Source organism: Pseudobutyrivibrio ruminis, assembly GCF_015057245.1.
Taxonomy (GTDB): domain Bacteria; phylum Bacillota; class Clostridia; order Lachnospirales; family Lachnospiraceae; genus Pseudobutyrivibrio; species Pseudobutyrivibrio ruminis_E.
In genome coordinates, this window is sequence record NZ_SVET01000004.1 from 115,344 (window position 1) to 173,014 (window position 57,671).

A 57,671-nucleotide genomic window follows, 5' to 3' on the forward strand; every position below is an offset into this window, starting at 1 on the left:
ATACTTCAAAGAGTGGCTCAACTGTAATTACATACAATACATCAGTGGACTTCTTAGGAAATGGAGGAGCGGCAGAGCCTTCTAGTTCTAAAAATGTCACTAATGATGTAAGCATTGCTGAATCAACAACGTCTACAGAGAATATTGCTGATGCTACTGGAAGTGTGGCAGTAGCTGCTGTAAAGGCTGTTCCAACCATTGCAAAGGCTATTAATAATGCTGACGGAAGGTTCACAAAAGATAGCAATGATAATGGTGTTGGAAGTTGGACTATTACAGTTAATTCAGGTGGATATGCACTTCAGAATCTTATAATTTACGACTATATGGTTCTTGGAGATAGTTCCACTGATTACACATTTACCTTAGATAAGTCATCAGTAGTAGTAAAAAATGGTGATAGTACCCTTACCGACGGAAAAGATTATACCCTTGTAACAACAGCTGGTACTAATTCAGATGGTAATGCTTACAGTTGGTATATTGAATTTACCAGTGTGAAAGCGGGTACAGAATTTACAATTACATACAACACATTATTATCAAATTACACACAGTATCTTCGTACTAACCATTCCACAGCCCCTTATAATAATGCCTTTATGACATATGAGTATGAAAAAGGAAATGGAAATTGGGTTCAGGTAGAAGGCCCATCAATGAAGGTGTCAAGTACTATCACTACAAATGCGGGTATTTCAGTATCTACTGGAACCAGTAGTAAATACGATGCTTCAACTCATCAGATTACATGGACGGTAACTGTAAATAAAGAGAAACAAGGTTTGACAGGGGCAGTTATAACAGACGTTATACCATCAGACCAGACTTACGTTTCATCTACAGTAAGCGATGAAAGTGTTACGAGAAATGGAAACACTATTACATTTGATATTGGTGATGCTGCAAATGAAAAAACTATTACATTTGAAGTAGTCACTCAGCTTACAGATGATCAATACGATGATTTCTGGGCACAGAATGTTGAGAAAACATATTACAATCCATTCACCTTGACAGCGAAGGAACTTTCTACAGATGGACTTACAGTAACAGCAAGCTGTGACTGTACAAGTAAGGTTATTGAATTAACAGCAAGCGATTATAACTATGACACTCATGAGATAACATATACTATTGCGGTTAACGATAATAAAATGCTTTCAAATGGTATATCAGTAGCAGACGATTTAGCTTCTCTTGGGTTGGAGCTTGTAGATGGAACAGTAATGCTTGATGGAACAGCGCTTTCAAGCGATACATCTACTGGGGCTTGTTATTCATATACAAATGGCAAACTTACGGTATATGCAGATGATGTTTCTAGCAGTGAAGTGGGAACGGATGCAGCAAAATCTACTATTACATTCACTGCAAAGGTTACTGATGAAAAGCTGCTAGCTGCGACAGCTAACACTCAGGAGTTAACTATTGCGAATACTGCAACATTATCAGCAACTACTGAGTATAAGGCTGATTTTACTGAGACGGACTCAGCAGCAACAACATTTAATGATAATATCATTATTAAATCTGCTTCAGTAGATTCAGATAGTCTTAGTGTGGATTATGTTGTTACTTTTAATGCAAATCAAATTGAGCTTCCAAAAAATGTATTAATAACAGATACGCTTGGAGCCAGCATGGATTTAGATTTATCTTCAGTGAAACTATATATTGGTAAAGTAAATGCATCAACAGGTGAAGTTACAAATAGCGGGCAAGAAGCAACTGGCTATACAGTTTCTACTGCTGTAAATGATAGCAATCAGACTGTGCTTTCGGTAAAGCTTGAAAACTTAGCAGGAAATAAAGATGCGTATTATTTAACATATTCTGCAGCTGCTACTGATTTTGATGCTAACGATTATGGAAATGCTGTTTCAATAAGTGGTTATACTAATACAGTTATATCAACAGTAAACGTTGAGGCAAAGATTTTAGCTAAAGTTAGTGGAACGGCATCGTCATTGCCAAAGATTGTGATAACAAATGTGGATGCAGATGATAACGCGGTAGTCCTTGCTAATTCAACATTTGTTATAAAAGATACAGGTGGCAATGTGATTAGAACCATTGTTACAAAGGCTGATGGTACTGCAAGAACCATTGGTGGAAAGCTAAAAAATGGTTCAACATATAAAATAACTCAGGTATCTGTCCAGGATGATTACGTTCTAGTGTCAGATCCTGTGGAGGTTACTATAACAAGCAATGCAGCAAATATCACAATTGAGAATAAAAAGCTTTCAAAGGATATTTCTATTGCAAAGACTGATGGTCTTGGGAATGCAGTAGAAGGCGCTTCGCTACAGATTACATGGGTTAATTCAAGTGGTGATACAATTACAGCAGATTCATGGACATCAAATTCGCAAACTCACAGCTTTACAGCTAGTTATGGTGTTGAATATACCTTAACAGAAACAAAAACACCTTTTGGATATGCTGATGCATCTGATATTCATTTCAAAATTACAAATGGTCAGCTTTATCAGTATGTAAATGGCGAATGGGTACAAAAAGATTCTCTAGAGATGGTAGATGCGCCTCTTGATACATGTGAGGTTTCAATAAGCAAAGTATCTGCTGGTCAGGGGAATGAACTTGTTGGAGCAGAACTGATTCTTAGCAAAAATTCAAATGTCTCTCAGGCGGCATCTGATTACGTGGCCAAGTGGACTTCAGATGGTTCAGCAAAGGAATTTGCTCTTCCTAGCGGAACTTATTATTTATATGAACTATCAGCTCCAACAGGATACACTGTGGCTGATAGCATTTCTTTTAAGATTACAGATGATTACAAGCTTCAGATTGCAGATGAGGATGGCAATTTTGTGGATGCAGAAGATTCTGTGATTACCATGATTGATGAATATGATTCATCAGCTAAGGCTGCTATTACAATTAGTCCTGAAACATTAGGTATTGATCCTGCACTTTTCACTTCAATGAAATTTGCTTTATATACATTTAATACAACTACTAACAAGTTAGAGCTGGTTGAGCCTACAAGCTATAACGAAGAAACTGGTGAGTATACATATGAAATAAACTATCAGGATGAATATGTAATCAAGCCAGAGGGCGAAATAGAAGGATATGATCCTGTTAATCCAGTTACAATTAAAGTAATGGATAGCCAAGAGGATAGTGATGGACAGAGCACTCCTGTTATTATGTCGAAGACATTTGGCGGTGATTACACAACAACATCACTTGGAACAATTGGTGCGTTGGTAACACCACAGCTCACTCCTATAGTTACTACAGCAGAGTCATCATCAACATCCACAACTGATGCTACATCTACTGCATACTATGGCAGTGCAGCAGTTTCTACTACAGATGATGGATTGGTGTTGAAGGATAAGGATTTGGCGGCTGGGGCTGATTTGGCAAACACAAGTGAGACTGCCCCACGCCTTGCAAAGACTGGCGGCTTTGTAGGTACATTGTTTGGATATCTCACAGCAGTGGCGCTTATCCTTGCTGGTTTGTATTTAACACTTGGAAAGAAAAAGGAACATGACAAATAAACAATCTATTAAAAAGATAATAGGTTTAACGTTAATCGCATTGGGACTGGGCTTATTGCTCAGTTCTATTGCATTAAACCTAAAGCAATACTATTCGAAAAAGAAGACGGTGCAGGAGTTCAAGGAATACATTGAAAGCGGCGACGCCTTCCTTGATACAGATAGCAATGAAGCTGTCACAGGAGATATGCTTTATATCCTCCGAATTCCATCTATCGATTCAGAAAATCCTGTGAGAGAGGGTACTGAAAGAGATGTGTTATCAGATTCTCTTGGACACGAATCGGGAACTGCTTTTGCAGGAGAGGAAGGCAACTGCGTAATAGCAGGCCACAGGAATTACAACTTTGGTAAATACTTTAATCGTCTTGATGAGGTTGAGATAGATGATTTGATTTATCTGGATTCAGCCACAGAAACATACACATATGTGGTAACAGACATTCAGGTGGTGGACCCTACAGATGTGGAGATTTTAGAACCTATTGAGGGCAAAGAAACACTCACTCTATACACCTGCACACCAATCTATATAGCAACACAACGCTTGGTAATCATAGCTGAGCGAGTAATATAACAAAAGCCGGCCTGGTTTCATTTCAGGCTGGCTTTTTAGTTACAAGCCACAATTCTTCCGGACAGACTAGAACGGCTGTGGTCTGAAGCGAATGCGGCGTCGCTTTTATTGAAATAGTCGTAGGAAGTGATGCCCATAGATTCAGAGATTGAATCGTCCCAAGTCAAATCTACGTTATAAAACTTTCCGTCAATCTTAACTATGTTCCAGGCGTGGGTGCTTCCCATAGAAATTCCAGTTACATAATAGCAGGTGATGCCTAGGCGCTGGCAGGCTGCCTGGAATGCTCTGGCATAACCGGCGCACACTGAGGTGCCAGTTGTAAGGGCTGAGTATGCGCTCTGATTCATATGGTTATCAGGATCATAGGTGTTCATTTGGCATATAGTGTCATGCAAATATTTTTCCTGGTCCACCTGATTGGTGAATTGCTTCGCGCCTGCAACAAGCGAATTTAAAACACCGTTGAAATTTGCCTGAGCTTGAGGCAGTTCATCCTTTGTGATGCAGAATTTCAGTCGAACCTTATGAACAATATTAGATGAATCTACAGCATATTGATATGATGTGTACACCCAGAAGAGCTCTGGATGATCGTTGAATAAAGAATTCATTGTATCTTCCAGGCTTTTTTCGGATATAGGTGTGTCCAGCGCAAAAAGCTCATCATTGAAGTTAAGTATATTCTGGTAAATCTGATTGTAAACGGAAAGCTGATCAGAATTAAGAAGCTGTAAATATGGGTACAAAGGTTCATTTGAAGTGAGTGCAGTACTAGTTATTGTGGTAGAATGTAGACTAAATATTAGTATAATTAAAAGACACATCGAACAAACTCTATTCTTCATATCTCATCACCCCAATTAATAGTTTTTAAAGGAGAATCGTCCTATTTTCAGATTATAAGTAAAAATGGTGAATAAAATTTGTGCAAAGGCCCGTGTTCACAAAGAATTCACAGTGATAATACACACCCTGTGTAATAAAGTAGCTTTGTTCCAGAATCTATACCGCTTCGTGGCGAAAAAACTTATTGACAATTTTTTATCAATTAGAGTATATTATATATACAGGAAACTGAAAAAATGAGTTAGAGTTTACTAACACAATTTGGTTAGGAGAGCTTATGCTAGATTACAAAATCATCGAAGTTAAGCAGAGCATCTTTGAGGACAATGATGCAGATGCTGATAAGCTCAGACAGGAGATTAAAGAACAGAAGACATTTCTTGTTAATCTGATGTCAGCTCCTGGTTCTGGCAAAACAACCACATTATGCCAAACAATCTCTCGTCTTAAGGACGAAATGCAAATCGGTGTAATGGAGGCTGATATTGATTCTGATGTGGACGCTGCCACAATTACTGCGGCAGGAGCACGTGCAATTCAGATACATACAGGAGGCATGTGCCATCTCGATGCAGATATGACCCGTCAGGGCTTGCATGAGTTTGGAACAGAAGACTTAGATCTTGTCTTCCTGGAAAACGTTGGTAATTTAGTTTGTCCAGCGGAATTTGATACCGGTTCATCAAAGAACGCTATGATTCTCTCTGTTCCCGAGGGAGACGACAAACCACTTAAGTACCCACTGATGTTTTCAGTGTGTGATGTAGTGCTTATCAACAAATGCGACACACTTCCAGTGTTTAGCGAATTCTCAAAGGAGGCTGTTGTGGAACGAATCCACAGTCTTAATCCTAATGCGAAGGTTATCTTTGTATCAGCAAAAACTGGCGAAGGATTTGATGAGTGGATTGACTGGTTGAGGGGCCAGGTTCAGCAGTGGCAGGCTTAATGCTTGGAATTGAGACTTTTTGAGGGAAGTATAAATAACAGTTTTAGGGCAATTAAAGGAGGAAATTAATATGGGTATCGGACCAGACAATTTGGGCGATTTTTATCCTGATTGGGTAAGTGATTTAAAGGATGAAGATCTACGTCCAGAAATTCTTCAGCTTGGAAAGGTAATCACAGATAGAGCTAAAATCAAGCTTGGTCTTCAGAAGATTACAAAGTACGATCCAGAGTACTGGGCTGTAGCAAATCTTGCACCTACAAAGGAAATTGCAGAGCTTGCACTTTCTATGGGTGGCATTAGAAAGCCAAAGACTTTCAAGGAGCTTCTTGAAATCACTGGCCTTGATGAAAAGACACTTGAGGAAAGACTTGAGAAAGCAAGCTGGACAGGTCTTTTAGAGTGGAACTATGAGAACGAAGCTCACGAGAAGCAGTGGGTACTTCCTATGTTCGTTCCAGGTTCTGCAGAGTTCTCAAACATGAATCAGGATTTCTTAGCTGAGCATCCTGAGATGGGACGTTTCTTTGAGAGAATGAGCCGTCTTCCACTTGAGGGACTTACACACATGGTACCACCAGGAGGCGCTGGTATTGGTATGCACGTTATCCCTGTAGAGGACGCTATTTCAATGGAGCAGGAAGCAATCGGACTTGAGAAGATTTCTTACTGGCTCGATAAATACGAAGGAAAGTATGCTAAGTCACCATGTTCTTGCCGTCTTTCTAGAAAGACATATGACGAGGGCTGCGCTGATGATCCAGAAGGATGGTGTATCGCAGTTGGTGATATGGCAGACTACGTTGTTGAGACAAACAAGGGTGGTGTTTACATCACTAAGGAAGAGGCTCTTGATATTTTCAAGCAGGCTGAGGACAACGGCTTCGTTCACCAGATTACAAATATCGATGGCGAGAACAAAATCTTCGCTATCTGTAACTGTAATGTAAATGTATGTTATGCACTTCGTACATCACAGCTTTTCAACACTCCAAACATGTCACGTTCAGCATATGTTGCTCACGTAACAGCTGAGGATTGTGTAGCTTGTGGTAAGTGTGTTGAGAACTGCCCAGCTGGTGCTGTTAAGCTTGGTCAGAAGCTTTGCACAGCTGATGGCTCACAGGTTGAGTATCCAAAGCAGGTTCTTCCAACAGAGCGCAAGTGGTCAACAGACGAGTGGAACGACAACTATCGTGACACAAACAGAATCAACTGCTACGACACAGGTACAGCTCCATGTAAGACAGCTTGTCCTGCACATATCGCTATCCAGGGTTACCTTCGTATGGCAGCTCAGGGACGTTACAAAGAAGCTCTTGCTCTTATTAAGCAGGACAATCCACTTCCAGCAATCTGCGGTCGTGTATGTAACAGACGTTGCGAGGCAGCTTGTACACGTGGAACAATCGATGAGGCAATTGCAATCGATGAAGTTAAGCGTTTCTTAGCAGAGATGGATCTTAAGTCAGAGACACGCTACATCCCTAAGAAGATCGTTCCTTCACAGAAGGGTGAGTTCACAGAGAAGGTAGCTATTATTGGTGCAGGTCCTGCAGGTCTTTCTTGTGCTTACTTCTTAGCACTTAAGGGCTACAAGCCTACAATCTTTGAAAAGAGCAAGTATCCAGGTGGTATGCTTCGTTACGGTATTCCATCATTCGTACTTGAGAACAATGTTATCGACGCTGAAATCGAAATCATCAAGGAGCTTGGTGTAGAGATTAAGTGTGGCGTTGAAGTTGGTAAGGATATTTCACTTGATGAGTTACGTAGCCAGGGCTACAAGGCATTCTACGTAGCTATTGGTTGCCAGGGTGGTAACAAGCCAGGCGTACCAGGTGATGATGCTATCGGTACAGCAACAGCTGTTGATTTCCTTCACGAGTGCTCAGAGAACGAGAAATACGATATCAAGGGTGACCTTGTTGTTATCGGTGGTGGTAACGTTGCTATCGACGTTGCTCGTTCTGCTAGACGTGTTGGAAATGAAAAGGTTTCTATGTTCTGTCTTGAGAGCAGAGATATCATGCCTGCATCTCCAGAGGAAATCGAAATCGTTGAAGCAGAGGGCGTTGAGCTTAACTGTGGATGGGGACCAAAGGAGGTTCTCGTTGATGAGGCGGGAGCTGTTAAGGGAATCGTTCTTAAGAAGTGTACTCGTGTTAAGGACGAGACAGGTAGATTCTCTCCACAGTATGATGAGAATGACACAATCACTGTAGAGTGTAAGCACGTTATCTTCTCAGTAGGACAGCGTAGCGTATATGGAGATCTCTTTAAGGGTTCTAAGGTTGTTATCGAGAGAGGCCCTAAGGCTGATGCTCTTACATACCAGACAGATGAGCCAGATATCTTTGTTGGTGGTGATATGTACACAGGCCCACGTTTTGCTATCGATGCTATCGCAGCAGGTCGTGAGGGAGCTATCTCAATCCACAGATTTGTACAGCCACACAGCTCACTTACAATCGGACGTAACCGTCGTGACTTCATCGAGCTTGATAAGGAAAACATCAAGATTGGTGATTATGATCACAGCGCACGTCAGATTCCAGGCGTTTCAAAGACAACTGTTGATGGAGAGCTTACATTCCGCGACAAGACAGTTGAGCTTACAGAGGAGCAGATTAAGAAAGAGACAGCTAGATGTCTCAAGTGTGGTGCTTCAGTAGTAGATGAGAATAAGTGTATTGGTTGTGGTGTATGTACAACTAAGTGCGAATTCGATGCTATCAAGCTTTACAGAGAGCATCCAGAGTGTTCAAAGATGACTCCATCTGAGGACAAGCTTAAGTATGTTCTTCCTAACGGATTAAAGCAGCGTATTAAGGTTGCTTTCAAGCACAGATAATTAAATAAACTATAGGTTGATAAACAACCCGTTACGGCTACAAGCCTAATGAATTCTTCGCTCGGCAACACGCCTCGCTTAAGAATTATCAGAGCTTGATGCCTACGGGTTGTTTTTTAATAGTATGACTTCTTGCTGACAGAAAAATGAAATTGTCAGCAAGAATCCTGCTTTGCAGGACAAGAAAATAGATGAATCTATTTTCTTGGTATTTACGATTTCTGTTTTTCTGATGAAAAACAAAAATCTATGTATTATTAGAACTTGATAGTTATCCATGGCTTTTTTATATCTAAATATTATCAGGGCTTGATAGTTACTCAAAATACTTTGGGGGTTGAGAAAATGATTATTTAGTTAAGTTAAAAAGTGATAATGGTATATTTCACTTAAAAAGTGGAAGAGTGGTTAAGTGTATATGAGAAAAAAAGAAATAAACTTAAAATAAGTTAAAAATATTTAGGTTATTTTAAGTTTATTTTCAAGATTAGAATACTCACTTAACTATTTTAGGTGTTAGTTAAGTTTATTCATGTTTATGAATAATAAACTTAACAAAATAAAAAATTAGAAACAAAAAGTTAAGTTTATTTTGGGCGAAAAGCAAATTCACTTAAGTGGATTTCTCAGTTTTAAGTGAAAGTTATTGAATAATGAAATTCACTTAAATGTTAGTGGATTTATATATAAGTGAATTTGAGAAATTCATAGATGAAACTTAACTGTAAATAAATTGCTAATATCATAAGTAAATAAAAATAATTCAATTTATTTTGTGGCAGAGAATAGGTATATATTATGCTATTATATAGGCATAGGAGGGACATATGCGAAATATTTATTTATTTGCAAACGGATTTGGCGAGACGGTGAGAACACTGATTATCGCGTATCTTATACTTACATTCGTATTTACGGTATATTCTGTAGCCAGGATGTACTATATAGAGCATAAATCAAATAATGTGAAGGGCGGTAGAGCCAGAGTAAAAGAGCTGCATGCATCCGGTAGATTTAGGCAAATTCCGGTGTATTCCATGGAGGAAATGTCTAAGGATAAACATAAAAGAGATGTTAGGCTTATGTATTTTCCAGCAGATAACCCTAAGAGCAAGCGATTTGTAGTTGTTCTTCCAGGTGGAGGTTATGCACATCTTTGCACAAGACAGGAGGGATATCCTGTTGCGGCAGCTCTTAATGAAATGGGAGTAAATGCCTTTGTGCTTGAGTATCGCACGGGACGTGATTGCGAAGCCTTTGCTCCAATGCAGGATTTAGGCACAGCATTACAGAGGATTCAGTTAAATCAGGACCAATACGGTGTTACTTTAGACGGCTATGCATTGATGGGATTTTCCGCAGGTGGAAACCTGGCGGGAATCTTTTCCAGCCACAAGTTTGGTTACATGGATTACCAATTGCCTAAGCCAGGAGCAGTCATATTAGGCTATCCTTGGACTTGTGTTAACGATTGGTTACATCATCCTTACTGGAACATTTGGATTGGTTTGATGGGCATTTGGCTTAGCAACAGAGGCAGCTTCCATATGTTTGGATTACGTCACATCAGAAGAGGACGTGTGCTTCTAGATGTGCAGAAATATATTGAAGATGATTACCCACCAACCTTCATGTATTCAGGCTCTTGGGATGTTCTTGTTCCTGCAAGTCGTCATGCTGATGTTTTTGAAAGCGCCCTCAAGGCACATGGCGTTAATCATATCTATGAAAAGTATTTTGGTGTACCACACGGCATTGGCCTTGGCATTCGCACAAAAGCTGAAGGCTGGCTTGATAGAGCAGTGGAGTTCTGGGAGTCAGTAATCTAGGGAGTTCTAGTTTTCGTGGAGTCCGATTCTAGGCGGATTCTAGCATACATAGGTTTATTCTCACAGTCTTTTTCTATAGTCTAAAAGTGTAACAAAAGAAGCGGCAGGAGGTCACATGTTAGATTTAATCAAGACAGGTTCATTTATCTCGGAGATGAGAAAGGAAAAAGGTCTTACACAAAAACAATTGGCAGATCAGGTGGGAGTTAGTGACAAGGCAGTTTCCAGATGGGAGACTGGCAAAGGATTGCCTGACACCAGCATTATGCCAGAACTGTGCAAGGCACTTGATATTAATGTAAATGAGCTGTTATCCGGTGAGCGCCTGAACGCTGAGGCATATAGTGGAAAGGCGGAAGAAATAATGGTTAGTTTAGTTAAAGATGTTCAGGAGAATAAGAATGACAAAAAATCAGTAGTGCTAGGTTTAGCATTAGGCTTTGTATTGTTGATGTTAGGGCTGATTGGTATAGTGACAGTCAGCGGTTGCAGAGTTGTATATTTCCTTGATATTCCATCAGCAGTTTTTGTTCTGGCGATACAGCTTATTGTTTTAGGAGCAGGTGGACAGATGAAAAGCTTTCTGGGAGCGTTTAAGCTGATTTTTGGAAAGAAAGCAGAGAGAGAGGACGATGTTGCAGTGGTAGCTGCAGAATGCAAATTTGCTGTAAAATACGCCCAGAGAGGGGCAATCCTTGGCGGAATACTTTCCAGCATAATGGGATTTGTATCGGTGCTCGCTATAGTATGGAGCCAGTCACCCGATACCATCGGACCAAACATGGCAGTAGCAGTGTTATCATTGTTTTATGGAGTGTTATTCGTATTAATACTAATGCCTATCCAGGGCCGTCTTCATAAAATGCAATAAAAAAAAGCTAAATGTAATAGTCTTTGTCTATTACATTTAGCTTTTTTGTTTCTATTTATTCTGGGAAAGCTGCAGCTAAATCACAGATTGTCTTTACACACATTCCTTCACCCAGGGTGCCGCTATCAAGGATTACATCATATTCGCGGAAGTCGCCCCAGTTCTTGTCAGTGTAGTATTTGTAATATGTTTTACGCTGCTTATCTTTTTTTGCGAGTCTCTTTTCAATGCTGACATTCTCGATATTTTCATAGCGCTCTAATACACGTTTTTTTCTATGTTCCATATCTGCATGAATCATGACATTCATGCAACGAACTCCTTCTTTTCTAAGGATATAATCAGCACAACGTCCAACAATTACACATGGTCCTTTGCTTGCGCAGTCAAGGATGACTTTTTTCTGTGCAATAAAGATTTCATCCTGTGGGCTCTGGAAGTACATTGTTCCTGCCGCAGAGATATCAAACCACATTGCTGTGGATGAAGTGTACTCACCCTGAGTCTCTATAAGTTCTTTTGCATAACCGCTTTCAACTGCTACGCGATTAACAATTTCTCCGTCATAAAATGGGATGTTCAACTGTTTTGCCACAGCCTCGCCTATGCTATGACCGCCGCTGCCAAATTCTCTTGAGATGGTAATTACTGGATACATAGTTGTTCCCTCCAATCACATTTGATTTGATACTTTTCTTACTTCTATTTTATTTTTTTTGTGACAAAAAGTCAAAAAGAGTTGCATTTGTCTGATTATTGATTGAGGACCCATTTTCAGCCATTTCTCCAGAATCTCCACAGATATCTACGCCATATATTTCATGTGCGGAAAAAATCTTTCCCAGAATCTCTTTGATTTCTAGTAAGGTCATTGTTCCTTGGTCCCAATCTGTGATGGCATAATCGGTGGATAGTACATCCTTGTCGATAGAAATGTACAGTGGTAAATCAGTGGAAATATCAGAAATATCAGGCATATCACCAACACCAAAGGTGTAAACGTTCTTTAGGTGAGGCAATGTCTCCTTTGCCTCTAGCACCCAGCCTCCGCAAGAAGTAATCATACCAAAGCTTGGTGGCTGATCGTCAGGATGATGATCAAATAAAACCAGATTGAAATCTACATGTATTTTGCTCAGCCAAAGAAGAGTGAGATAGTGGTAGTTACCAGAATCTATAAAGTGAATTCCATCGGCTGGTTCGTTGCTTATTCGTTTTATAAGCTCTGCCTTGGCCGCATCGTCAAGATAGCATCTGGTGCCTTCAATATCTCGACAGTCTATAATATTAAGATTTTCGTTAGATTGATAAAATGACTGATGCAAATAGGCATCAGTCATTTCTATAATTGTTGTATTTAATTTCATTTTTTAAGTACTTTTCCTGCGTGTTTCAATTCTTTACAGCGACGTTTCTTAAACAAATCAGTCCATATATTAGGATGGAAGAGCATGAGAATTGGGAACAATTCAAGTCGGCCGGCAAGCATATCAAAGATAAGGATAATCTTTGAAAAATCACTGAAGAAAGCGAAATTTGATGCAGGACCAACCATGCTAAGTCCAGGTCCAATGTTACTCATTGTGGCGATAACTGCTGTAAATATTGTTGAAAAATCTAAATCTTCGAATGAAAGTGCAAATACACTTACAAAGAAGATGAGCATGAATGTTCCAAAAAATACGTTGTTGGAACGGATTGTATCATGGTTAACAGGCTTGCCATCCATGCGAGTTTTTCTGACGCTTCTAGGATGGATGTAACTGATTAACTCTTTGTGGACAGCCTTTCCCATAAGTACGAATCGGGATACCTTGATACCACCACCAGTTGAACCGGCGCAGGCACCAATAAACATCAGAAGTACAAGTACACATCGGCTAGTCTGTGGCCACTGGGCAAAATCTGCAGTAGAGAAACCAGTAGATGACTGAATTGATGTTACCTGGAATGCTGCCTTGGTTACAGCGTCAAAAAGGTTTGCACTGCTGTTTAAAATGTTTATAGTGATGATTCCAATAGAACCAACTGTAAGTGCGGTGTACATTTTAACTTCTTCCATTCTGAAAGCATCTCTTGCGTGATGGAAGAGTAGGTAGTAGTAAAAGTTGAAGTTTACACCAAATATAAACATGAATATTGCAACAATCCACTGACATGCAACGTTGAAACCAGCAATACTATCAGCATAGATACCAAATCCACCAGTACCAGCAGTGGCGATAGAGGTGTTGATTGCTTCAAATGGTGTCATGCCTGCAATAAGTAGTAGTATGAACTCTAAAAGTGTAAGTCCAATGTAGATAAGATAAAGCATCTGGGCAGTGTTTTTCAGCTTAGGAACAAGCTTTCCAACAGAAGGTCCAGGTGATTCTGCTTTCATCAGGTTGAACTGAGAGCCCTCACCACCGGCAAGTGGAATGACTGTAAGCAAGAATACTAAAACTCCCATACCACCAACAAAGTGAGTGAAGCTTCGCCAAAATAGAGAGGCGTGAGTAAGCAACTCTACGTTATCAAGGATGGATGCACCAGTGGTGGTGAATCCGGAAACTGCCTCAAATAAAGCATCTACATAATGTGGAATCTCTCCGCTAAGGCGAAGTGGAAGGGCACCGATTACAGAAAGGGCAACCCAAGATGCGCCTGTGCAGAAGAATCCTTCTTTTAAATAGAAAACAAATTTCTTTGGACGGAAATAGCTGTTTAGGATTCCGATGATAAGGCAAGGAAATGCAACAACTGCATAGTAAATCCATACATCTTCGTGATATATGAGAGCTACCATGATAGGAAGCATAAGGAACAAGCCGAGGAATCCAACAACATATCCTAAAATAAAACGAATAACGGAAGTATTCATATCCGATTACCTCAATGTATCAAGTATAGAGCCGAAGCCAGAGTGGGTTGTAACAACCACTACAGTATCACCAACTTCGATTGTGTCAGAACCGCTAGGAATGATGATGGTACCATTACGGTTGATAAAGGCGATAAGTACATTGTCCTTAAACTGGAGAACTGAGAATGGCACACCAGTTGCCTTTGACTTCTCGCTAATGTTGAATTCGATAGCCTCTACCTTTTGATCAAACAGGTGGTAGAGAGTAAGAATGTCATCACCATCACCAGATGCACTCTTTGCACGTACATAAGCAATAATTGACTCAGCAGTAATGTGTCGTGGGTAAACCACTGAACCTAAGTTGAGCTGAGATAGTACGTTATCAAAACTGATTCTATTAACCTTTGTAACAACCTTTGCATTGCTAACCTGATTAGCATAAAGAGTTAAAAGTATGTTTTCTTCATCAATTCCAGTGAGAGGAACGAAGCTTTCAACGTATTCAATGCCTTCTTCTCTAAGTAATGCCTCATCACCACCATCTCCATTAATGATGGTAGCCTTTGGAAGCATAACAGAAAGCTCCTCGCAACGCTCTTTATCGCGCTCGATGATTCGTACATTGATTCTGGCCTGAAGTAAGAGCTTTGCCAGGTAGAAAGAAGACTTTCCGCCGCCGACAATCAAGCAATCACGAACCTGGCGTGTCTTGAATCCGATTTCATTAAGGAAGGTACGTGCAAATCGTCTAGCACCTACGGCACAAACAATATCACCAGCCTTGAGAGTGTAATCGCCGGAAGGGATTATAACATCATTGTTACGCTTTACTGCGGCAATCAGTACCTTGCTGGAAATATTTGAACTTAAGTCTTTGATAGTAAGACCATCCAAAACATTTCCCTCTTCAATAGCGAACTCAACAAGCTCAGCCTGGCCGTGAGCAAATGAAGAGACTTCAAGAGTAGATGGCAATGAGAGAATAGAAGAAATCTCCCTAGCAGCTTCAAACTCTGGGTTGATAATCATAACGAGACCCAGCTTCTCCTGAAGATATGAAATTTCCTTTGAATAGTCAGGATTTCTAACTCTGGCGATAGAAGCGCAGTCACCTACCTGCTTTGCAATTGTACAGCATAGTAGATTCAGCTCATCAGAGTTTGTAACGGCAATAATGAGGTCTGCATCTTTAATGCCAGCCTCAACCTGAATGCTGTAGCTGGCACCATTTCCTTGAATTCCCATTATGTCGTATAGATTTGTAAGATTATCGATTCGATCCTGTTTTTGATCGATTACAACAATATCGTGACCTTCTTTAGAAAGTCTATCAACAAGGGTACGGCCAACTTTACCGCATCCTACGATGATTATTTTAAGTCCTCGTTTTGAGGATTTACCAAAAGCCATTTTGTTGCCTCCGAATAAACAAAATATTACATATTAAATGTAGTCGAATAGAGGCAAAAATTCAAGTTAAATTCGCACATCGACTCTTCTAGTAATACGCTTTGCAGCGTTATATAAATCAGACAAGTATTGGGAGTCTTTATCAAAGAAGTCTGAGAACTTGCTGACAGAGTAGTTTTTTGAAGCATTTTCATATAGTGACATACTGCCATCTTTATTTACAGTAATACCAATTTTGGCCAAATCAGAAGCATATTGAGTATTAAGGTTTTTAATAGTAGATGCTGCATTTTTTACAGAAGTGCTTCCCTTACCATATTTAACTGCAGATTCAAGGGTATTGTTCATGGTGTCAGTGAAGGCTTTTAGCTTCTCCTGAATCTGGTCTTTGGTTACATCTTCGAACTTATAATCCTGGAGATTTCTGATGGCGTTGCGCAGAGCAGTAGCGTCAGCAAAAGAAAGGGTACCAGTGGTAGAATTCTTTCTAGTAGAGCCACTTGCTACCGATGAATAGTGATTGTAAAACAATCTTATGCTTAATGAATTGGTTACGCTTACACTCATAGAAACTCCTTTTTCTTCATATCTAAATATTGTATCGAATGAAATCCTGTTAATATTAAGTTTTTTTGTTGAAGATTTTGAAAATTTCATCTATACTTTAGAAAAATTTATCTAGTAAGGAGCTGCTATGAATCAAGAGAAAGTCATTGTTATTGATTTCGGCGGACAATACAATCAGCTTGTGGCACGTCGTGTCAGAGAATGTAATGTCTATTGTGAGATTTATTCTTATCGTACCCCTATCGACCAAATTAAAGAGATGAATCCTAAGGGAATAATCCTGACAGGAGGTCCTAATTCATGTTATGAGGAAGGGGCACCTACCTATACTAAGGAACTTTTTGAACTTGGTATACCAGTACTTGGTCTTTGCTATGGCGCACAGCTTATGATGCATGTTCTTGGCGGTAAGGTTGAGAAAGCGCCAGTTCGTGAATATGGCAAAACTGAGACATTTATTGACGGATCAAAGGATACTCTTTTTGCAGGTGTTGAGGACTCAACAGTTGTTTGGATGAGTCACTTTGACTATATTTCTTCAGTGGCACCTGGGTTTGACATTATCGCTCATACAAATGATTGCCCAGTTGCAGCAGCAGCTTGTGAAGATAAAAAGCTTTACGCTATCCAGTTCCATCCAGAGGTACTCCACACTGTTCGTGGAAAGGAAATCCTTCATAACTTTGTAAGAAACATCTGTCAGACAGCTGGCACATGGCGTATGGATTCCTTTGTTGAGCAGACAATCGGAGAAATAAGAGAGCGCGTAGGTTCAGGAAAAGTGCTTCTTGCTCTTTCCGGCGGTGTAGATTCATCTGTTCTAGCAGCTCTTCTTGCAAAGGCAATTGGAAAGCAGCTTACATGTGTTTTCGTTGACCATGGCCTTCTTCGTAAAAACGAGGGTGATGAGGTAGAATCAGTATTTGGTTCAGAAGGCTCATTTGATATTAATTTTGTTCGTGTTAATGCGGCAGAGCGTTATTACGCAAAGCTCGCAGGCGTTGAAGAACCAGAACGCAAGCGTAAAATCATTGGCGAGGAATTCATTCGTGTATTCGAGGAAGAAGCTAAGAAAATCGGCACTGTTGATTTCCTTGCACAGGGAACTATCTATCCAGATGTTGTTGAATCAGGACTTGGCGGTGAGTCAGTAGTTATCAAGTCTCACCATAATGTAGGTGGTCTCCCTGACTATGTTGATTTCAAAGAAATCATCGAGCCACTTCGCAATCTTTTCAAGGACGAAGTACGTAAGGTCGGTTTAGAGCTTGGCTTGCCAGAATACCTTGTATTCCGTCAGCCATTCCCAGGCCCAGGCCTTGGTATTCGTATCATTGGCGAAGTTACAGCAGAAAAGGTTCGCATCGTTCAGGATGCTGATTATATTTATCGTACAGAGCTTGCAGAGGCAGGCCTCGCAAAGCTTCCAGACCAGTACTTTGCAGCACTTTCAAACATGCGCTCAGTAGGCGTTATGGGCGACGAGCGTACATACGACTACGCAGTAGTACTTCGTGCAGTTGAAACAGTAGACTTCATGACAGCAGAAGCTTCTGAGATTCCATTCGAAGTTCTTCAGCGTGTAATGAGCCGCATCATCAACGAAGTTAAGGGCGTTAACCGCGTAATGTACGATCTTACTTCTAAGCCACCAGGAACTGTGGAGATGGAATAGAGTTTATTGCTCTGAGAACATTGAGAATTCAATGTCCTCAGAGCTTTTTTATTGTCTCGTGACAATAAAATGACAATATCTGGTATTTGATTTGTAGATAGATTGGTTTATCGTTCAGATTTTCAGGATTGGGTATTGACAAAGTTGCTTTTGAACGTTATATTATCGTACGAGTTATGAAAAGTGTTCTATTTTTATCACTTATTTGGCAATTCGCCACAGTTTTCACGGTTGGAAAGAGAATGAAATAGCAGAAGTACAGTGATTATACGGTTTTTTATGAAAATAACTGTACGCTAATAAAAGCGAAAAGAGCTTAGATTATGATGATACAGTTTTTTTGATGCTGTCATCTAAAAACACTGTCATGGTTTATTTATATCGACAGTGATTTTTATACTATAGCCAGAAAACACTGTTTAAGTTTAAAATGAGGGGTTTGTTGTACAGTTATTTATCACAAGAGATAAAAAATAACTGTACATTTATGTAAACAGAAAATTTCAATACAGTTTTTTTGGAGGGGATTTCTAAAAAAACTGTATAGGGCAACAACTTATTTGAAATGAGGAGCTTTAGAATAGGCAAGGATGTATTAACAAAATAATTGATGTGGAGGAGTAATGGAAAATCATAAAAAGAAGTTAGAAGAACAGATACAAGAGCTAAATATTCTTATAAAGCGCTCTAATAGAAATGTATCTAAGTACAAGGATTTAGGCAATGGGCAGATTCATGTATCTCGGTGTCGTGGCAATTTTCAATATTATTATGTTGATAAGATGAATGGCATAAGAAAGTATATGGGGGCTGAGGATGAAAAAGCTATTAGAAAATATATTCAAAAAGATTATGAACTTGCATTAAATGAGAAATTAAAGATATTGCATAAACGTATAGATAAGTTTATCAGTCTATATGATATAAAAGAATTAACGGATGTATATGACAATTTGAATGAAGGACGGAAAAGATATGTAACCCCACTAATAGAACCTGATGATATATATATTCAAAACTGGTTAGAAAAACATCCGGGGCAGCAGAATCCATTCCCAGAAGAAGGTCTATATCAGACAAATCGAGGAGAGATGGTACGATCAAAGTCGGAAAAGATTATTGCTGATGCCTTGGATAAGTATAATGTTCCTTATCAATATGAGTCGATGTTAGAACTGGGCTATAGTACGGTATATCCTGACTTTGTCGCATTGAATACAATTACAAGAAAGACTATTTATTGGGAGCATCTAGGGATTCTTTCGGATATGGATTATGCTACAAAGAATTTTAAGAAGATACATAGTTATGAGAAAAATGGTTATATTCAAGGCCGGGATTTAATCACAACTATGGAGTCATCAGATGCACCAATTGATGTTAGGCTTGTAGAAGAGAAAATACGGGAGTTTTTGTTGTAGATATGGACGGCAATACACAATATTGTTATAATGCGGATTAATAACAGGGTAGGAAGGTAGAATTATATTTATGAAAACAGTTGTATTATTATATGAGACTTGTTGTATTTATGAAATCGTAATTACGAATTATTTTCTTCAGTGCACTGGACATGAAATAGTATTTGCTACAGTAGATGGAAAGTCAGTTACGGCACAGGAAAAGTTTTCTTTGAATGCAACTTGTGCGTTAAGAGAGATTGACCCTAAAGATGTGGAGCTTCTCTTGGTGCCAGGTGGCGACATTTCAACCATTGATAATGAAGAAGTATATTCCTTTATCCGTGCAGTTGTGGACAATAAGGGAATTGTTGCAGGAATATGCAATGGTGTAGATGTATTAGACAAGGCAGGAGTATTAAAAGGAATAGAATCAACGCATTCAGTTAAGGATGATTTGGTCGTTGGCGAGTATGTAATTACTGCAAGGGCCAATATGTATGTTGATATGGCCATAGCAATAGGAAAAAAGATGAATCTTTTTGCAGATGAGGCAGATTTGCAGGAGACTATCGATTTTTGGAAATTGCATAAGAGTTTTTAACACGAGAGCCGTAAAGGTGTCAGGAGGCAACAAATGCATTTCGTAAATGCGAAGGGGATATTAACTGCAAATAATGGTCGATGCGGCATGAACATTTATCGTGGTTGCACCCATGGCTGTATTTATTGTGATAGCAGAAGCAAATGCTATCAGTTTACCCATGCCTTTGATGATATTGAGGTGAAGCAGAATGCTCCAGAGCTTTTAGAGGCAGCGCTTAAATCAAAAAGAAAAAAATGTATGATTGGCACAGGTTCTATGTCAGATCCATATATGCACTGCGAAGAGCAGTTAAAGCTCACAAGACAGTGTCTTGAAATCATTTCTAAATATGAATTTGGCATAGCGATTCAGACAAAGTCAGACAGGATTCTTAGGGATATTGATCTTCTAGATGAAATCAATCAGAAGGCAAAGGCAGTAGTGCAGATGACATTGACTACTTATGACGATGACCTGTGCGCTATTATAGAACCAAATGTCTGCAACACGAAACAGAGAATACAGGTGTTAGAGGAGATGCAAAAGCGTGGTATTCCAACAGTGGTTTGGCTCACGCCAATACTGCCTTTTATAAACGATTCAGAAGAAAACGTAAATGCGATACTAGAAGAATGTATTCGCGTGGGTGTGAAGGGCATCATTTGCTTTGATATGGGCGTGACCTTGAGGGAAGGTGACAGGGAATATTTTTATGAGGCATTGGATAAAAATTTTCCAGGATTGAAAGAAAAATACATTAGAACCTATGGCAATTCCTATAATGTACCAAGCCCTAACAACAAAAAACTAATGCAACTTTTCGAGGATACTTGTAAAGCACATAAGATCCTTTATAAACCTGATGATTGCTTTAGCTACTTGAATGATTTGCCTGAGAGATATGAACAGTTGACGCTTAATTTGGTATAATCAATTGCAACACAAGCTCATCGAAAAAAAGACTACTAAGGAGATTTTAAATGATATATATAGGCTGTCACTTATCAGTGACAAACGGATATGAAGCAATGGGACGTCAGATGGTGGATTTTGGAGGAAACACATTTGCATGGTTTACAAGAAATCCACGTGGTGGAAAAGCAAAGGATATAGAGCCAGAAGATGTTGAAAAGCTTCAGCAGATTCTTCAGGAGAAGAAATTTGGTACACTTGTAGCTCATGCCAGCTACACTATGAATCTTTGCTCTGCAAAGCCAGAGACCAGAGCAAATGCTCTCGATATGCTTAAGCAGGATTTGCAAAGGATGGAGCAGGTTCCAAATCAATATTACAATTTCCATCCAGGTTCTCACACGGGCCAAGGGCCAGAAATCGGAATTCAGCAGATTGCTGACGGACTTAATGAGGCATTATTTGAAGATATGCATACTACAGTACTCCTTGAAACAATGGCTGGCAAAGGCTCAGAGGTGGGCAAAACTTTTGAGGAATTAAGAGAAATTATTGACCGCACTACGCTTAGTGACAAACTGGGAGTTTGCCTTGATACATGCCATGTTTGGGATGGTGGCTATGATGTCGTAAATGATCTTGATGGTGTGCTTACACAGTTTGATAAAATCATCGGTTTGGACAGATTGAAGGCAATTCATTTTAATGATAGTAAAAATGAATGCGGAGCAGCAAAAGACCGCCATGAGAAGCTAGGACAGGGCTACATCGGTATGGAAGCCATGAAACGAATTGCAACACATCCTACTCTCCAAAATCTTCCTTTTATTTTGGAAACACCAAATGATGATGCAGGATATATCGAGGAAATAGCAATTGTAAACAGCTGGATGTAAGCTGATTATTGGGGGAGCAAGCTATGACAAATAAATTACTGATTTCTGCACTAATTAAATTTTTTGCTGGAGTAATATTAGTGGGATTGCTGCTATTTCCAGCGGCAGGAAGCTTTGCCTTTTGGCAGGCCTGGTTGCTTATGGGAGTGCTTTTTATCCCTATGTTTGTGGCGGGATTGATTCTGATGAAGAAAAATCCAGAGCTTTTGCGGAAGCGATTAAATGCAAAGGAAGAACAGATGGAGCAAAAGGAAGTGGTCTTGTTCAGCGGTCTAATGTTTTTGTCATCCTTCATAATTGCTGGTTTGAATTTCAGATTTTCATGGCTGGTGCTACCAGCGTGGGTGACGATTGCAGGCACAGTGATTTTTCTATTAGCCTATTTGCTATACGCTGAGGTGCTTAGAGAAAATGAATATCTTTCAAGAACCATAGAAGTGCAGGAAGGCCAGAAGGTGGTTGATACAGGCCTATATGGAATAGTGCGCCATCCAATGTATATGGCAACATTTCTGCTATTTTTAGCTATGCCAATTATCCTAGGCTCTATTTTTTCATTTGTAATAATGCTTGTATATCTTCCAATCATTGCAAAGCGCATTCGTAATGAGGAGAAAGTCTTAGAGGAAGGACTTGATGGATACAAGCAGTACAAAGAGCGGGTAAAATATAGGCTTATTCCATTTGTTTGGTAAAAGGGGGACTATAATGAAAACCAGAGAGGAAGCATTAAGCTACGGGCTTACATTTCCTTATACATATCAGGAGGCGCCATTTCACGATCCTAACTGGCAGCTTATTAGGGTGAAGCCAAGTAAAAAGGCGTTCCTTTGGTCATATGAAAAAGACGGGCAGATTTGTTTGAATTTGAAATGTGACCCTGAATGGAGAGATTTCTGGAGGCGCACTTATGATGCGGTAATTCCGGGGTATCACCAGAACAAGGAGCATTGGAACACTGTGATTTTAGATGGAAGCATTCCAGATGATGATGTTAAGAGAATGATTGCGGAAAGCTATGATTTGGTTACGGATTCTCCTACAAAACGTATATACGAAGCAGTAAAACGAATCCCACGGGGCAAGGTTGCCACCTATGGCCAGGTGGCTGCTATGGCAGGCAATCCTAAAATGAGCAGAGCAGTAGGAAATGCCTTACACAAAAATCCAGATTTTGAAAACATTCCTTGCTATCGAGTGGTAAATTCCAAAGGTGAGCTGGCGGATGAGTACGTATTTGGAGGAGCTGGCGTTCAGCAGAATCTTTTGGAGGCTGATGGAATCGTTGTCCAAAACGGAAAGGTAGATCTTGGTAAATTCGGAATGGATATTAATAATATTTAAATAGGAGGACTAGGATTATGATTAAAGTGTATTGTTATGAAAGATGTTCTACATGTAAAAAGGCTCTGAAGTGGCTTGATGATAACAAAATCAAGTATGATTTAATTGATATCAAAGGCAACAATCCAGACAAAGCTACTCTCAAAGCTGCATATGAAAAAAGTGGTCAGCCTCTTAAAAAATTCTTCAATACAAGCGGCCAGCTTTACAGAGGGATGGAGCTTTCAAAGAAGCTTCCAGATATGAGTGAAGAAGCGCAGCTTGATCTTTTGGCAACAGACGGAATGCTTGTAAAACGCCCGCTTGTTATTACTGATGATACAGTTCTTCTGGGGTTCAAAGAGGCCGAGTGGGTACAGGCGCTTAAGTAACGAAACAACTAATAAAAAGGAGAATAGACATGGTAAAACACATTATTTTATGGACACTTAAAGATGAGCTTTCAGCGGAGGAAAAGGAGCAGGTAAAGCTTGGCATCAAAGAAGGATTAGAGGGATTGTCAGGAAAGATTCCAGGAATGATTGATATCAAGGTCAACATCAATGGTCTTGCCAGCTCAAATGCTGATTTGATGCTTGATTCTACATTTGAAAGTGAAGAGGCTCTCAAGGGCTATGCGGTACATCCTGAGCATGTTGCTGTAGCGGATGGGAAGGTTAGACCATACACTAAAATCAGAAGCTGCCTGGATTTTGAAATTTAGAAATATGTATGACTTCTTGCTGACAATTTCATTTTTCTGTCAGCAAGAAGTCATAATTAAAGATTTGTTAACAAATTCCCTACATGTTAAATGTTATAATTAACCTGTACATTATAAGTTAATTGTGAACTAAGTACAGGGGGATGAGAGTTGAAGAAAAGATATATTGTTATTATCAATATTTTGATAGTAGGTTTGATTCTATGCATTATCGTGAAATATGCTAACGATAGGGCAGAAGAATCGAATCTTTCTTCAATTGCGTCTTTTGAAAAAATGACAACTACTACAGAGCAAATCGTCGCCAATTACTTGGCTGACGAGCAGCATTTGTGCGATATTTGGGCCAACTACATCAACGGGTCAGCCGAGGCTGGGACTCCGATGACAGTTGATGAGGCTATTTCTTATATTCGAAAAGCGAAAATATCTCCTGAAATATCAGGACATCTAATATATATTGACGACGGTTCTATGGCGGGCATATCTACTACCGCCAGGTCTACAGATCCGTCCGATTACTCAGTGAATTATTCCCATATTAATATTTTTGACAACTTTGAGGTAAGCAATGTAGAGGGGGCAGTAAACCTTACACGAGCATATACCAACCCTTTAAATGGCGTTCAGTCAATTGCCTTTTTAAACAACATAAAGGTTCTGGATAACGAAACAGGTGATATGCGTGATGCAATTATCATTCGAGTGGTGCCTGTAAGCCGACTAGAACAGAAGCTGGTTTTTTTGAAGGGTGAATACGAGAACGTTGAAATATCAATTATAGATTGGGATGGGGATTATATGATTCATGGTAAATCCCTGAAAAATAGTAATTTCTTTGAGTATTTCAAGTCATATAATCCTTTGTCGGCCCAGGAATATAGCGATGTAGTGGATAAAATCCATTCAGATAGTGGTTCGATGCATATTTATAATTCAAAGAATGAGGATTGTGTGATTGCATACACTCCTCTAAGTAGTTTAGATTCCTGGTTTCTTGTTGCATATATTCCAGCAGATGAGCTGACGGTGAACAAATCAATCGATTGGCTAATACTTGGAATCGTTGTTGCTGGACTTTTGATTCTTCTGACTTTTAACCTGATAATCCTTCTGAATTTTAATCGCAAACTAACAGTAGCGGCTGAGGCCGCAAATCAGGCAAATGAAGCAAAATCATATTTCTTGTCCACCATGTCTCATGATATAAGGACTCCAATGAATGCCATAGTTGGTATGAATGAAATGATTCTAAGAGATAGTCATGATGAAGAGATTCTAATGTATTCCGAAAATATCAGGGCTGCTGGCAACACTCTTCTTAGAATCATCAATGATATTTTGGATTTCTCTAAGATTGAAGCAGGGAAAATGGAAATCATTAATGTGGACTATAATTGCGCGTCACTCTTGAATGACATTGTAAATATGGTTCAGAGAAAGGCAGATGAGAAGAATCTTACATTCAAGCTAGATGTGGATCCAAATATTCCAAGATGTCTGCATGGCGATGAGATAAGGATTAAACAGGTTATCACAAACATTCTTTCAAATGCTGTGAAATACACAAAGGAAGGCGGCGTTACTTTTTCTATTAAGAGCAGTAAATGTGAAGACAATCCTGATTATGTAATGCTTCACGTGAGTGTGGAGGATACTGGAATTGGAATAAAAAGTGAGGATTTGGGCAAATTATTTGCAGCCTTTGAGCGAATTGATGAAAAGAATAATCGCAACATAGAAGGAACTGGCCTGGGAATGGCCATCGCCCAAAGATTTTTAAATATGATGGGAAGCTCAATTCAGGTAGAAAGTGAGTATGGTAGGGGCTCTGTTTTTTCATTTGATTTAAAACAAAAGGTAGTGAAATGGGAACCACTAGGCGAGTTCGACGCTGCATACAAGAGTTTTCTTAAGGAAAGAGAGCAGTACAAAGTACAGTTTGTTGCACCAGATGCACGAATTCTGGTGGTTGATGACAACGAGATTAATCTAAAGGTATTTGTAAATCTTCTTAGAGAAACAAAAATCCAGATAGATACCGCGGAAAGCGGAGATGCTTGTTTGACTTTGTTTAAACGAAATTTCTATGATGTGATTTTCCTGGATCATATGATGCCTGATAAGGATGGCATTGAAACTATAAAGGAAATGAAAGAGTGCAATGACACGCCGAACGCTAAAACACCTGTCATTTGCCTTACCGCAAATGCGGTATCCGGAATGAGGGAAATGTATATAAATGCAGGTTTTGACGATTACCTAACAAAGCCAATTGATACAGGACGTCTTGAAAATATGCTTCTCACGTATCTATCTTCTGATTTGATTAAAAAGGTGGCTGATGAGCCTGAACAGAAGCATAAAATTCTTTTAGTGGACGAAGATATTCAATTTCTCCGCAGGATTATGGCACTGTTTTCAAATAAATATGAGGTGGCAGTGTCAAAATCCACGGAGCAGGCAGAAGCCTATTTAAAGTCCCATGAAGCGGAGCTGATTCTAATGGATGACAAGCTTTCGGAATTAACTGAATGGGACCAAGAAAGGATTATTCGAGACAATTTTAAGGAGAAGAGTGAAAGGGAAATCACTACTCAGGTAGATGAGTTCTTTGCAAAGATTACTGACACAGAAAGGAGAGAACATGAATAAACAAATTAAATCATTATTAGCTATGACTTTCATATCGCTCCTGACAATTACGTACGTAGGCTGCGGACAGACTCAAAATCAGAGCGAGAATCAAGATGAGACTCAAGTTGAGACTCAGGCTGAACAACAGGAAGAGTCAACAAATGAGTTCTCTCCCAAATACGCGGCAGATACAGAGTACAGGGTTTCAGTGGTGGGATCTTATTCAAACTTTGAATCCTTGGAGAGTACCATCGACAGATTTTACGAGCACTATCCAAATGGTGAGATAGAGTACACATATCTGGATGACTACAGAAATACAATTGGCCCTGCACTTGCCGGACAGGAGCCACCAGATATCTACGTGGTGCAGCCATGGATGTACGGGGATGAGCAATTTGCACCACTGTTTGATGGGGCAGAGATTTTGTCTGACCCGGAGCTTGAAATCAATTTAGACTGTATTCGTCCTAGCATTAAATGGGAGATGGATGATGGAGAAATCCTCACATTACCTGTATTTGCCACATCCTATGGAATGCTTGTAAATATGGACATTTTTGAAAAGGAAGACCTTGAGGTTCCGACCACATTTGAGGAATTGAAGGATGTATGTGGAAAGCTTAAAGAAGCTGGCTATGAATCACCTCTTATGGGAGCAAACACAACAACTACGCCAGGTATCGGCTATGCATTTAGCTATCCTATGTTTGCCAAGACTGTAAAGGATGATAGAAGTATCGAGGAGGGCCTTAATAATTTGGAACCATCAGCAGGTGAGGCAATGAGGCCATCTTTAGAGCGATTACAAGAGCTTGTAGACTCAGGATGTATAGATGTAGCTAAATGTTCAGCGGAAATCGAAGATGACTACAATTCAGTAATCTTGAGATTTTTCGAAGGAGATGTTCCAATGATGCTTTGCTCAGGCGATGTTGTCTCTGGAACAAAAAAGAGAGAAGGACAGTCCGAAGCTTTTTCGTCTAACCCTTTCAACTATGATTTTTACGTAGCACCTTCTGGAGATGAAGGTGGATACTATATGGATTCAGTTTCAATATTATTCTGTGTTAATAAAAACAGTGCAAACCTGGACATGACAAATGAGTTTATCAGATTCCTTACTAGCGAAGAAGAACTTGGTTTGATGGCAGCAGAAAAACGACTCATCACTCCAACCAAGGATTATTCCCTTGATGAAGTGTACGCTTCACTATCAGATTTTCCAGAGGAACGAACTGTAAACTTTAGAGATACAGAAATCCTAGACACAGCAGTAAAGCAATATAGAGCAGCAGCCTACGCAATTGTAAATGGAGAAATGACAGTGGATGAAGCCGTTGAAAACTATGGTTCAATACCGACGGAGTAGGCCTATAAGCTACTAAGAATTTGCAGTGCAAGCTCTTTTGCTTCATCGAAATCTAGATTAGAAACAAGCTTATCCAAGTCTTTGATTTGGGTTGAAAGAGCTTCATCACATTTATAGGAAAGAAGCTGTTTTGCAGCATCTTCGGCGCTTCCTAAATCAAAGTCGTTCACAGCAGTGATGAGCATATTTAGAATATTTGACAGGGCTTCTTTATCAAAACTTTTTTGAGGCACAAGGCTATTTAACGCAAATGGCTCAAGATAAGTTTTGAGTCCTTTAAATGCATCTAAAACACCTGGTGTAAGGGCCTTGATTTGCTCCACGTTATTGTCCTTGCCGAGTTTTTCCAAAGTAAAGAAATCCTCGCCAAGCTTCATGGCACCAATCATGCGGCAGGTAGTTTTTAGGGAATGTACCTCGACCGTATAGTTTGCGATATTACCTGATGCAAGGTTGGATTCTACTGAAGCGACCTTGTCATCCATTAATTTGTATACATCACTGAGAAGCTCTATAAAGAGTTCCTCTGAACCAGCGTTTTTGATAGCTTTTTCTACATCAATACCAGGTATATTAATATTCATAAATCGTACTCCTCCATAAGTAGAGTATACCACTATCAAAATGCGGTATAAACCAGCAGGAGGATTACATTGGGGAGGCAAAAAAATGATTCCACAGATTGTAGTTGTAGACGATGATCCTATTATTTTAAAAAAGGCTTGGAATACTCTTACAAGCTCTGGGCTCAAAGCAGTAGTTTTGAAATCCGGAAAGGCCCTTTTGGATTACACTAAGGATAATCAGGCGGCGGACCTTATCCTTATGGATATTAGTATGCCTGAGATGGATGGCTTTGAAGTTATTAAGGAGCTTAAAAAGTGTGAAGCTGGCTGGAGGGATACGCCTGTGATTTTCCTTACAGGCAACGAAGATGAGGACACAGAGACAAAGGGGCTGTCACTTGGTGCAATGGATTTTATCAGAAAACCATTTGTGGCAAGTGTACTTGTGCTTAGGGTGAAGCATGCTGTGGAGCTTATCCGACTCCAACGAAATCTTGAGGGCATGGTGGAAGAGAAAACAAGGGAGAACGAGAATCTTTTTCTTCACGTAGTAGAGAGCCTTGCAGATGCCATCGACGCAAAAGACAATTACACAAAAGGCCATTCAGGACGAGTAGCGATTTTTTCAAAAGAGATAGCTAGAAGATATGGTTATGATGAGAAGCATCAGGAGCAAATTTTTATGATGGGGCTTCTTCATGATGTTGGAAAAATAGGAGTTCCTGATGAAGTTATAAATAAGCCGGGAAGACTTACAGACGAAGAGTTTGCCAAAATTAAGAAGCATCCAGGTATTGGTGGCAAGATTCTGGGCAATATCAAGGAAATGCCTGAGCTTGCAGCAGGCGCTAAATGGCATCATGAAAGATACGATGGAAAAGGTTATCCAGAGGGGCTCTCAGGTGAGGACATCCCGGAGGAAGCCAGAATCATTGCTGTGGCAGATGCCTATGACGCCATGACAAGCACCAGAAGCTATAGGGGAGCTCTGCCTGTTGAAGTGGTCCGCGGAGAGATAGAAAAAGGCAAAGGCTCCCAGTTTGACCCTAAGTTTGCAGATATTATGATTGAAATGATTGATGAAGGTGCGTTCCCATATGTATAAGCGAATTAGGCTTGTATAGGGCAGTTGATACGGGAATATAGGAGCTAGTTGTTGACAAATCTGAATTCTGACGTTATATTATACAAATATCTTTTTCATTAACTTTTATTTATAACATTTTAAAGAGTCTTATTTTATTTTCAGAGAAAAAATCCCAATTTTACGAAAATACTACGGTTCAAATTAGTATTTCTATTTTTCGACCGTAGTAATAAAGAGCAGTAGTAGTGATTATGAGTTTTACCTACGGCTATTATTGCGTTTATGTGATTACAACCGTAGTGTCGGTTGGTGTCCTACGGTTAAGATTTGCAAGTTCAAATAATAGCCGTAGGTATTTTGTGGATTTGATGAAATCGCTACGGGTGAGATTACAAAAAAACTAATCTCAACCGTAGGAAAATCGAAAATCTAATATTTTTTATAGGAAATAGAGTATATGAAAGATTGTAAAGAATTATTAATAGAAAAACAGACGGCAATAAATGAGTTGTTGCAGAAATCTCAAAAGAATTTAGTCAAGTATAGGGGGCTGCCTAATAAGAGAATTAGGTCATCCACAAGCAATAATTGCGTTCAGTATTATTTCGTTGATCCTGAAACAGGTGAAAGTAAATATGCGAAGAACGATGAATATACACTGGTAAAGAAAATAATACAGCGTGACTACGAGGTGGCAGTAAATAGTAAGCTTAAGAAAATGGAAAAGGAAATAGAAAAGACTATTAAAGGATGTGACTTTGAAGATATTCATTCTATTTATAATAAGCTTCCATTGAGCAAGCGAAATATAGTTGTTCCAATTGTAGAAACAGATGAAATGTATATAGAACGCTGGAAGCTGGAACACGCCGGAAATCAAAACACATTTTTTGAGGATGGTAAAATCCAAACAAATAATGGCGAAAGAGTTAGATCAAAGTCAGAAAAGATAATAGCTGATTTGTTTGAAAAATATAACGTGCCTTACGTATACGAACCGTATTTAGAGCTTTCTATCGGACATATTGTATACCCGGATTTTGCAGTTCTTAATGTAAGAGAGAGAAAGACTATTTATTGGGAGCACTTAGGGCTAATTGACAACGAAGATTATGCCAAAAAGAACATGCTAAAAATCTATGATTACAGCAGAAGTGGCTATCACTTAGGGGATAATTTGATTTTGTCTATGGAAACATTTGATACTCCGCTTAATAGTAAGGATGTTATACACAATATAGTGAATTATTGCATTTAACAAGTGTTGACTTGATAAACAACAAATGCCATAATGCGCCTAGAAATTAAGAGGAGAATACTTAAATGGTCATAGGCGTTAGTGCATGTTTATTAGGTGAGAATTGCAAATATAACGGGGGCAATAATTATAGTGAAAAGACCCTTGAATATGTAAAGGGGCATGAGGTTGTACCTGTTTGTCCTGAAGTTTTAGGAGGGCTTCCTACACCAAGGGAATCAGCAGAAATAGTTGATGGTGTTGTAAAGCACAAGGATGGTAGTTCTGTAGATGCAGAATTTCGAACTGGTGCAATGAAGGCTTTGCAAATACTAATAGATAAAAAAGCAGAGCTTGTGATACTACAATCAAGAAGTCCATCTTGTGGTGTTAATACTATTTATGATGGTACTTTTTCAGGAAATCTAATTCCAGGAAATGGTGTGTTTGTTGAGCTTCTCAAGCAAAATGGAATAAAAGTAGTAGATGTGGCAGACTTATAGAAACGGGGGCAATAATGGTTTTACTGGTTATTGATGTACAAAAAGGAATTACAGACGAGAGATTATACAATTATCAGGAGTTTATAGAAAATACATCAAGGTTGATTCAGACAGCACGAAAGAATGATATAGAGGTCATTTATGTACAGCATGACGATGGCCCAGGTTCAGGTTTCTCTGCAGGTGATGAGGACTATGAAATTGCAGACCAGGTTGCGCCAATAGGCAATGAGAGGATTTTTACCAAGACAGTGAATAGCTGCTTTGGAAATCCAGATTTTGTATCTTATCTTCAGCAGACAGGCACAAAGGAACTTATGATAGTAGGTCTCCAGACAAATTTCTGCATAGATGCCACAGTAAAATCTGCTTTTGATAGAGGCTACCAGGTTATTGTTCCAGCCGGATGCAATTCTACATTTGATAATAACTACATGAATGCTGAGACTACATACAGATATTACAATGAGATGATGTGGCCTGAGAGGTTTGCAGACTGTGTAGCTATCCAAGAAGCAGAGCGACTGTTGAGGGCAAATTGAGTCTAAGCATGATGTATAGTTAGAGTATCTATTGTTCTAAAGATGTGCGAGTGAGAATAGTTATCATTATTGAAGTTATATAGTTATAAATAGTGAATCCGACTTGCTATTTTATAACGAATCAGATTATCTAAACTATATTTGGACTTAAAAATTCAATTATTTTCAAAATCCTACGGTTGAAAATGTAATTTCGAATTCTCGTCCGTAGATATATTACAAAAGATCATTGAAAACAAGCTTTACCTACGGCTAATTTGTGAGATTTTTAAACCCAACCGTAGTAGCACAAGTGGACCTACGGCTAGATTTTAGATTTTCAAAAATTAGCCGTAGGTTTTTTGGTGTTTAAAAGATAATCCTACGGTTGAAAAATCAGAAAAGAAATCCCAACCGTAGGATTTTGAAAATAGAATCAAAATAACAGGATATGAAGACTAATTCTTGCTAGAATAGACACAAAATGCCATAATGTGTCTAGCAAGAAAGGGAGGCCAACATGCGAGTAATCGAAAAAGCTACAGCAAAAGACAAAGACGAAATTTTAAAACTCTATAAATCCCAGCTTGGTAGGGAATATTGCCCTTGGAATGAATACTATCCTACAATGGAAGAGATAGATTTTGATTTATCCAGGGATGCTTTGCTTGTAATGAGAGAAGAGGGCAAGATAATTGCTGCTATTTCAATAGATGACGATGATTCTGTTAACAATTTAGAGTGTTGGACAGATGAATTACAGCCAGGTGGAGAGCTTTCAAGGCTTGCGGTTAGCCCTGATTGCCAAGGTAGAGGCTTAGCTAAAGAAATGATTGAAAAAGGCTTGGAAGAGCTTAAAAATAGAAGTTACAAAAGCCTTCATTTCTTAGTTAATAGACATAACATGAAAGCACTTAAATGTTATTCGGCATTCCCATTTAATAAGGTGGGTGAATGTGAGTTGTATGAGCAGCCAATGCTATGCTACGAGATGGAATTATAATTTGGAAGGATAATATACTATGAACTACACATTAGAAAATGACAAAATAAAGCTTACAGTTGCTGAGCATGGAGCTGAGATTAAATCACTTATTAGAAAAGCTGATGGGAAGGAGCTTATGTGGCAGGCAGATGCTGCATACTGGGGACGTACAGCACCAGTGCTTTTTCCACTTGTAGGAAATTACTATCAGAAAAAGTCAGTATACAAGGGCCAGACATATGAAATGGGGCAGCACGGTTTTGCCAGAGATATGGATTTTATGCTTGGCAGACAGACTGAAAATGAGCTTGTTTTTTTACTTAAGGATAACGAAGAATCGAGAAAGAAATATCCATTTTCATTCCTACTTGTAAGCACTTACAGATTGGAAAATGATACTGTAAATGTTGAATGGAAGGTTGAAAATCCAAACGAAGAAACTATGTACTTCTCAATTGGAGGCCATCCAGCATTCAATTGTGATTTAGACACTTATACACTCCGATTCGAAAAAGACAATCAGCCTAATTCAAAGATTACTGCAAATATTATTGCAGATGATGGCAGTGGCTGCTTAGGAGATGAACAGAAGCAGTTTGTACTTTCTAATGGAGTTCTTGGAATGTCAGATGAGCTTTTTAGCCGAGACGCCCTTATCATTGAGGATAGACAATCAGATAAGGTGACACTCATTGATGACAAAGGTCAGGATGTAATAGCAGTTAAGTTTGATGCACCACTTTTTGGTGTATGGTCTCCAGTAGGAAAGCACGCACCATTTGTATGTATCGAACCATGGTATGGACGATGTGATAGAGTAGGCTTTAATCAAAAGCTTGAAGAACGTGAATACGGAAATACGTTAAGTATCACAGACATATTCCAGGTAAGCTTTGATATTCAGGTTTTCTAATTAGGAAAAGCTGTATTAACAGAAATCTTACTTCTAAAGTAGGTAAGATATCTAATCCATGCAGTAACGCCACTAATGAGCCAAACAACGCCTGAAGAAATCCAAATTCCTGCTTCGCCAAATCCTAGATAACTGCAGAATAATGCAGGAATAGTGAAGCGACCGATGACCTCGACAATTCCGTTGAACAATGAAAAGAAGGCATCGCCGATTCCGGTTAGGACACCGCGAATGACGTAAATCATTCCAAGTGCAAGGTAGAACAGGCTAGTGATTCGAAGGCCCATGGCACCAAGCGAGATGATGGCCTCATCCTCTACAAAAAGCCCAGTGATGGCCTGGCCAAAGAATTGCATAATAAAAATTAAAAATATAGTCAGTATAATCATGATACGAATTCCAGAATAGTATCCTGATAGTACACGATCATTTTTCTTGGCACCGAAATTCTGCCCGCTAAAGGTAGAAATTGAGGTGCCAAGTGTTGTATATGGCTGATGTATTAATTGTTCAATTCTGTTTGTAGCAGTGAAAGCGGCAACCACTATAGTGCCGTAGGAATTTACAATACGCTGAACGGCCATTGATGAGATGGCTATCAATCCAAACTGAATAGACATTGGTACACCAAGGCGAATAACCTTATAACACATCTGACGAGAAAGCTGAATATCATTACATGTAAAACGGAAATACGGATTAGTTCTATATGCATGAAGGCTGCAAAGAATAACTGATGTTAACTGGGAAAGGATAGTAGCAAGTGCTGCACCCTGAATTCCTTTATGAAGAACACACACCATAACGATATCCAGTGTGATATTTAAAACTATAGAAAATATCAGGAAATACAAAGGTGTCTTAGAATCTCCAAGAGCTCTAAGCATAGAGGATAGAAAATTGTATAAAGAAACAAAAAGCAAACCTACGCACATATATCGAGTGTAGGAAATGGCATCAAAAAGAATATTTTCAGGTGTGCTTAGAATTCGTAAAAATTGAGGAACAAAAATAAAGCCCAAAGTACCTATTACAAGTGGCACGATAAGCATAATCAATGCAGTATTAACAATACATTTTTTTACATTGGCATCTTCGTGTGCACCGTAAAATTGGGAAACAACAATTCCGCCGCCTCCGCCTATTCCGTTACACAAGGCAAAAAATAGAAATGTGATAGAACTGGTGGCACCGATAGCAGCGAAAGCGTTTGCACCTACAAATCGGCCAACGATGATAGAATCTGCAAGGTTGTATATTTGCTGAAAGATATTGCCAATAAGGGTTGGAAGGGCAAATAACAGAAGATGTTTAGTTGGGTTTCCTTGGGTCATATCTGTAATATTCTTGCTTGTCATATGTCGTTCTCCTTATGGCACTTTTCCCACATTATATCTGCATTTTTAGGGTATGTCTTAGCAATAATTGCTAACAAAATAATAAGAATAAAAAAATACTTTACTTTAGCTTGGTGAAGCGTTAGAATATATCTAAAATTGTCTTGCGCAGGAGGACAAATGTCCGTACGATACGCAACTAGCCAAATAAGATGTAAAGGGAGATATGCCTGTGGAAAGAGTTTTATCAATCGTAGAAAAGGTTAATAGTGCAGTAAATGGATTCGTATGGGGCTTGCCAATGCTCATTCTTTTAGTGGGTACAGGTATTCTGATGACTTGTCTGACCAAGTTTTTCCAGATTACTCACATCAAGCATTGGATAAAGAATACTATCGGTGGTATTTTCAAGGACTCACATGTTACAGCACACACAGATAAAGAGGATACTCAGATTTCTCAGTTCCAAAGTCTTTGTACAGCACTTGCAGCTACAATCGGAACAGGTAATATTGCCGGTGTTGCAGCAGCTATTGCATCCGGTGGCCCTGGTGCCATCTTCTGGATGTGGATTGTTGCATTCTTTGGAATGATGACAAACTTCTCAGAAAATGTGTTGGGCATTTATTATCGAAGAAGAAACGAGCGAAATGAGTGGTGCGGTGGTGCCATGTATTATCTTAGAGACGGTCTTGGTTCTAAAAAGGGCATGAGACATGTGGGCTCAGGGCTTGCTGTTTTGTTCAGCGTTTTCTGTATCGGAGCATCTTTTGGTATTGGAAACATGGGACAAGTAAATTCAATTGCAGTAAATATCAAATCTGCTTTTGGAATCCCAGCTATTGCAACTGGTATCTTCCTTATGATTCTTGGCGGTCTTGTTATTGTTGGCGGTCTTAAGAGAATCGCATCAGTTACAGAAAAACTAGTGCCTTTCATGGCAGTTATCTATTTAATTGGTGCGTTAATCGTTTGTGTTGTCCATATTGATCAGGCAGGAGCGGTATTCACTTCTATTATAAAGGGAGCCTTTGGTATGCGAGCTGTTGGCGGCGGTATTGTAGGTAGTGGCGTTGCCATGGCTGTTCAGTGGGGAATGAAGCGAGGTGTATTCTCAAACGAAGCAGGTCTTGGTTCATCTGTAATGGTTCATTCCAGCTCGAATGTCAGAGAGCCAGTAGTTCAGGGAATGTGGGGAATCTTCGAAGTATTTGCAGATACAATTATCGTATGTTCGATTACCGCATTTACGGTTCTTTCAAGCGGTCTTGTAGATTTGGAAACAGGAGCCGTTATTTCAGACCAGGTATCAACAGCCCTTGTGGCAGAAGCCTTCTCAACAGTATTTGGCAAGTTTGGATATGCATTTATCGCAATTGCGATTTTACTCTTTGCTTTCTCAACAACACTTGGCTGGAGCCAGTATGGTAGCAAGGGATTTGAATATTTATTTGGTAGAAAGAATGTAAAGATTTATCAGGTGATTTTCGTAGCCTTCATCGTAGTAGGAGCTACTATGGATTTGAGTCTTGCATGGGATATTTCAGATACTCTCAATGGTATGATGGCTATTCCAAACCTTATCGGTGTGCTTGCACTTAGCGGAACAGTTATGAAGATTACTCAAAACTATGTTCAAAGAAAGATTCTTCATAAGGATGTAAAGCCTATGCTTTCAGCATTGGATCATATTCAGACAGTCCATGAAGAAGAGATAAAAAAAATGGCGGTTTAAACCGCCATTTTTTTATGTTTATTTAGATTTAGATGTCGGCAGCGATATCGATGTTTTCACCTGTAATACCAACCCAAGCGCCATCTTTTGCTTCAGAGCTTTCAGCGTGAGCTAGAAGCCATTTGTTTGTGGCTGTCAAAAGAGTATCTTCCTTGTTGTCAGCTGTAAACTCAGGCTTGCCAACATTTGTGCCCTTTGGAAGGCCAACTAAAACCTGGAATCCTGAATCCTTGTGAGCCTGGCATGGAGCATAGTGAAGAGCAGTAGCATAAACTTCAATCATTACGCCCTTTGGACATAAGAAAGCCTTTACCTTGCTAGAATCAAGCTTGTAATCAACGATTTCCTCTCTCTTTGCAAGAAGAAGGATGAAATCTGTAGCTCCCATGTTGATTTCACTTGAACGGTGATACTCAAGGCAGTTGAGCTTTGTGTTGTGACCATTGCACCAACCAAACTGCATTGGAGAGCCACCAAATAGGGAATTAGTAATCTTGTCTGCAGCAGCTAAGCTCTGGAGGGCTGGTTCCTCGGCAACGTATTCTGTGCCTTCTGGAATAGGAGTGTTATCTCTCAAAGCCTCCATGATAGCTTTCTTTTCTGCATCATATCCCTCGATGATTCGACCGTAGCCTATAAACTCTGGATCTGTTACTTTTAAAATTTCCATAATTATCCTCCTAGTACATTATTTACCTTAAATCCTAATAAAATACTATAACGAGCAGATTGTTTTGTCGTAGCAATTATTTAACTATTAGTGGCTAAAAATTGATTTGTTTTTATACTAAAATTATTGGATTAAAAGCCCATCCATGATAAACTTATAGCCATTAAAAGATATATTTCAATCATTTGATTTTATTTAGAAGAAGGAAAATATGAGAAAATTAGGATTCAGTAACGAAAAGTACACAGAGATGCAATCAAAAAGAATTAGAGAGCGCATCGATCAATTTGGTGGAAAGCTTTATCTTGAGTTTGGTGGAAAGCTTTTTGACGATTACCATGCGTCAAGAGTTTTGCCAGGATTTAAGCCAGATGCAAAAATCACTATGCTCAAGGAGCTTGCAGACAAAACAGAAATCGTAATCGCTATCAAGGCTGGCGATATCGAGAAAAACAAGGTTCGTGGGGATATCGGTATCACTTATGATATGGACCTTCTCAGGCTTATCGATGCTTTTACAAGCTATGGCCTTTACGTAGGTTCTGTTGTTCTTACTCAGTTTGCAGAGCAGCCATCAGCAGTAGCATACGAGAAAAAGCTTAAAGCTCTTGGTCTTAAGGTATTCAGACATTACATTATTCCAGGTTACCCATCAAACATTCCATTTATCGTATCGGATGAGGGATTTGGAAAGAATGATTACATCGAAACAACTCGTCCACTTGTAGTTGTTACTGCACCTGGTCCAGGAAGTGGAAAGATGGCAACATGCCTTTCTCAGCTTTACCATGAGTCAAAGCGCGGCGTAAAGGCAGGATATGCTAAGTTCGAAACATTCCCAATCTGGAATTTACCACTAAATCATCCTGTAAACCTTGCATACGAGGCAGCAACAGCAGATTTAAATGATGTCAACATGATTGACCCATTCCATCTTGAGGCATACGGCGAGACTGTTGTTAACTACAACCGTGATGTTGAAGTTTTCCCTGTTCTTAAGGCCATGTTCGAGAAGATTTCTGGCGAATCTCCATACAAGTCACCTACAGACATGGGTGTAAACATGGCAGGAAACGCAATTGTTGATGATGATGTTTGTAGAAATGCATCAAATCAGGAAATCATTCGTCGTTACTATGAGGCCGTAGTTGCTAAGCGCAAGGGCGATGGAAGTGATTCAGCTATTCAGAAGCTTGAGCTTTTAATGGAAAAGGCAGGCATTTCTGTATCAGACAGACCAGTTGTATCTGCTGCAAACATCAAGGCAGATCAGACTGGAGTACCATGTGCAGCTATGGAGCTTCCAGATGGTCAGATTATCACAGGTAAGACATCTCAGATGCTTGGTGCTTCATCAGCTATGATGCTTAATGCACTAAAGCATTTAGCAGGCATCCCTGATGAGATTAAGCTTATTTCACCTGAGATTCTTACACCTATTATGAATCTTAAGACAAAGCACTTAGGTGACCACAATCCACACCTTCATTTGAATGAGCTTCTTATTGCTCTTTCAATGGAATCAATCAGCAACGAAAATGCAAAGAAGGCATATGATTGCATTCCAATGATGGAAGGTGCAGAGGTACATTCATCAGTTATTCTTTCTTCTGTAGACGTAGGTGTATTTAAGCAGCTTGGGGTTCACCTTACATGTGAGCCACGTTACGAAGGCAACAAGCTTTATCACAGCTAATTAAATAGAAAAAAATAGAAGCTCTTTTATTACAAAAGAGCTTCTAATTCTTTAAGGGCAATTTCGTGATTCTTGTCCTTTGCCCATACGGCATTCAAACCGCATTCTCTGGCAGCGATTACGTTTGGTTCGCTGTCATCAATAAATACGCATTCCTCAGGAACTAAATTATATTTTTCGATTATACGATTATAGATGGCATGATCTGGCTTGATAAGCTTTTCTTCATATGAGAATACGCCGCCATCAAGCATTGGAAGAAAATCAAGTTGCTTTAGTGCGCCTTCCCTCATGTGAGAAGACCAGTTTGAAAGGTAAAGCAGCTGATAGCCACGATTTTTTAAATCCCGAATCCAATCCTTTGCAAAGTCGTACTGCCAAAGAGCATCACCAGCAGTCTCCCAAAAGTGAATGATTTCATCCTTTATATCAGGAGCATCCTTGATAAAAGAGGCTACTAATTCGTCATTTGTAAGAACGCCTCTGTCAACCTCAGCCCATTTCTCACCAAAGACATTAGCCTTGATTCGCTCAACTAGCTCAGCATCGTTATTAAATTCCTTCATCATATATGCAGTCCAATCATATCCAATAAGGACTCCGCCAATATCAAAAATAATAGTTTTTATCATGATAATCCCCTTTACATGTAAGCCTAAATTTAAACGTCAGCTAATAGTTTAGCAAAACTGTTGTAGAACTTTCAATCCTATTGATACTGTTTGAGGCCTTATATTATAATTTAATAGATCTGTTAAATAAGAAAAAATTAGAAATATGGAGAAATATGGAAGAGAAAAAGCATAAACGTCGAGTTCATTACTCAGGAAAATATCCAAAGAAATTTGAGGAAAAATATAAAGAGCATAATCCTGAAAAATATGCAGATACAATTGAGCATGTAATCAGCAAGGGCTCAACACCTGCTGGCATGCATATTTCCATTATGGTACAGGAGATTCTTGATTTCTTGCAGATACAGCCAGGGCAGCAGGGTTTGGATTGCACCCTTGGATATGGTGGACACACCAGAAAGATGCTGGAGCAGCTTCAGGGGCAGGGCATTATGTACGGCTTGGATGTTGATCCAATCGAATCGGCCAAAACAGTAGAACGCTTGCGCACCGCCGGTTTCGGAGAGGACAACTTCCAGTTTAGACTTATCAATTTTGCAAACATAGATAAAGTTGCCGAAGAGGCAGGCAAGTTTGATTTTGTTCTTGCGGATTTAGGTGTATCCTCAATGCAGATTGATAATCCTGAGCGTGGCTTTTCATATAAGATAGATGGTCCATTGGATTTAAGACTAGATCCAGATCATGGTGAGAGTGCAGCAGAACGTCTTCACAATATCACAGAGGAAGAATTTGTTGGAATGATGATAGAAAATTCTGATGAGCCATACGCTGAGGAAATCGCACACAAGGTGTTTACACTTATGGCAAAAGGAAATCCTATGGACACCACCACAGCCCTTCGAGAGGCAATTGCAGAGGCACTTTGGAAGGTGCCAAAGGATGAGAAGGACCAGGCTATTAAAAAGAGCTGTGCCAGAGTATTCCAGGCACTTCGTATAGACGTTAATAGCGAGTTTGAAGTGTTATACTCATTCCTTGAAAAGCTACCAGGGATTTTAAAGCCAGGTGGCAGAGTTGCCATCCTTACCTTCCATTCAGGAGAGGACAGACTCGTAAAGAAATCATTTAAGGAATTGAAGAAAGCAGGAGTATATGCTGATGTTTCTTCAGATGTGATACGTCCATCGGCGGAGGAATGCAGAATCAATCCTAGAAGTAAATCTACCAAGATGAGATGGGCAATAAAGCAGTAAGAAAGCGAGGAGAATAATGGTTTTAGGAATAGCAGGAAACGGTGTTATTGTTGGGGAAGTGCTTTCGTTTATTGACGAGATTGAGTTTGAAAAGATTTATATCTGTGGCAGAGAGAAAAGCAAAGATAAGCTGGATGCCATGGCAGCAAAATATCATTTAGATACCGTATTTACGGACTATGATGAAATGCTTAAGTCTGACGTTGACGTAGTATACGTAGGTGTACTTAACGATTTGCATTATGAATACTCAAAGAGAGCTATTTTGGCAAAGAAGCATGTTATTTGCGAGAAGCCTGTTACAAAGAGTCTTGCTGAATTTCAGGAGCTTGTGGAGTTAGCAAAAGCCAATAACGTTATGTATTTTGAGGCTATGAGCATCTATCATATGCCAGCCTACAAGCAGTTACAGCAGGATGTTAAGCTGGTTGGAGATTTAAAGCTATGCGTATTCAACTATAGCCAGATGTCCAGCAGATACAGCAAGTTCCATAGCGGTGAAATGGTGCCAGCGGTATTTGATCCGGCCCATAACGGAGGTGCTCTTCGTGATTTAAATGTTTACAATATATCTGCAATGGTTGGCCTATTTGGAGAGCCTGATTCTGTAAGATATGATGCAAATATGGAAAAGGGCGTAGATACAAGCGGTGTACTAACTGCAGACTATGGCAATTTTAAGGTTCTTTGCATTGGAGCAAAGGATTGTGTGGCACCTGGTCCATCTACAATCCAGGGTGTTGATGCAACAATCTGCATTTACCCTCATGTAAATGGTATGACAGAATATGATGTTCTTTTCAATGATGCTGATACAGAAACAAAAGAGGTTTCACTCTCGGATGGAAGTCATAGACTTTACTTTGAATTTGCAGAATTCAAGCGCATCATTCAGGAGAAGGATTTTGAAGCCAATGAAAAATTGCTTAAATACAGTGCTCAGGTAATGAGCATTATCGATAAAACGAATTAATAATTCACAGTTTTACACAATAAATATGCTAAAATAAACGGAGTGTTTGTTTTAGCATATTTTATCTTTAAAGATTTATTACGAAAGGCTTTTTATGGTTGAGGCAGAGAGCTGGGCTATACTTAATTTTTTTACATCATTTTTATTAATATTGCTGCTGATATTTCAAAATCAGATTTCCAGGTTGCAGAAAGGGCGCAAGTATTCGGCAATCCTTGTATGCACACTGATTTTGTTACTATCTGAAACTATTGGTCGTATAGGTGAGATGTATCCAGACAAGTATTTATTCTTGGGATATATTGGGTACTTTTTAATATTCCTATTGGATCCACTTGATATATTGTATGCCATGTATTATCTGGATTGCTGGATGGATGATGAGGATTTAAAGCATAGACGTCCAATCAGATACTGCTTCGAACTGTTTGCAGTTTTGAATATGGTATTTGTTTCAATATCAGCGTTGTTCGGGCTGAAATGGTTTTTTATTTTGAAAATGGTATTTACTATCGCGGTCAATTCTTCTTTATAAGAGCAGGATTCATGCTGTTGTTTATTTTTATGTTGCTTGTTTATGCGCTGGTATTTAATAAGCACATCATGAGTGAATATAAGGCAGCAGTATTGTTTTTACCGGCGTTATCATTAATCGGAGCGCTGCTACAGATATTCATTGCCAATATCGATTGCACATACGCAGGTATATCCTGGGGATGCTTGATTGTATTTTTCTACTATCAAAGCAGGGATGTAAACATCGACTATCTAACCGGTGTACTAAATCGACGAGGGCTGGATATCAAAATGCAGGACATGGTTAAAAGCTCTATTTCTAGTGGAAAAGACTTTACTGCAATCATGATGGATGTTGATAATTTCAAGGATATCAATGATAGCATGGGCCATGAGGAAGGGGATAAGGCAATCAAAATTATTGCTGATATTCTTGTAGATACCTTTGGAAGGTCGGCAGCCATAGGACGTTTTGGGGGAGATGAGTTCTGCGTAATCACTGATGAATTGGACATGAATCAGATAAACGAAAAGATAGATGAGGTGAGGGATTACGTTGCAAAGCAGAGCGCTCGCAATAATTGGCCTCAGGGAGTGGGCATAAGCTGTGGCTTCCAAAGCTATAAGCACGACAGCAGTCTTACAGCTAAACAGTTCCAAGAACTTATAGACAAGCTGATGTATGTGGAAAAACAGTCACATCACCAGTTGTCTTGAGGATAAAGTTATATTGTGTTATCGTATATACAATAGAGTTATTAACGTGGGATTTTACAGTTATGGAGGGGTATTAGGATGATTATTAGTGAACGTATCTTTAAGTTGATGGATGAAAAGGGTGTTTCTCAGCTTCAGTTAGCTGAAAAGACTGGTATTGCACAAAGTACTATCAGCGATTGGAAGAGAAAGAAAACAAATCCATCGTCAGACAAGATTATGGCAATCTGCGACGTACTAGATGTTTCACCTTTTGAGTTACTTCAGGACACAATTCCTTCGAAAGGGGCAGGAGAGGTAGATTTCCTCATCGCCAGCGAAGGAACTGCTGAATATGCTGTACTCAAAAAGATGGAAAAGCTCAACAAGAAAACAAAAGAAGAGCTTACAAATTATGTTAAGGGATTAAGGAATAAGAAATAAAATGGACAGAAATAAAAAGATCATTCAAACCAGTTTGATTGGCATTGTTGCCAATTGCTTTTTGGCAGGATTTAAAGCGTTTGTTGGTCTTGTTACAGGATCAATTGCAATTGTCCTTGACGCAGTAAACAACTTAAGTGATGCCTTATCATCGGTAATTACCATTGTCGGTACAAGAATTGCCAATAAGGCACCAGATAAAAAGCATCCACTTGGACATGGCAGAGTAGAGTATATTACTGCTGCTATCATTGCAATTATCGTTTCATATGCCGGCATAACATCACTTATTGAATCAATTAAGAAAATAATTGAGCCACAGTATCCAGAATACAACACAGCAAGCCTTGTTATTGTAGCTGTTGCTGTAGTTGTAAAGATTGTACTTGGAACATACGTTAAAAAAGTTGGGGAGAGTGTTAATTCAGGTTCACTTATCGCATCTGGTGAGGATGCAAAGCTGGATTCGGTTATCTCTGCAACAACACTTGTAGCTGCAATCATTTTTATTGTATTTGGTATAAGTCTTGAGGCTTGGCTTGGTGCCATCATCTCAGTTATCATCATCAAATCAGGCTACGATATGATTTCAGAAACAATTTCACAGATTCTGGGAGAGCGTGTTGAAATGCAGCTTTCTCATGATGTAAAGAGAGCTGTTGTCAGCTTTGACGAGGTGCTAGGGGCATATGATCTTAGCTTACACAATTATGGACCAAACCGTTACGTTGGTTCGATACATATAGAGGTTGATGAGGATATGGGAATGGCTCATCTTGATCAGCTTCAAAGACAAATCTTTCATAAGGTATATCAGGAGACAGGTGTTGGCCTTGAAGGAATCGGCATCTACTGCAAAAACAAAAAGGATTCTCCAGCTGATATACTTAGAAAAGAGCTTTCAAAGTTTGTGAAGACATTCGATTATGTTAAGCAGATTCATGGTTTCTACTATGATGAAGCTAATCAGAGTGTCAACTTCGATGTGGTTATCAGATTCGATGACCCAAATAGAAAAAAGACTTTTGAAAGTATTAATAATGCACTTAAGGAAAAATATCCACAATATACATTTAATCTTAACTTGGACATCGACTTAAGTGATTAATTTAGTTTTAGGAGGAATTATGGATTATAAAGCACGTTACAATGAATGGCTTGAAAAGCTTTCAGATACAGATCCATTAAAATCAGAGCTTCAGGGAATCGCTGGAGATGAAAAGGAAATAGAGGATAGATTCTACCAGGATCTTTCTTTTGGTACAGCTGGACTTCGTGGTAAGGTTGGCGCAGGTACTAATAGAATGAACTTCTTTACTGTTGGTAAGGCTACACAGGGTGTTGCTGATTTTATCATTTCAAAGGGTAAAGAAGCCTGCGAAAAGGGTGTTGTTATTGCACACGACCCACGTCTTTTTTCAAAGGAGTTTTCTCAGCTTGCAGCTGGTATTTTTGCAGCAAATGGAATCAAGGTTTATGTATTCCCAGATCTTAGACCTACACCAGAGCTTGCATTTATGATTAGACGTCTTGGTACAGTTTCAGGTATCAACATCACAGCTAGCCACAACCCTAGAGAATACAATGGTTACAAGGCATATTGGGATGATGGATGTCAGGTTTCATCTGAAATTGCAGATGGTATGACAGAGTGTATCAATGCTGTAGATATTTGGACAGGCATCAAGAAATCAGATTTTGAGCAGGGTGTTAAGGATGGCAAAATCATCGTTTTAGGTGCAGAATATGACAGAGAGTACCTTGATAAGATTGAAGCTTTAGCTATTCATGAAGGTGATGAGCTTGATCTTTCTATCCCTCTTGTTTACACACCACTTAACGGATGCGGCTCAATTCCATTCAGACAGATGCTTAACGATAGAGGCTTCTCAAACTGGACAATCGTTCCAGAGCAGGAGAACCCAGACCCTAACTTTACAACAGTTGGATATCCAAACCCAGAGGATCCAAAGGCATTCAAGCTTTCTGAGGAGTATGGACGCAAGTTTGGTGCAGAGCTTCTTATGGCTACTGATCCTGATGCAGATAGATTTGCTATTGAGATTCGTGATAGCGAGGGCAACTATGTGCCTCTTAACGGTAACCAGACAGGATACCTTCTTGTAAATTATGTTCTTGAGGGACACAAGGATGCCGGCACACTTCCAGCAAAGGGAGCTATGGTTAAGTCTATCGTTACATCAACACTTTCTACTATCATGGCAAAGGCTTATGGCGTAGAAATGTTTGAAACACTTACTGGTTTCAAGAACATTTGCGGAAAGATTCCATATCTTCATGAGAATGGATACAAATATCTCTTTGGTTATGAGGAGTCTGTTGGATATGCTATCTGCGAAGATATTCGTGATAAGGATGGTATCTCAGCTGGTATGATGGTTGCAGAGGCAGCTGCATACTACCGCAAGCAGGGCAAGACTCTTTGGGATGTTCTTCAGGAAATCTACGCTAAGTATGGTTACTTCGCAGAGGATGAACCAAACATCATCCTTGAGGGAATTCCTGGTGCACAGCGTATTCAGCGTATGATGAAGTGGTTCCGCGAGAACCTTCCTACAGAAGTAGCTGGTGCAAAGGTTGAAAAGGTTATTGATTACATCAATGGATACGAGGATATCCCACCACAGAATGCAATCCGCCTTTTCTTAGACAATGGCTCATGGTTTGCAATTCGCCCATCAGGTACAGAACCAAAGATTAAGTTCTACTTCTATTCAAACCAGGATAGCAGAGAGAACGCACTTAAAGTAAACGGACAAATCAAGGACGAAATCTTCGCTCTTATTAATTCCGTAGAATAACAGCAATTACATAAGGATTTATAAAGGGAGCTTGGCTTTATGGCTAAGTTCCTTTTTTGTTTCGCTAATAAGACACACTTTTATGGTAGCATGGTTATACTACCCACCAAAGGTGCATTTAGGCGGAGGTATTTTCATGAGTTTTGTAGAGTTTAAGAATGTTGGAAAAATATATAAGACTGGAGAGGTGAAGATAGAGGCTCTCCACGATGTTAATTTTGAAATAGAAGAAGGAGAGTTCTGCATTATTGTAGGGGCTTCCGGCGCAGGTAAGACTACGATTTTGAATATCCTGGGTGGAATGGATACTCTTACTTCGGGAGGCGTTTATCTGGCTGATAGGGACGTGTCTGGATATTCACCTAGGGAGCTCACAAGCTATCGCAGATATGATGTGGGATTTGTTTTTCAGTTTTATAACCTGGTTGGAAATCTTACAGCAAAGGAAAATGTAGAGCTGGCTGCCCAGATTTGTAATGATCCAATTCCAGCAGAGGAAATTCTGACTCAGGTAGGGCTTGCAGATAGAATGAATAACTTCCCGGCTCAGCTTTCAGGTGGTGAACAACAGCGAGTTGCAATAGCAAGAGCCTTGGCAAAGAACCCTAAGCTTTTGCTTTGCGATGAACCAACTGGTGCCTTGGATGACGCTACAGGTAGAGCAGTTCTAAAGCTTTTGCAGGATACTTGCAAGAAGAAGGGCAAAACAGTTGTGGTAATTACTCATAATCATGCCCTTACAGGAATGGCGGATAGAGTTATTTCTGTTAAATCAGGCACGGTTGTGGACATTACTTTGAATGAACATCCTAAGAGTGTGGATGAGATAGTTTACTAGTGGTTATTTTGTTTTGGAGAAGATAAATGCTAGCAAAATCAAGTATTAGAGAAATAAAAGAGACCATAGGTCGATATATCGCTCTTGTTCTTATCATTGCCCTTGGTGTTGGATTCTTTTCGGGACTGAAGGTAACGGATCCTGCTATGCGTCAGGCTATGCAACAGTACTTTAAGGATACCAGCTTTTATGACTATAGATTGATATCAACATTGGGATTTGAAGAGGAAGATGTAGAGTATGTGGCAGAGAATGTCAGTGCAAGGGACGTAGAAGGGTCGATTTCCTTTGACGTTTTGACTGACTATGCAGATTCATCACATGCGATTAAAGCTATTAGCATTCCAACTAACGTAAATACCATAGTATTGGAGTCAGGCAGATTGCCAGAGAGCGATGATGAGTGTCTTGTAGATTCATATTTGTTTGATGAATCCACTATCGGAAATACAATAAAAATATCCAGCAATAATGAAAAAGAGGATAGAGAAAACTTTAAATACAGCCAGTACACAATTGTCGGTACAGTAAAATCCCCATTATACATTCAATATGAACGTGGTAGTACAACCCTTGGAAGTGGTGTGCTAGACGGTTATATCTATATAAATAAAGGTGGATTTGATGTAGAGTATTACACCGATATTTATGTGAAGCTTGATAGCGACTTGGAGATATATTCTGATGAATATAAGGACCTTATTGATGAAAAAGAGAATGAGGTCCAGACTGCTTTGGATGAGGCTGCTGATAATAGATACGACCGAATAATAGCAGATGCTTATAATGAACTGAATGATGCTAAGGAAGAGTTTGAAACCAGCAAAGAGGATGGTGCAACAGAATTGGCTGATGCCAAAGAAGAGCTTGATAGCGCAAAGAAGCAATTAGATTCGGCAAAAGCACAGATTGAAGAATATGAGATTCAGGAAAGTCAGTTGAAATCTATGCTTGATTTACTTTTGATGGATCCAACTCAACAGGAGGCTGCAGGAGAGCTTAGCGTACAGCTTTATACACTTCAGGTGGGGCTTGAAACAGCAAAAACAGAGTATGCAAACGGTCTTGCAGAATATAATGAGGGCCTTGCAGAATATGAAGAAGGCCTGGAGGAATACAATACAAAGATTGCAGATGCGGAGGCCGAGATAGCAGATGCAGAAGCTGAAATTGAGGATATAGAGGAAGCTAATACATATCTTTTGATGCGAGATAGTAATGTGGGATATGTTTGTTTTGAAAGTGATTCTACAATTGTAGGAGCTATAGCTAACGTATTTCCGGTTTTCTTCTTCTTGGTTGCGGCCCTTGTATTCATGACCACCATGAACAGAATGGTTGAGGATCAGCGAACCCAAATTGGTGTTTTAAAGGCTTTAGGATATAGCAACGGAAGCATCATGGGGAAGTTTGTATTTTATTCTGGTTCAGCTGCATTTATAGGAACAGCATTAGGCTTTGTGGCCGGAACAATTGCATTTCCTAAGGCTATTTGGTTTGCCTACAAGATGATGTACAACACATCAGAAATTACATATTTCTTTAGCCCCGCTATGTTGATAATCAGTTTTGTTGTAGCTTTTGTATGTTCTGTTGGAGTTACATTTATATCCTGCAGGTATGAAATGGGAGAGATGGCTGCATCACTTATGCGTCCAAAGGCTCCAAAGGCAGGCAAGCGTATCTTCCTAGAGTATATACCATGGTTCTGGAACAGGCTTAAGTTCTTAAAGAAGGTTAGCCTTCGTAATATTTTCCGTTATAAAGGCAGATTATTCATGATGGTTCTTGGAATTGGCGGATGTACAGCGCTGCTTGTGGCAGGATTTGGTATTTATGATTCTATTGCAGACATTGCTGTAAATCAGTTTACGAATATATCTAAGTACGATATGGATATTACCCTGAAAGATGGTGCCAAAGATACAGTAGCACCACTTGAAAACATGGGATATACGGTAGATGATTATTTGCTTTACTATCACACTTCCGTGGATTTAAAGGCAGGTAAGCACACCAAGAATGTATACTTAAATATATATGATAACGATGCGAATATAGATTACTTCTATGATATGCATGATGGTTCAGAGGAGCATATCGTATTTGCGGATTTAAAGGATGATGAAATCATTGTCAATAAGGGTTTAAGCGAGCGTTATGGAATTAAAATTGGTGATAAAGTAACCATATCATCCGACTCAATGAATGCTACCACTTTTAAGGTGGCAGCCATAAACGAAAACTTCATATACAACTATGTATATCTAACAACAAGCGGATATGAAACAAACATCGGCACACTTCCAGAAAAGAAGAATGTGTACTTGAACATCAAAGAGGATGAGGATGCCCACTCAGTTGGAGCTGAGCTTATGAATAATAAGAGCATTTCTGTGGTTTCCGCTACTATTGATACCTTGGATAGAGTAGACAGTATGATGAAGAGCTTGAACATCATAGTTTATCTTGTAATAGGAAGTGCTATGGCTCTGGCAGCAGTTGTTGTTTACAATTTGACCAACATTAACATTGCGGAGCGTGTAAGAGAAATAGCCACAGTAAAGGTGCTGGGATTCTACAAGGAAGAGACTAGTGCCTATGTATTTAGAGAAAACATACTTCTAGCAATAATGGGAGCTGCAGTGGGACTTGTTTTAGGTAAGATTCTCCATGCTTTTGTTATGAGCGAGATAGTGGTTGATTTGATTACCTTTGATGTTAGAGTCACTGCTTTTAGCTACATATTGGCTTTTGTTTTAACGGTATTATTTACATTTATTATTAATCTTTTAATGGGCAAAAAGCTTGACGAAATAAGCATGACAGAATCTCTTAAAGCAGTAGAGTAATTTACAGAAATCACTAGCATTTAATGCTTTACTGTGCTACAGTATGTTTAACTGTTTGGGACTAGCCCAAAAGTTAAACAAAAATATAGTTAGAGAGGAATAATCATGGGAATCAATTACGTTAGCACAAGAGATGCATCAAAGCAGCAGATTACAGCTTCACAGGCTATTTTAAAGGGTTTGGCTGATGATGGAGGCTTATATGTACCTACATCCATTCCAACTCTAGATGTTTCACTTGAGAAGCTTTCTGAAATGACATATCAGGAGGTTGCTTATGAAGTGTTGAAGCTTTTCCTTACAGATTTTACAGAGGACGAGCTTAAGCATTGTATAAATAGCGCTTATGATAGCAAATTCGATACAGAGGAAATTGCACCACTTGTTTATGCTGATGGAGCATACTATTTGGAGCTTTTCCATGGTTCAACAATTGCATTTAAAGATATGGCACTTTCGATTTTGCCACATCTTATGATTACTTCCGCTCGTAAAAATAATATCAAGAACGATATCGTAATTCTTACAGCTACATCAGGTGATACAGGAAAGGCTGCTCTTGCAGGCTTTGCAGATGTAGAGGGCACTAGAATCGTTGTATTCTATCCAAAGAATGGTGTATCAGCAATCCAGGAGCGCCAGATGGTTACTCAGAAGGGTGCTAACACTCATGTTGTTGGTATCAAGGGTAACTTCGATCAGGCTCAGACTGGTGTTAAGCAGATGTTCAACGACAAGGCTCTTGAGAAAGAGCTTGATGATGCAGGCTTCCAGTTCTCATCTGCAAACTCAATCAACATTGGCCGTTTGGTTCCACAGATTGCTTACTATGTATACGCATACGCAAAACTTCTTTCAGAGGGAAAGATACAGTCAGGTGAGACAATCAATGTAGTTGTTCCTACTGGAAACTTTGGAAATATCCTTGCTGCATATTATGCAAAGAACATGGGACTTCCTATTGATAAGCTTGTTTGCGCATCAAATGAAAACAAGGTCCTTTACGATTTCTTCACTACAGGAGAATATGACAAAAACAGAGAGTTCATTCTTACAAACTCTCCATCAATGGATATCCTTATCTCTAGCAACCTTGAGAGATTAATCTATCACATTGCTGGCGATGATGCTAAAAAGAATTCTGAACTTATGGAGTCTCTTAAGACAACTGGTAAATACGAGATTACTTCAGATATGAAGGCTAAGCTTGAAAGCTTCTATGGAAATTACGCTTCAGAAGAAGAGACAGGCGAGACTATCAAGAATCTTTATGACAAGACAGGCTATATCATTGACACACACACTGGTGTTGCATCATGTGTATATAACAAATTCAAGGCTGACACACAGGATGACAAGGTTACAGTCATTGCTTCAACAGCCAGCCCATTCAAGTTTACACGTGCTGTCATGGGAGCAATCGACTCAGCATATGAAAGCGAGGAAGATTTTGTACTCGTAGACAAGCTCTCAGAGCTTGGAAAGGTTGCAGTACCTAATGCCATCGAAGAGATTCGCTCCGCAGAAGTACGTCATGACACCGTCGTAGAAGTAGCGGACATGTGTGCCGAAGTAAAGAGATTTTTAGGAATTTAAAAAAGAGCTACCCGTTGCTTCAGCGGGTAGCATTTTTATTTTAGAAACATATTATAAGGTGTATGGTTCCGAATGGGTAGGCGACTGGGAAGTCTACGCATTTGTTGGCTCCGTAGAGTACACCGTCGGCGGTGATTTCTGGTGGAGCAAGTGATATGTCTTTTGATAAGGCGTTGGAAATGTTTACTATGAAGAGTCCATTGTGGAGGTTGAGGAAGTCCTCAAGGGCTGCAACAACGTACTCATCAAAGTCTCCAAAGTCTTCTTTTGCGTAGCGGGAAGCAAATGCAATGGCTGTTTCCCTGTCGCAATCAATATGTGTAAGAAACTCTCTGTCACTGGATATTTTCTGCGAGACACCAAATGTGACAGGAAATTCATCAAGTACCATAGGAGTGAGAGGAGAAAAGTCCTCTCCAACAAATCTAATTAAGCTGTTGAACATCAGCTCCAAATACATAACGTTTACTTCACTTACAGGCATTTCTGCAAGAACAAAGAAATTGGAAATGATTGCACGGACAGCTTCTTCATTTTCAACATCTAGACTTAAATCATATATTTCAGTTTCATTTTTATAATCGAAAAGAATACGCTCTAACTCTTCGTAAGAAAATATTCCATCTTCAACAAGATTTTGGCCAAGTAAAATAAAATCAGGAGTCTGTCTTGTAAGTAAATCATTTACCTGATCATCTGTAAGATATCCTCTATTAACAGCTATTTCACCAAAGCGTCTGTCTTCACGAGTTTGCACATATAAGCATTCATCCACTTCTTTTGCGGTCATGAAACCCTCGTGAATGGCAATTGTGCCAAGCTTAATATGTGTTTGCGAAAGACGAGACATTGCATTGAAAAGCTGCTCTTGATTTACAATTCCTTTTTGAAGCAAATAATTCCCCAAGAATTGTGTATACATAGATTATTTTCCTCCAAGTCGAAGCTCGATTATTTCTTGAATTTGATTGTTCTCGAAAGGCTTCTGAATAAAGTCCTTTGCGCCGAGCTGAATTGCTTTTTTGAGCTGGTCCTGAGTACCAACGGAAGATACGATAATGATAATCGCATCATTGTCGTATTCTCTGATTTCAGATAGAGCAGTATTGCCGTCTTTCTCTGGCATTACAATGTCCATAAAAACTAAATCAGGTTTTTCTGATTTGTACAAATTTACAGCCTCTGCTCCGTTTTTCCCCTCAATAAAAGTAGCACCTGTGCTGACTTCTTTAACTGCATCCATGAGTTGTTTTCTAGCAAGGACTGAATCATCGCATATTAAAATCTTTTTGCCTGTAATATCCATATGTCTTATCCCTCCTGCACAGTATAGAATAATAATACAATAAGAATAGCTTTTATTCAAATGAATTTATCTGATATTTTTGTTAATTTTCAAGGAATTGCGGGAAAACTTTTGAGGATAATAAATGGCCTTGTTTTTATAGAAAAGAGAATAAATAATCTATATAATAATAGGCGAGAATAATTTATTGGAGGATTAAAAATGGATTTAGGTTTTATGAAAATATTTGATGTTGTAATCGGGGTATTGGGAGTATACCTGGTATTTGTTAGTATCAAAAGCCTTAAAGCAGGAATTGTTGATCCTATGATGATTACAGCAGAGGAGCTTGCAAAGTGTGCTGATATCAAAGGATTATCAAAGTATTTGATGCCAAAGTCAGCTATTTTTGGAGCACTTTGTATTGTGTTTGGAATTCAGGGATTGCTTAATGACACTGGTTATGTAAAGTTCCCTCATGCAGTAAATGTAGGATTTCTCATTGCTTTTGTTGTTGTATGGTGTGTTTTCTCATACTTTATCCGTAAAGCAAAGAAGACATATATTCAGTAAAAAATTCTAATATCGTCACTTAGAATTCACATTTAGGGGGGATTATATAATAATCTAAGCTGGGTTAGCTATAGGAGGTCAGTATGAAAAAGATTTTGGTGGTAGATGACGAAGAAAAGATTCGTTCACTTATCCGTAAGTACGGTGAGTTTGAAGGCTATGAAATATCAGAAGCATGCGATGGTATGGATGCCATAGAAAAGGTAAAGGCAAACAGTGACTACGATGTTATCATCATGGATGTTATGATGCCAGAGCTTGATGGATTCTCAGCTTGCAGTGAAATCAAAAAGATAAAGGATATTCCAGTTATCATGCTTTCAGCAAGAGGCGAGGAATATGATAGAATCCACGGTTTTGAAGCAGGCGTTGATGATTATGTTGTAAAGCCATTCTCACCAAAGGAACTTATGATGCGTGTGAATGTTGTTACAAGCCGAAGCAAGTCTGATGAAGGTGCGGTAGATATCTTCCGTTATGAAGGCCTGGAAATCAACTTTACTGCCAGAACAGTTTCTATTGATGGCAAGCGTGTAGATATGTCACCAAAGGAATATGAGCTTCTTTTCTACCTGGTTCGAAATAAAAATATAGCACTTGAACGTGAACGTCTTATTACCGAGGTTTGGGGTTATGACTACTATGGTGATGACCGCACACTGGACACACACATAAAGCTACTTAGAAACAGTCTAGGTGAGTATCGTCGCCTGCTTGTTACACTTAGAGGAGTAGGTTACAGATTCGAGGCTTAATTGTGGAGGACCCATTGAAAAAAAGTCAAATTAGTATTAAATGGAAAACCTTTTGTATATTCTTGATTTTTGCCATAGTACTTTTAGGAGTACTATGGTTTTTTCAGATTGTCTATCTGAATGATTTCTACAAAATGATAAAGCAAAAGGAAACGGAAAATGTTCTTGATAAGGTAGAGGTGCTTCTTCATGAATCTGATGATCCTGCGTCTGAAATAGACCAGCTTGCAGCAAGCTACAACCTGGGCGTATTTATTACAGATTCAGATGGCAACTCCCTTTATAATGCGGAATATATTTCAAATTCCCAAATGTCTTCATTGCCACATTTTATGTTCAGTCTCTTTTACGATGAGGCTGTTGCTAATGGTGGCGAGGCTGTCATTGAGTTTAAAGGTAGCGAAATGCAGCGAAGCATCAGGGAAAACCTTAATAAGGAGTTAGAACAACAGCCTGAAATAGACGGAGAATCAGAAGCTACTCCTGAATCGGAATTAGAACAACCTGAAAACATTTTAGAGAATGCTCCTGACAGTGCAGATGAAACTTCAGAAGAATCCTCTGGTCAGGGAGAGGGAAAAATCGAATACACAATCCCTCCGGAAAACGAAATGACGAAGGAGCAGTTCAGACAAAACATTGGTAATGAAATGGCTGAGTCTGTTATTTATGTTCGCATAATTGAAGTGGATGGGCAGGAAGAAGTTGTCATGATTAACTCAGTGTTAACACCTGTCGACGCTACAGTTACTACACTGAAAGCTCAGCTTCGAATTATCACCGTCATCATAATTATCATTGCATTTATTCTTGCAGCAGCCACAGCTAAAAGCACATCTCGCTCTATTATCAAATTGAATGATGGCGCCAAGAAGCTTGCAGCTGGTGACTACAGTGTTAAATTCGATGCAGATGACTATATGGAGGTCGCAGAGTTATCAGCTACTCTAAACTACGCCGCAAAAGAACTTGGAAAGGCAGACAGCCTCCAAAAGGAGCTTATTGCCAATGTATCCCACGACCTTAGAACTCCGCTTACTATGATAAAGGGATATGCTGAGGTTATGAGAGACATCCCTGGCGAGAACACACCAGAAAATGTTCAGGTTATCATCGAAGAGACGGAGCGCTTAACAGGTCTTGTAAACGACATGCTGGACATTTCAAAACTTAAGGCTGGCACAATTTCCATCCAGCCAGAGGAATACAACTTTACAGAAAGTATTCGTCATGTCCTGGAGCGTTACAACAAGCTTCGTGAAGTAGAAGGCTACACTATCGATTTTGTATACGATGACGAAGTCAACGTATATGCAGATGAACAGAAAATGTACCAGGTTCTCTACAATCTGGTAAACAACGCCATAAACTACACCGGCGAGGACAAAAAGGTCACCGTTATCCAAAAGGTCATCGGCAACACACTACGCATCGAAGTAGTGGACACTGGCGATGGCGTAAAACAAGAGGACATCCCATACGTATGGGACCGCTACTACAAAGACAAGACAACCCACAAGCGAGCCCTTCAAGGCACCGGACTTGGCCTCTCCATCGTAAAGAACGTACTGGAACTCCACGGTGCCAAATATGGCGTCTCATCTATCACCGGCCAAGGCGCCACCTTCTGGTTCGAAATCAAAATCGACCCCTTCGCCGAAGAGGAGTAGAGGCCACCATCCACAGGTGCATCGTAAATAAAGTACAGGCCACCGGGTTGGGGGACGGCTTACAACTCCCCGCCAGTACGTCACAGATTTTGGATTATCTAAATGTGTAGTCGCCCATATTTATTAGTAGGTGTTCTTACAAAGTTTTACAATTTTATCAGTAAGGTATGGGTGGAGACGGACAAACACTACACTTAGTAATCATCAGTCTTAAACTAGCTTTGTATTTATTGCTATTTGCTTTGGAGCGAACTTAGAAAAATAAAAAGAGATATTTGATATGAATTGGCAGCTGCCGCTAGGACGGCGGCAGCAGTGGTCACTTGAAACAGGACGTTGAATGTGCCACGGTGCCAATTTATACAAATATCTCTTTTTTAATTTTTCTTAGTAAACGGAGTAGCAAAAGTAATAATACAAAGACTAGTTAAGACTAGATGATTACGTATATTACAATTGTCCGTCCCACCCATACATTACCTTCGAATAGTAAAAGCTTCGTAAGTACACCTACATATGGGCGACTTTACACATTAAGGTAATCCAAAAATCTGCTCCAATGATACTGGCGGGGAGTTGTAAGCCGTCCCCCAGCCCGGTGGCCTGTACTAAGTCTGTGGGCACCTGTGGATGGTGGCCCCTGGGCTTAGCGGAGCTCTGAGTAGCCGAAGGAGTTTACGATGGCGTCGATTGGGGTGCCGGATTTGCAGAGAGGGCACTCGTGGAGTGGGTACGACTGGTAGTTAGGGATGTCCTCGTCGTGGAATACGGCTGTTACTGGGATGTTGTCCACTTCTCGAACGGCTGAGAAGATGGCGCAGGCACCGCTGATGGTTGCCCCGTAGTATTGTACACATTCGGCCAGACTTTCGAGAGTGCGGCCGGTGGTTAGTGATCCGAATAATAATAAAACGTGTTTGTCGCGGATAGTCAGTTGTAGATTATCGCGGAAAATATGCAGGCCGGATGGAGCAAGCTCTGGGGCAGTGACATAGATTGTCTTGTGCTGATTGTAGTTTGCGACACCGGCTTTTGTTAGTTCTTCGGCAAGATATGTTCCAACTACTTCCATGCCATCGGCACATACGATTGTGTCTACTGGTGTGGATACGGAATAGTGCATTGCAAGAAGCTGGGCAACACCGTGAGCCTCATTACATCTGGTCTTTATGGTTCCGATTTCCATATAGTTTGTGATGTGGGAGTGGTTGGTTGCGAAGTGACCAGGAATTATTTTCAAAACAACATCTGAATTTAGTGGAGCAGGAATTTTAGTATAGTCTTTTAACATAATAAACCCCTTTCTTTTATGAACCTCATAGTTCGAATTACCCCTTTGATATTTACATCATAACATACTTTTGTCAGATATCTAGTGAATAAATTTTGTATTACATATAAAAATAGAAAAACACATTAAATTCACAGACAAGATTGAAAATCTTATTAACCAGTTTACCGTATAAACGAAAGAATAATAAAAGAGCTTACTTGACTAAGCGGTCAAATAAGCTCTTATTTTTTCTAGATTTTCTGAGGCAATGCGTCGTCCGATATCGTAAACACGTTGTAATTCGTCAGGGTTCTTTTCTGTGGCACCAATGTTAAGTGGAGCATCTGGCCTGATTACGAAAGCCTTGCCATTGGCAACCTGTTTTTTTACATATGCCTTTTGCGCATTATACATGTTGTGCCTGTTTTCCATGGTGTCAATCATTCGTGGATATTTTCTCAAAATCCATCTTATAATTT

The 57,671-nt window shown here is 39.5% G+C and carries 52 protein-coding genes (2 of these 52 cut by a window edge); 38 read left to right on the forward strand and 14 right to left on the reverse strand.

Features of this window, described 5'->3' with window-relative positions; genetic code table 11:
- Together E7274_RS05235 and E7274_RS05240 are read left to right on the forward strand one after the other, a co-directional pair.
- A protein-coding gene (locus tag E7274_RS05235; RefSeq protein WP_304174312.1) for a SpaA isopeptide-forming pilin-related protein crosses the window boundary here: on the forward strand, window positions 1–3,539 show its 3' portion. The gene continues 1,603 nt to the left of window position 1, outside the view; 3,539 of the gene's 5,142 nt are visible here — the last part of the coding sequence; its start codon lies off the left edge, out of view; its stop codon occupies window positions 3,537–3,539.
- A complete protein-coding gene (locus E7274_RS05240; RefSeq protein WP_304174314.1) occupies window positions 3,529–4,116 on the forward strand; it encodes a class D sortase in 588 nt (195 codons plus the stop codon). The genes E7274_RS05235 and E7274_RS05240 overlap by 11 nt, the downstream gene beginning before the upstream one ends.
- A 35-nt stretch (window positions 4,117–4,151) precedes the next feature.
- Here E7274_RS05240 and E7274_RS05245 read toward each other — a convergent pair whose 3' ends face one another.
- The gene (locus E7274_RS05245) at window positions 4,152–4,964 is read right to left on the reverse strand and encodes a transglutaminase domain-containing protein (RefSeq protein WP_304174316.1); all 813 of its coding nucleotides are present in this window, start codon (window positions 4,962–4,964) and stop codon (window positions 4,152–4,154) included.
- A gap of 278 nt (window positions 4,965–5,242) precedes the next feature.
- Here E7274_RS05245 and hypB point away from each other — a divergent pair, with 278 nt between their 5' ends.
- From hypB to E7274_RS05265, 4 genes are all read left to right on the forward strand, one after another.
- Window positions 5,243–5,914, forward strand: coding sequence for a hydrogenase nickel incorporation protein HypB (gene hypB, locus E7274_RS05250; protein WP_304174318.1), 672 nt, complete (start codon window positions 5,243–5,245; stop codon window positions 5,912–5,914).
- Window positions 5,915–5,984: 70 nt separating this feature from the next.
- Window positions 5,985–8,768, forward strand: a complete 2,784-nt coding sequence (locus tag E7274_RS05255; protein ID WP_304174320.1) for an FAD-dependent oxidoreductase — start codon at window positions 5,985–5,987, stop codon at window positions 8,766–8,768.
- An 827-nt stretch (window positions 8,769–9,595) separates the two neighbouring features.
- Window positions 9,596–10,597, forward strand: coding sequence for an alpha/beta hydrolase (locus tag E7274_RS05260; protein ID WP_304174322.1), 1,002 nt, complete (start codon window positions 9,596–9,598; stop codon window positions 10,595–10,597).
- Between the two features lie 115 nt (window positions 10,598–10,712).
- Window positions 10,713–11,468: a helix-turn-helix domain-containing protein gene (locus tag E7274_RS05265; RefSeq protein ID WP_304174325.1), complete on the forward strand. Its 756-nt coding sequence runs from the start codon at window positions 10,713–10,715 to the stop codon at window positions 11,466–11,468.
- Window positions 11,469–11,523: 55 nt separating this feature from the next.
- Here the strand turns inward: E7274_RS05265 and E7274_RS05270 are convergent, their stop codons facing one another.
- The 5 genes from E7274_RS05270 to E7274_RS05290 all read right to left on the reverse strand — a co-directional run bounded on the left by E7274_RS05270 (window position 11,524) and on the right by E7274_RS05290 (window position 16,293).
- Entirely contained in the window at window positions 11,524–12,126 is a 603-nt protein-coding gene (locus E7274_RS05270; RefSeq protein WP_044937393.1) for a cytidylate kinase-like family protein, read from the reverse strand.
- 49 nt (window positions 12,127–12,175) lie between these two features.
- A complete protein-coding gene (locus E7274_RS05275) occupies window positions 12,176–12,835 on the reverse strand; it encodes a hypothetical protein (RefSeq protein WP_304174327.1) in 660 nt (219 codons plus the stop codon).
- On the reverse strand, window positions 12,832–14,331 hold the full coding sequence (locus E7274_RS05280) for a TrkH family potassium uptake protein (protein WP_304174329.1): 1,500 nt from the start codon (window positions 14,329–14,331) through the stop codon (window positions 12,832–12,834). Before E7274_RS05280 ends, E7274_RS05275 begins: the two co-directional genes overlap by 4 nt.
- Before the next feature lie 6 nt (window positions 14,332–14,337).
- On the reverse strand, window positions 14,338–15,726 hold the full coding sequence (trkA, locus tag E7274_RS05285; protein ID WP_090479578.1) for a Trk system potassium transporter TrkA: 1,389 nt from the start codon (window positions 15,724–15,726) through the stop codon (window positions 14,338–14,340).
- A 66-nt stretch (window positions 15,727–15,792) separates the two neighbouring features.
- The gene (locus E7274_RS05290) at window positions 15,793–16,293 is read right to left on the reverse strand and encodes a hypothetical protein (protein WP_044937401.1); all 501 of its coding nucleotides are present in this window, start codon (window positions 16,291–16,293) and stop codon (window positions 15,793–15,795) included.
- Window positions 16,294–16,420: 127 nt separating this feature from the next.
- On the opposite strand from E7274_RS05290, the gene guaA reads away from it, so the two are divergent.
- From guaA to E7274_RS05345, 11 genes are all read left to right on the forward strand, one after another.
- Window positions 16,421–17,968, forward strand: coding sequence for a glutamine-hydrolyzing GMP synthase (gene guaA / locus E7274_RS05295; RefSeq protein WP_304174331.1), 1,548 nt, complete (start codon window positions 16,421–16,423; stop codon window positions 17,966–17,968).
- Window positions 17,969–18,591: 623 nt separating this feature from the next.
- Window positions 18,592–19,389 carry a hypothetical protein gene (locus E7274_RS05300; protein ID WP_304174333.1) on the forward strand — a complete coding sequence of 266 codons (798 nt, stop codon included), beginning with the start codon at window positions 18,592–18,594 and terminating at the stop codon, window positions 19,387–19,389.
- 70 nt (window positions 19,390–19,459) lie between these two features.
- Window positions 19,460–19,972: a DJ-1/PfpI family protein gene (locus E7274_RS05305; RefSeq protein ID WP_304174335.1), complete on the forward strand. Its 513-nt coding sequence runs from the start codon at window positions 19,460–19,462 to the stop codon at window positions 19,970–19,972.
- 33 nt (window positions 19,973–20,005) lie between these two features.
- Complete coding sequence (locus E7274_RS05310; protein ID WP_304174336.1) at window positions 20,006–20,884, forward strand: SPL family radical SAM protein; 879 nt, start codon at window positions 20,006–20,008, stop codon at window positions 20,882–20,884.
- Between the two features lie 50 nt (window positions 20,885–20,934).
- A complete protein-coding gene (locus E7274_RS05315; protein ID WP_304174338.1) occupies window positions 20,935–21,762 on the forward strand; it encodes a deoxyribonuclease IV in 828 nt (275 codons plus the stop codon).
- Between the two features lie 23 nt (window positions 21,763–21,785).
- A complete protein-coding gene (locus E7274_RS05320; RefSeq protein WP_304174340.1) occupies window positions 21,786–22,457 on the forward strand; it encodes a methyltransferase family protein in 672 nt (223 codons plus the stop codon).
- Between the two features lie 13 nt (window positions 22,458–22,470).
- On the forward strand, window positions 22,471–23,106 hold the full coding sequence (locus tag E7274_RS05325) for a methylated-DNA--[protein]-cysteine S-methyltransferase (protein ID WP_304174342.1): 636 nt from the start codon (window positions 22,471–22,473) through the stop codon (window positions 23,104–23,106).
- 17 nt (window positions 23,107–23,123) lie between these two features.
- Window positions 23,124–23,477 (forward strand): arsenate reductase family protein, encoded by a 354-nt coding sequence (locus E7274_RS05330; RefSeq protein WP_304174343.1) that lies wholly within the window; start codon window positions 23,124–23,126, stop codon window positions 23,475–23,477.
- A 29-nt stretch (window positions 23,478–23,506) separates the two neighbouring features.
- Window positions 23,507–23,809, forward strand: a complete 303-nt coding sequence (locus tag E7274_RS05335; protein ID WP_304174346.1) for a Dabb family protein — start codon at window positions 23,507–23,509, stop codon at window positions 23,807–23,809.
- Between the two features lie 150 nt (window positions 23,810–23,959).
- Window positions 23,960–26,464: a response regulator gene (locus E7274_RS05340; RefSeq protein ID WP_304174348.1), complete on the forward strand. Its 2,505-nt coding sequence runs from the start codon at window positions 23,960–23,962 to the stop codon at window positions 26,462–26,464.
- Entirely contained in the window at window positions 26,457–27,818 is a 1,362-nt protein-coding gene (locus E7274_RS05345) for an ABC transporter substrate-binding protein (RefSeq protein ID WP_304174350.1), read from the forward strand. The genes E7274_RS05340 and E7274_RS05345 overlap by 8 nt, the downstream gene beginning before the upstream one ends.
- Window positions 27,819–27,820: 2 nt before the next feature.
- On the opposite strand, the gene E7274_RS05350 is transcribed toward E7274_RS05345, so the two are convergent.
- Window positions 27,821–28,402 carry an Hpt domain-containing protein gene (locus E7274_RS05350; RefSeq protein ID WP_304174352.1) on the reverse strand — a complete coding sequence of 194 codons (582 nt, stop codon included), beginning with the start codon at window positions 28,400–28,402 and terminating at the stop codon, window positions 27,821–27,823.
- 85 nt (window positions 28,403–28,487) lie between these two features.
- Between E7274_RS05350 and E7274_RS05355 the strand changes: the two genes are divergently transcribed.
- The 6 genes from E7274_RS05355 (at window position 28,488) to E7274_RS05380 (ending at window position 33,630) form a co-directional block, all read left to right on the forward strand.
- Window positions 28,488–29,489, forward strand: a complete 1,002-nt coding sequence (locus E7274_RS05355; protein ID WP_304174354.1) for an HD domain-containing phosphohydrolase — start codon at window positions 28,488–28,490, stop codon at window positions 29,487–29,489.
- A gap of 439 nt (window positions 29,490–29,928) precedes the next feature.
- Window positions 29,929–30,729, forward strand: coding sequence for a hypothetical protein (locus tag E7274_RS05360; RefSeq protein WP_304174356.1), 801 nt, complete (start codon window positions 29,929–29,931; stop codon window positions 30,727–30,729).
- Window positions 30,730–30,794: 65 nt separating this feature from the next.
- Window positions 30,795–31,211 (forward strand): DUF523 domain-containing protein, encoded by a 417-nt coding sequence (locus tag E7274_RS05365; RefSeq protein ID WP_304174358.1) that lies wholly within the window; start codon window positions 30,795–30,797, stop codon window positions 31,209–31,211.
- Window positions 31,212–31,225: 14 nt separating this feature from the next.
- Window positions 31,226–31,753, forward strand: a complete 528-nt coding sequence (locus tag E7274_RS05370) for a cysteine hydrolase family protein (RefSeq protein WP_304174360.1) — start codon at window positions 31,226–31,228, stop codon at window positions 31,751–31,753.
- A 499-nt stretch (window positions 31,754–32,252) separates the two neighbouring features.
- Window positions 32,253–32,735, forward strand: a complete 483-nt coding sequence (locus E7274_RS05375) for a GNAT family N-acetyltransferase (RefSeq protein ID WP_304174362.1) — start codon at window positions 32,253–32,255, stop codon at window positions 32,733–32,735.
- 19 nt (window positions 32,736–32,754) lie between these two features.
- Window positions 32,755–33,630 (forward strand): aldose 1-epimerase family protein, encoded by an 876-nt coding sequence (locus E7274_RS05380; RefSeq protein WP_304174363.1) that lies wholly within the window; start codon window positions 32,755–32,757, stop codon window positions 33,628–33,630.
- On the opposite strand, the gene E7274_RS05385 is transcribed toward E7274_RS05380, so the two are convergent.
- Entirely contained in the window at window positions 33,627–34,988 is a 1,362-nt protein-coding gene (locus tag E7274_RS05385) for an MATE family efflux transporter (protein WP_304174365.1), read from the reverse strand. The genes E7274_RS05380 and E7274_RS05385 overlap by 4 nt on opposite strands.
- 211 nt (window positions 34,989–35,199) lie before the next feature.
- Between E7274_RS05385 and E7274_RS05390 the strand changes: the two genes are divergently transcribed.
- Window positions 35,200–36,702 carry an alanine/glycine:cation symporter family protein gene (locus E7274_RS05390; protein WP_330598816.1) on the forward strand — a complete coding sequence of 501 codons (1,503 nt, stop codon included), beginning with the start codon at window positions 35,200–35,202 and terminating at the stop codon, window positions 36,700–36,702.
- Window positions 36,703–36,730: 28 nt separating this feature from the next.
- Here E7274_RS05390 and E7274_RS05395 read toward each other — a convergent pair whose 3' ends face one another.
- Window positions 36,731–37,372, reverse strand: a complete 642-nt coding sequence (locus E7274_RS05395; RefSeq protein WP_304174368.1) for a DUF4867 family protein — start codon at window positions 37,370–37,372, stop codon at window positions 36,731–36,733.
- Window positions 37,373–37,583: 211 nt separating this feature from the next.
- Between E7274_RS05395 and E7274_RS05400 the strand changes: the two genes are divergently transcribed.
- Window positions 37,584–39,068 carry a DUF1846 domain-containing protein gene (locus E7274_RS05400; RefSeq protein ID WP_090481451.1) on the forward strand — a complete coding sequence of 495 codons (1,485 nt, stop codon included), beginning with the start codon at window positions 37,584–37,586 and terminating at the stop codon, window positions 39,066–39,068.
- Between the two features lie 29 nt (window positions 39,069–39,097).
- Here the strand turns inward: E7274_RS05400 and E7274_RS05405 are convergent, their stop codons facing one another.
- Complete coding sequence (locus E7274_RS05405) at window positions 39,098–39,700, reverse strand: HAD family hydrolase (RefSeq protein WP_304174370.1); 603 nt, start codon at window positions 39,698–39,700, stop codon at window positions 39,098–39,100.
- A gap of 155 nt (window positions 39,701–39,855) precedes the next feature.
- Here E7274_RS05405 and rsmH point away from each other — a divergent pair, with 155 nt between their 5' ends.
- The 10 genes from rsmH to thrC all read left to right on the forward strand — a co-directional run bounded on the left by rsmH (window position 39,856) and on the right by thrC (window position 51,636).
- Window positions 39,856–40,899 carry a 16S rRNA (cytosine(1402)-N(4))-methyltransferase RsmH gene (gene rsmH / locus E7274_RS05410; RefSeq protein WP_090481454.1) on the forward strand — a complete coding sequence of 348 codons (1,044 nt, stop codon included), beginning with the start codon at window positions 39,856–39,858 and terminating at the stop codon, window positions 40,897–40,899.
- A gap of 16 nt (window positions 40,900–40,915) precedes the next feature.
- Window positions 40,916–41,872, forward strand: a complete 957-nt coding sequence (locus tag E7274_RS05415; RefSeq protein ID WP_304174372.1) for a Gfo/Idh/MocA family protein — start codon at window positions 40,916–40,918, stop codon at window positions 41,870–41,872.
- A 94-nt stretch (window positions 41,873–41,966) separates the two neighbouring features.
- Window positions 41,967–42,407 carry a hypothetical protein gene (locus E7274_RS05420; protein WP_304174374.1) on the forward strand — a complete coding sequence of 147 codons (441 nt, stop codon included), beginning with the start codon at window positions 41,967–41,969 and terminating at the stop codon, window positions 42,405–42,407.
- A gap of 17 nt (window positions 42,408–42,424) precedes the next feature.
- The gene (locus E7274_RS05425) at window positions 42,425–43,105 is read left to right on the forward strand and encodes a GGDEF domain-containing protein (RefSeq protein ID WP_304174375.1); all 681 of its coding nucleotides are present in this window, start codon (window positions 42,425–42,427) and stop codon (window positions 43,103–43,105) included.
- Window positions 43,106–43,183: 78 nt separating this feature from the next.
- Complete coding sequence (locus tag E7274_RS05430; protein WP_033153681.1) at window positions 43,184–43,528, forward strand: helix-turn-helix domain-containing protein; 345 nt, start codon at window positions 43,184–43,186, stop codon at window positions 43,526–43,528.
- 1 nt (window position 43,529) lies between these two features.
- Window positions 43,530–44,636, forward strand: a complete 1,107-nt coding sequence (locus E7274_RS05435; RefSeq protein WP_304174377.1) for a cation diffusion facilitator family transporter — start codon at window positions 43,530–43,532, stop codon at window positions 44,634–44,636.
- A gap of 19 nt (window positions 44,637–44,655) precedes the next feature.
- Window positions 44,656–46,350 carry a phospho-sugar mutase gene (locus E7274_RS05440; RefSeq protein ID WP_304174378.1) on the forward strand — a complete coding sequence of 565 codons (1,695 nt, stop codon included), beginning with the start codon at window positions 44,656–44,658 and terminating at the stop codon, window positions 46,348–46,350.
- Window positions 46,351–46,486: 136 nt separating this feature from the next.
- Window positions 46,487–47,188, forward strand: a complete 702-nt coding sequence (locus E7274_RS05445) for an ABC transporter ATP-binding protein (protein ID WP_033153693.1) — start codon at window positions 46,487–46,489, stop codon at window positions 47,186–47,188.
- A 26-nt stretch (window positions 47,189–47,214) separates the two neighbouring features.
- Window positions 47,215–50,040 carry an ABC transporter permease gene (locus E7274_RS05450; RefSeq protein ID WP_304174379.1) on the forward strand — a complete coding sequence of 942 codons (2,826 nt, stop codon included), beginning with the start codon at window positions 47,215–47,217 and terminating at the stop codon, window positions 50,038–50,040.
- Between the two features lie 105 nt (window positions 50,041–50,145).
- Complete coding sequence (gene thrC, locus E7274_RS05455; RefSeq protein ID WP_304174380.1) at window positions 50,146–51,636, forward strand: threonine synthase; 1,491 nt, start codon at window positions 50,146–50,148, stop codon at window positions 51,634–51,636.
- Window positions 51,637–51,676: 40 nt separating this feature from the next.
- Here thrC and E7274_RS05460 read toward each other — a convergent pair whose 3' ends face one another.
- Together E7274_RS05460 and E7274_RS05465 are read right to left on the reverse strand one after the other, a co-directional pair.
- Window positions 51,677–52,558, reverse strand: a complete 882-nt coding sequence (locus E7274_RS05460) for a chemotaxis protein CheX (RefSeq protein ID WP_304174381.1) — start codon at window positions 52,556–52,558, stop codon at window positions 51,677–51,679.
- Window positions 52,559–52,561: 3 nt separating this feature from the next.
- Window positions 52,562–52,942, reverse strand: coding sequence for a response regulator (locus tag E7274_RS05465; protein ID WP_304174382.1), 381 nt, complete (start codon window positions 52,940–52,942; stop codon window positions 52,562–52,564).
- 201 nt (window positions 52,943–53,143) lie between these two features.
- On the opposite strand from E7274_RS05465, the gene E7274_RS05470 reads away from it, so the two are divergent.
- The 3 genes from E7274_RS05470 (at window position 53,144) to E7274_RS05480 (ending at window position 55,919) form a co-directional block, all read left to right on the forward strand.
- A complete protein-coding gene (locus E7274_RS05470; RefSeq protein WP_090481472.1) occupies window positions 53,144–53,494 on the forward strand; it encodes a hypothetical protein in 351 nt (116 codons plus the stop codon).
- An 83-nt stretch (window positions 53,495–53,577) separates the two neighbouring features.
- Window positions 53,578–54,249: a response regulator transcription factor gene (locus E7274_RS05475; protein ID WP_044933652.1), complete on the forward strand. Its 672-nt coding sequence runs from the start codon at window positions 53,578–53,580 to the stop codon at window positions 54,247–54,249.
- 14 nt (window positions 54,250–54,263) lie between these two features.
- Window positions 54,264–55,919, forward strand: coding sequence for a sensor histidine kinase (locus E7274_RS05480; RefSeq protein WP_304174383.1), 1,656 nt, complete (start codon window positions 54,264–54,266; stop codon window positions 55,917–55,919).
- 646 nt (window positions 55,920–56,565) lie between these two features.
- Here the strand turns inward: E7274_RS05480 and E7274_RS05485 are convergent.
- Window positions 56,566–57,210, reverse strand: coding sequence for a phosphoribosyltransferase (locus tag E7274_RS05485; RefSeq protein ID WP_044933654.1), 645 nt, complete (start codon window positions 57,208–57,210; stop codon window positions 56,566–56,568).
- 204 nt (window positions 57,211–57,414) lie between these two features.
- Window positions 57,415–57,671, reverse strand: partial view of a patatin-like phospholipase family protein gene (locus tag E7274_RS05490; protein WP_304174384.1) — the 3' end only. It continues 604 nt past the right edge of the window; the window shows 257 of its 861 coding nt (coding positions 605–861); the start codon falls outside the window, past its right edge; it ends in the stop codon at window positions 57,415–57,417.

Coding starts and splice junctions, on each gene's coding strand:
- E7274_RS05240 (WP_304174314.1), top strand. CDS start 3,529: ATGACAAATAAACAATCTATTAAAAAGATAATAGGTTTAACGTTAATC.
- E7274_RS05245 (WP_304174316.1), bottom strand. CDS start 4,964: ATGAAGAATAGAGTTTGTTCGATGTGTCTTTTAATTATACTAATATTT.
- hypB (WP_304174318.1), top strand. CDS start 5,243: ATGCTAGATTACAAAATCATCGAAGTTAAGCAGAGCATCTTTGAGGAC.
- E7274_RS05255 (WP_304174320.1), top strand. CDS start 5,985: ATGGGTATCGGACCAGACAATTTGGGCGATTTTTATCCTGATTGGGTA.
- E7274_RS05260 (WP_304174322.1), top strand. CDS start 9,596: ATGCGAAATATTTATTTATTTGCAAACGGATTTGGCGAGACGGTGAGA.
- E7274_RS05265 (WP_304174325.1), top strand. CDS start 10,713: ATGTTAGATTTAATCAAGACAGGTTCATTTATCTCGGAGATGAGAAAG.
- E7274_RS05270 (WP_044937393.1), bottom strand. CDS start 12,126: ATGTATCCAGTAATTACCATCTCAAGAGAATTTGGCAGCGGCGGTCAT.
- E7274_RS05275 (WP_304174327.1), bottom strand. CDS start 12,835: ATGAAATTAAATACAACAATTATAGAAATGACTGATGCCTATTTGCAT.
- E7274_RS05280 (WP_304174329.1), bottom strand. CDS start 14,331: ATGAATACTTCCGTTATTCGTTTTATTTTAGGATATGTTGTTGGATTC.
- trkA (WP_090479578.1), bottom strand. CDS start 15,726: ATGGCTTTTGGTAAATCCTCAAAACGAGGACTTAAAATAATCATCGTA.
- E7274_RS05290 (WP_044937401.1), bottom strand. CDS start 16,293: ATGAGTGTAAGCGTAACCAATTCATTAAGCATAAGATTGTTTTACAAT.
- guaA (WP_304174331.1), top strand. CDS start 16,421: ATGAATCAAGAGAAAGTCATTGTTATTGATTTCGGCGGACAATACAAT.
- E7274_RS05300 (WP_304174333.1), top strand. CDS start 18,592: ATGGAAAATCATAAAAAGAAGTTAGAAGAACAGATACAAGAGCTAAAT.
- E7274_RS05305 (WP_304174335.1), top strand. CDS start 19,460: ATGAAAACAGTTGTATTATTATATGAGACTTGTTGTATTTATGAAATC.
- E7274_RS05310 (WP_304174336.1), top strand. CDS start 20,006: ATGCATTTCGTAAATGCGAAGGGGATATTAACTGCAAATAATGGTCGA.
- E7274_RS05315 (WP_304174338.1), top strand. CDS start 20,935: ATGATATATATAGGCTGTCACTTATCAGTGACAAACGGATATGAAGCA.
- E7274_RS05320 (WP_304174340.1), top strand. CDS start 21,786: ATGACAAATAAATTACTGATTTCTGCACTAATTAAATTTTTTGCTGGA.
- E7274_RS05325 (WP_304174342.1), top strand. CDS start 22,471: ATGAAAACCAGAGAGGAAGCATTAAGCTACGGGCTTACATTTCCTTAT.
- E7274_RS05330 (WP_304174343.1), top strand. CDS start 23,124: ATGATTAAAGTGTATTGTTATGAAAGATGTTCTACATGTAAAAAGGCT.
- E7274_RS05335 (WP_304174346.1), top strand. CDS start 23,507: ATGGTAAAACACATTATTTTATGGACACTTAAAGATGAGCTTTCAGCG.
- E7274_RS05345 (WP_304174350.1), top strand. CDS start 26,457: ATGAATAAACAAATTAAATCATTATTAGCTATGACTTTCATATCGCTC.
- E7274_RS05350 (WP_304174352.1), bottom strand. CDS start 28,402: ATGAATATTAATATACCTGGTATTGATGTAGAAAAAGCTATCAAAAAC.
- E7274_RS05355 (WP_304174354.1), top strand. CDS start 28,488: ATGATTCCACAGATTGTAGTTGTAGACGATGATCCTATTATTTTAAAA.
- E7274_RS05360 (WP_304174356.1), top strand. CDS start 29,929: ATGAAAGATTGTAAAGAATTATTAATAGAAAAACAGACGGCAATAAAT.
- E7274_RS05365 (WP_304174358.1), top strand. CDS start 30,795: ATGGTCATAGGCGTTAGTGCATGTTTATTAGGTGAGAATTGCAAATAT.
- E7274_RS05370 (WP_304174360.1), top strand. CDS start 31,226: ATGGTTTTACTGGTTATTGATGTACAAAAAGGAATTACAGACGAGAGA.
- E7274_RS05375 (WP_304174362.1), top strand. CDS start 32,253: ATGCGAGTAATCGAAAAAGCTACAGCAAAAGACAAAGACGAAATTTTA.
- E7274_RS05380 (WP_304174363.1), top strand. CDS start 32,755: ATGAACTACACATTAGAAAATGACAAAATAAAGCTTACAGTTGCTGAG.
- E7274_RS05385 (WP_304174365.1), bottom strand. CDS start 34,988: ATGACAAGCAAGAATATTACAGATATGACCCAAGGAAACCCAACTAAA.
- E7274_RS05395 (WP_304174368.1), bottom strand. CDS start 37,372: ATGGAAATTTTAAAAGTAACAGATCCAGAGTTTATAGGCTACGGTCGA.
- E7274_RS05400 (WP_090481451.1), top strand. CDS start 37,584: ATGAGAAAATTAGGATTCAGTAACGAAAAGTACACAGAGATGCAATCA.
- E7274_RS05405 (WP_304174370.1), bottom strand. CDS start 39,700: ATGATAAAAACTATTATTTTTGATATTGGCGGAGTCCTTATTGGATAT.
- rsmH (WP_090481454.1), top strand. CDS start 39,856: ATGGAAGAGAAAAAGCATAAACGTCGAGTTCATTACTCAGGAAAATAT.
- E7274_RS05415 (WP_304174372.1), top strand. CDS start 40,916: ATGGTTTTAGGAATAGCAGGAAACGGTGTTATTGTTGGGGAAGTGCTT.
- E7274_RS05420 (WP_304174374.1), top strand. CDS start 41,967: ATGGTTGAGGCAGAGAGCTGGGCTATACTTAATTTTTTTACATCATTT.
- E7274_RS05430 (WP_033153681.1), top strand. CDS start 43,184: ATGATTATTAGTGAACGTATCTTTAAGTTGATGGATGAAAAGGGTGTT.
- E7274_RS05435 (WP_304174377.1), top strand. CDS start 43,530: ATGGACAGAAATAAAAAGATCATTCAAACCAGTTTGATTGGCATTGTT.
- E7274_RS05440 (WP_304174378.1), top strand. CDS start 44,656: ATGGATTATAAAGCACGTTACAATGAATGGCTTGAAAAGCTTTCAGAT.
- E7274_RS05445 (WP_033153693.1), top strand. CDS start 46,487: ATGAGTTTTGTAGAGTTTAAGAATGTTGGAAAAATATATAAGACTGGA.
- E7274_RS05450 (WP_304174379.1), top strand. CDS start 47,215: ATGCTAGCAAAATCAAGTATTAGAGAAATAAAAGAGACCATAGGTCGA.
- thrC (WP_304174380.1), top strand. CDS start 50,146: ATGGGAATCAATTACGTTAGCACAAGAGATGCATCAAAGCAGCAGATT.
- E7274_RS05460 (WP_304174381.1), bottom strand. CDS start 52,558: ATGTATACACAATTCTTGGGGAATTATTTGCTTCAAAAAGGAATTGTA.
- E7274_RS05465 (WP_304174382.1), bottom strand. CDS start 52,942: ATGGATATTACAGGCAAAAAGATTTTAATATGCGATGATTCAGTCCTT.
- E7274_RS05470 (WP_090481472.1), top strand. CDS start 53,144: ATGGATTTAGGTTTTATGAAAATATTTGATGTTGTAATCGGGGTATTG.
- E7274_RS05475 (WP_044933652.1), top strand. CDS start 53,578: ATGAAAAAGATTTTGGTGGTAGATGACGAAGAAAAGATTCGTTCACTT.
- E7274_RS05485 (WP_044933654.1), bottom strand. CDS start 57,210: ATGTTAAAAGACTATACTAAAATTCCTGCTCCACTAAATTCAGATGTT.